Origin of the sequence: Streptomyces sp. NRRL F-525, from assembly GCF_000716605.1 — a bacterium.
Lineage (GTDB): Bacteria > Actinomycetota > Actinomycetes > Streptomycetales > Streptomycetaceae > Streptomyces.
On sequence record NZ_JNXE01000023.1, the window covers coordinates 1 to 56,396 of the forward strand.

Here is a 56,396-nt window from a genome sequence, read left to right on the forward strand (position 1 = left end):
GACGCCCGGGGTCAGCCGGACCCGCAGGATCGGCGAGACGCCCGGGGTCAGCCGGACCCGCAGGATCGGCAGGGGGCCCGGAACCGGCAGAACGCCCGGCCTCGGCGGGGAGGCGGGCGGCGTCAGGTACACGGGCGGCGGGCGGTGGTGTGGAGGGTGGCGGTACGGACGCCGGTGCCGCGGGCGTCGAGCGGCGCCTTGCGGACTCCGGGCGGTCTGCCGGTTCCGGGCGCGTTGCTGATGTTGCGGGTCTAGCTGATGCCGGGCGCGTTGCCGACCCTGCGGGTCTCGCTGACCCCGGGCGCCCTGCGGACCCTGCGGGTCTCGCTGGCGCCGCGCGGCCAGCCGAGCCGGTGCGTCCCGTGAACCCGGCATCCGCAGCGCACGCTGCCCCTGTACCTGTCGGCGCTCGCCTCCTCGCCGATGCCGGGCGGTCTGCCGGTTCCGGGCGCCCTGCCGATCCTGCGGGTCCGGCTGACCCCGGGCGTCTCGCCGATCCTGCGGGTCCGGCTGACCCCGGGCGTCTCGCCGATCCTGCGGGTCCGGCTGACCCCGGGCGTCTCGCCGATCCTGCGGGTCTTCCTGACCCCGGGCGTTTTGCCGATGCTGCTGGTCTTGCTGACTCCGCGTCCCTCGCCAATCCGGTGACCGCCGCGCAGCGTGCCTCCACCGTTCACCTCCTCGGCGTGGGTGTGGCCCTGCCCGGTCCGCTCGATCATGCTCACGGCGTCCTGCATCGGGTTACCGGGTTTCCTGAGTGGGACGGGTTTCCGTTGCGGGATGCGTTGGCTCGGCGGCTCGGGGTGTCTGTGGTGGTGGACAAGGACACGAACGCCGCCGCGCTCGGGCTGGCCGTCGGCGGGGAGGGCGGGGCCTTTGCCTATCTGCATCTCGGGACCGGGCTCGGTGCCGGGCTGGTGATCGGCGGGGGTGTGCACCGGGGGGCGCGGACCGGGGCCGGGGAGTTCGGGCATCAGGTGATCCAGCTGGACGGGCCGCCCTGCGACTGCGGGAACCGGGGCTGTATCGAGGCCCTGTGCCTGGCCGCCGTGGTGGGCGGTGATGTCGATGAGGCGGCGCGGGTGCTCGGTGCCGGTGCCGCGAATCTCGTGGGGCTGCTCGACATCGACCTCGTGCTGCTGGGCGGCCGTACCGTCGCCGCCGACCCGGAACCCTTCGTACGCGGAGTCGCCGCCGTCCTCGGCGAACGCGCCCGGCGCGAGGGAGCCCGCGAGGCCGCCGTACCCGTACGGGTCGCCCCCGGCGGGGCGCGGGGCGTCGCGGAGGGGGCGGCGCAGTTGCTGCTGGGGCCGCTGTTCGGACGGGCGGACGGGTAGGGGGGCGGGTGGTTGTCCGGGAAAGTGTGACGCTTTCGCCGGATCTGTAACACTTCCGCCGAACAGGGGTCCCGCCGCGCCCGTTCGAGGCATTCCCGGCCCCCGCCCGGCACGGCACCCCTGATCGGCGGCGCCCCTCCGGCACGCTCATGTGTTTATGCGACTTCCCCTGAGTCCGCGCACCCCACTGCGCACACCCCTGTCCCGGTTCCTGTCCCTCTGCCTCGCCGCAGCCGCACCCCTCCTCGTCACCGCCGCCCCACCGGCCCACGCAACGGCCGCCGCCCCCGCCTGCGCCGCCCCCGACGCCCGCGCCTTCCCCCTCACCACCCGCATCCACGACGGCCCCGACACCTACGCGGCCGGCGGCGGCTACGGCATCTGGTACCTCGACCTCACCAACACCACCGCCCGCCGCTGCACCGCGATCCACCCGGTCGTCGTCCTCGTCGACCAGCAACGCGCCCTGAAACCGTCCCAGCCCAAGCTCGAGTTCTACGACGGCACCCGCCCCCGCCCGCACCCCGTCCACTTCGAGAAGACCGACGAGGCCGAACTCGTCGGCGCCTTCGACGACGGCTTCCCGGGGTTCACCGTCGACCCCGGCAAGACCCTCACGGTGAAGGTGCGCCTCGCGCTCGCCCCGGACGCCGTCGCGAACGAGATCACCGCCGACGCGGCCGTCGTACAACGGCATGCCGACGACGGGGACTGGATCGGTCAGTCGAACGACTACCGCTTCGCCGTCGAGGCCGCCGACCCCGCCGACCTCGAAGCCGTCCCCAGCGGCTCGGCCACTTCCCCCGCCACCCCCGCTCCGTCCGCCGCGACCTCGCCCCCCGCCGAGGACCTCTCGTTCACCGACGAACTCGCCAGTACCGGAATCGGCCCCGCGCACCTCGTTCTCGCCGCCCTGTCCGTCCTCCTAGTCACCAGCGGCGCCCTGCTGCTGGCGCGGAGGCGCCGATAACGCGGGCCGCCACCTCTGCGACGATCTACGGGTGGACTACCCGAACGACCAGGCCCCCGGCGCCCCCGTCCGCTCCGGCATCCCGGAGCACGGCCGCATCCCCAAGTACTACGCGGTCAAGGCTCAAATCGCCGTGCTCGTCGACGAGTTGGGGGAGGGCGGCCTGATCCCGACCGAGCGCGACCTCTCCGAGCGGTACGAGGTCGCCCGCGAGACCGTGCGGCAGGCGCTGCGCGAACTCGTGCTGGAGGGCAGGCTGCGCCGGCAGGGTCGGGGCACGGTCGTCGCGGGTCCCAAGCTGGAGCAGCCGCTGTCCCTGGCCAGCTACACCGAGGGCGTACGGCGGCAGGGGCGCACCCCGGGCCGCAGCCTCGTCACCCTCGACCGCTTCCCCTGCACCGACGCCCTCGCCGCCGAGACCGGACTGACCCGCGGCGAACCCGTCTGGCACCTGGAGCGCGTCCTGCTCGCCGACGACGAACGGGTCGGCCTCGAAAGCACCTACGTCTCCGTCGCCCGAGTCCCGCACCTGGACACGGACTTCGAGCCCGACTCCTCGTTCTACGGCTACCTCAACGCCCGCGGCATCCACTTCGGCGACGCCGACGAACGCATCGAGACCGTGCTGGCCACCCCGCGCGAGGCCCTCCTCATCGGCACCCCGCCCGCCCTCCCGATGCTGCTGATCCACCGGGTGTCCAGGGACACGGAGGGCCGCCCGCTGGAACGGGTCCGGGGCCTGTACCGGGGCGACCGCTTCTCCTTCACCACCCACCACAGAGGCTGACCGACAGGGCTGCCGCAGTGCCCTCGATTATCACGGATAGATAACGGGTCTAGCCCAAACGTGATGGGTCGTTCACGCTTTCGTTGGGAGCCGGACCTTTCCGGTTCCCGGATCCCGAGGAGCGTGGCCGTCGTGAGAGTGACAGTCGTCGGAGGCGGCGTGGTGGGCACCATGCACGCCTGGCAAGCAGTGGAACGCGGCCATGAGGTCGTACAGATCGAGCGCGAGGCGGAGGCTCGCGGCGCGTCGTTGCGCAACTTCGGGCAGATCTGGGTGAGTGGCCGCGCGGGCGGCGAAGAGCTCGAAACCGCCCTGCGAGCACGGGAGTTGTGGGAGGAGATCGGGGCCCGCGTCCCGGCGCTCGGCTTCCGGGCCAACGGTTCGCTGACCCCCGTCCGGGGCGACCGCGAACTCGCCGTCGCGGAGGCCGCCGTAGCGCGGGAGGACTCCGCGGCGCGCGGCTACAAGCTCCTCACCCCGGCCGAGGCCCGCGCCGTGAATCCCGCCCTGCGCGGCGACTTCACCGCCGCCCTGTACTGCGAACGCGACGCGGCCGTCGAACCCCGTACCGCCCAACTCGCCCTGCGCGCCGAGCTGTCGAAGTCCCCGAACTACACCTTCCTGCCGGGCCGCGAGGTCCGCGAGGTGATCGGCGAGCACGCGGTGCGCGACGACCACGGGGACGTGCACGCCTCCGACGCGGTCGTGCTGTGCACCGGCGCCTGGCTCGGCGGCCTCGTCCGCGAACTCGCCGGGCCCGAACTCCCCGTCCGCCGCGTCCGGTTGCAGATGATGCAGACCGACCCGCTCGGCGAACCGCTCACCACGTCGATCGCCGACGCGGACAGCTTCCGCTACTACCCGGCCTACCGTGGCCAGGCCCTCGACCAACTCAACGCCGATCAACCGCAGTTGCCGACCCCGGCCGCCCACGCCATGCAACTCCTCATGGTCCAGCGCGCCGACGGCGGACTGACCATCGGCGACACCCACGAGTACGAGCACCCCTTCGCCTTCGACACCACCGAGGCGCCCTACGACCATCTCGCCGAGGTCGTCGAGTCGTTCCTCGGCCGCCCTCTCCCGAAGATCCGCCGCCGCTGGGCCGGCGTGTACGCGCAGTGCACCGACCCTGCCCGCGTCGTCCACCGCCAACAGGTGCGCGACGGCGTGTGGTTGGTGACCGGGCCGGGCGGGCGCGGCATGACCTGCTCCCCGGCGATCGCCGAGACCACCGCGAACGAACTGGACTGGTGACCCCCATGACCTCCCTCATGAACCCCACGACACCCGGCACGACACCCGACATCCGCCTCGTCGTCCTCGACATGGCCGGCACGACCGTCGCCGACGGCGGTCTAGTAGAGGAGGCGTTCACGGCGGCCGCCCGGCACATGGGCGAAGAACCCGCCGACATGCTCGACTACGTCCGCGCCACCATGGGCGAGTCCAAGATCTCCGTCTTCCGCCACCTGTTCGGCGAGGAGACCAAGGCCCAGGACGCCAACAAGGCCTTCGAAGCGGCGTACGCCGACCTCGTCGACGCCGGCCGGGTCGCCGCCCTGCCCGACGCCCGCGAGACCATCGAGACCCTCAAGTCCCAAGGCCGCACGGTCGTGTTGACCACCGGCTTCGCCCGCGCCACCCAGGACGCGATCCTGGCCGCCCTCGGCTGGCAGGACCTCGCCGACCTCACCCTGTGCCCCGCCGACGCCGGCGGCCGGGGACGCCCGTACCCGGACATGGTGCTGACCGCCTTCCTGCGTACGGCGGTTGCGGACGACGTACGGCAGATGGCGGTCGTCGGCGACACCTCGTACGACATGCTCAGCGGGGTCCGCGCGGGGGCGGGGCTGGTCGCCGGTGTGCTGACCGGCGCCCACGACGCGGACGCGCTGCGGGCGGCCGGGGCGGGCCAAGTCCTCGACGGCGTAGGACAGTTGCCCGGAGTCCTCGCATGACGAACGGCATCCGCTTCGACTCCGTCACCGTTGCCTACGACGGCACGGTCGTCCTCGACGCCCTCGACCTCATCGTCGAACCCGGCGAGGTCATGGCCCTGCTCGGGCCGTCCGGCTCCGGCAAGACCACGGCGCTGCGGGCGGTCGCGGGGTTCGTACGGCCGGTGTCGGGGCGGGTGTTCCTCGGCGGGCGTGACGTCACCGACCTGCCGCCGTACCGGCGGGGGGTCGGGATGGTCGTGCAGCAGTACGCGCTGTTCCCTCATCTGCGGGTCGAGGACAACGTGGCGTTCGGGCTCAGGGCGCAGAAGGTGCCGCGCGGGGAGATCCGTACCCGGGTCGCCGAGGCGCTGGAGATGGTCGGCATGGGGGAGTACGCGCGGCGCCATCCACGGGAGTTGTCCGGTGGGCAGCAGCAACGCGTGGCCATCGCACGGGCGTTGGCCATCCGGCCCGGGGTTCTCCTTCTCGACGAACCCCTCTCCGCGCTCGACGCGCAGCTGAGGTCCGGGATGCTCGCCGAACTCGCCCGGCTGCACCGGGAGTTGCCCGAGGTGTCGATCCTCTACGTCACGCATGACCAGGTCGAGGCGCTCACTCTGGCCGACCGGATCGCCGTCATGGACCGGGCTCGGCTTCAGGAGTGCGGGACGCCGCGCGAGCTGTACCGGGCGCCTAAGAGTGAGTTCACGGCGGGGTTCGTCGGGAGCGCGAATCTGTTGCCGGTGACTGTGGGGGAGCGGGGGGTGTTCTTCGGGGAGCAGCGGGTTGAGGTGCGGGGGGTTGTTTCCGGGGGTGAGGCGACCTTGTGTGTACGGCCGCATCTCGTTGGGCTGGGGGAGGGGCCCAATCAACTCGCCGGTGTCGTACGGGAGATCCAGTGGCGTGGGGCCACTCACCGGCTCTACGTCGATGTGGATGGGCGGCGGGTCATGGCTGACGTACCGGAGTTGAAGAAGCCGCCTGTGTATGGGGATGCGGTGACGTTGCATTTCGCGCCGGAGGATGCGGTGTTGCTGTGCGCTGGAGTTGGCGATGAGTGAGGTTGTTCGTTGGGCGCGGGCCGGTGGGGGCTGGGCGCGCAGTTCCCCGCGCCCCTGGGGGGTGGCCCTGCTGCCCGTTGCAATCCTCAGCCTTCTCTTTCTTTACCCACTCGCCCTCGTCGTTCGGCAGTCCTTTCAGCCGGCCACCGCCTACGCCGACGTCTTCTCATCCGAGTTGTTCCGTACCGCCCTCTGGACCACCGTCTGGATCGCTGTCGTATCGACCCTCGGATGCATGCTCCTCGGGTTCGTGCTGGCGTTGATCATCGCGTTCGTGCCCTTCCCCGGAGCCAAGACAGTCGCCCGCTTCATCGACGTCTACCTCTCCTTCCCCTCCTTCCTGATCACGCTCGCCCTGCTCTTCATCTACGGCACCACCGGCATCGTCGGTTCGTTCCAGTTCCTCGCGACGCCCTGGGGTGTGCTGCTCGCGGAGGTCACCTACTTCACGCCGTTCGTGATGCGGCCGCTGCTCGCCGCGTTCTCGCAGCTGGACACCGCGCAGTTGGAGGCGGCTTCGAGTCTCGGAGCCAAGGCGCCCCGCATCATCCGGCAGGTCATCCTGCCGGAGGCGCTCCCCGCGCTCGCCGCCGGCGGGAGCCTCGTGCTCGTCCTCTGTCTCAACGAGTTCGGGATCGTGCTGTTCACCGGCGCCAAAGGGGTCACGACCCTCCCCATGCTCGTCTACAGCAAGGCGATCCTGGAGTCGGACTACCCGGGCGCGTGTGTGGTCGCCGTCGTCAACGTCCTTATATCCGTGGGGCTCTACGGCCTCTACCGGGTGGTGAGCCGTCGTGTTGGTGCATAGCCGCAAGGCGAAGTGGGCTGTGTGGCTGGTCTTCGCCGTCCTCTTCCTGCCCCTCTTCGCGCTGCCCCTCCTCGTCGTCCTCGGGGCATCCTTCGCCACCAACTGGTCCGGGGTCCTGCCCTCCGGTTTCACCACCTCCCACTACTCCGCCGCGACCCGGGGTGAGGCCCTCCAGGCGCTCACCACCAGCCTGGTCACCGCCCTCACCGCGAGCCTGTTCGCGCTCGGCATCGGAACCTGGGCCGCGCTCGCCGCCGCCGGGCTCAAGAAGCGTCAACGCCGGGTGCTGGACGCCCTGTTCGTGCTGCCGGTGGCCGTGCCGTCCGTCGTGGTGGGCCTCGCGATCCTCGTCGCGTTCTCCAAGCCGCCGATGCTGCTCAACGGCACCCGGTGGATCGTGATCCTCGCCCACACCGTGCTCGTGACCGCCTTCGCCTACCAGTCCGTGTCCGCCGCGATCGTCCGCCTCGACCCGGCCTACGAACAGGCCGCCGCCTCTCTCGGCGCCCGGCCGCTGTACGTCCTGTGGCGGATCCGGCTGCCGTTGCTGCTGCCGTCGCTCACCGCCGCCGTAGGACTCTGTTTCGCCCTGTCCATGGGCGAGTTGAGCGCCACGATGATGCTCTATCCGCCCGACTGGACCACGCTTCCGGTCCTCATCTACTCGGCCACCGACCGCGGCGCCCTGTTCGCCGGGTCCGCGCTCGCCGTGGTCCTGATGACGGCGACCCTGCTCGTCCTGCTCGTCGTCTCCCGGGTTCGCAACCGGGCCTCGTACCGCTGATCCACCAGCACCTCAACTGACCTCACCACGCCAGGAGTTGGCCTCGCCATGCCCAGAAACGCACTCAAGATCGCCGTAGCCGTATCGCTCTGCGCCACCCCGCTCCTCACCGCCTGCGGCGGTACCTCCGCCGCCTCCGACGCCAAGGTCGTCACCGTCTACAGCGCCGACGGGCTCAAGGGCGAGAACGGCGACGGCTGGTACGACCAGGTCTTCAAGGACTTCGAGAAGCAGACCGGCATCGAGGTCAAGTACGTCGAGGGCGGCTCCGGCGAGATGGTGCAGCGTGCCGTCCGGGAGAAGAGCAACCCGCAGGCGGATGTCCTCGTGACCCTGCCGCCGTTCATCCAACAGGCCGACAGCAAGGGGCTGTTGCAGAAGTACACCCCGGCCGGTGCCGACCAGGTCAGCGGCGCCGACAAGGCCACTGACGGCACCTGGACCTCCGTCGTCAACAACTACTTCGGGTTCGTCTACAACAAGAAGCAGCTCGCCCAAGCGCCCACCACCTGGGACGAGTTGCTCGACGGCAAGTACAAGAACAAGCTCCAGTACTCCACGCCCGGAGTCGCCGGCGACGGAACCGCCGTACTGATCAAGGCGATTCACGACTTCGGCGGGAAGGACGCGGCCCTCGCCTATCTGAAGAAGCTGCAGTCCAACAACGTCGGCCCGTCCGCCTCGACCGGCAAGCTCGCGCCCAAGGTCGACAAGGGTGAACTCCTCGTCGCCAACGGCGATGTGCAGATGAACTACGCCCAGTCCAAGACCATGCCGAACCTCGGCATCTGGTTCCCGGCGAAGCAGGGCGGCAAGCCCACCACCTTCGCCCTCCCGTACGCGGCCGGTCTCGTCACCAAGGCCCCGCACAGCGCCAACGGCAGGAAGCTCCTCGACTACCTGCTCAGCCGCACCGCCCAGCAGCAGGTCAGCTCGGTCGGCGGCGGCTTCAGCGCCCGCCAGGACGTCAAGGCCACCGACGCCAACGCCACCGCCCTGACCAAGCTCATGACCGGCGTCGAGATCTTCCAGCCGGACTGGTCGGACATCGACAAGAACCTGACGTCGTACGTCGAGGACTGGCAGTCCGCGACCGGCAGTTGAGTCTCAGATCAGGTCGACCAGGTCCGCGATGGACTCCACGACCGTCGTGGGGCGGTAGGGGTAGCGCTCCACATCACCCCTGGTCGTCAGCCCGGTGAGGACGAGGAAGGTCTCCATCCCGGCCTCCAGTCCCGCGAGGACGTCCGTGTCCATGCGGTCGCCGATCATGGCGCTGGTCTCCGAGTGCGCGCCGATGGTGTTCAGCGCCGACCGCATCATCAGCGGGTTCGGCTTGCCGACAAAGTAGGGCTCCTTGCCGGTCGCCTTGGTGATCAGCGCGGCCACCGACCCGGTGGCCGGCAGGGCGCCCTCGGGCGAGGGGCCGGTGTTGTCGGGGTTGGTCGCGATGAACCGGGCCCCGTCGTTGATCAGCCGGATCGCCTTGGTCAGGGCCTCGAAGGAGTACGTCCGGGTCTCGCCCAGGATCACGAAGTCCGGGTCGGAGTCGGTCAGCACGTACCCCGCGTCGTGCAGCGCCGTCGTCAGCCCGGCCTCGCCGATGACGTAGGCGGTGCCGCCGGGGTGCTGGTTGTCCAGGAAGGCGGCGGTGGCCAGCGCCGAGGTCCAGATGTTCTCCACCGGGACGTCGAGACCGATCCGGCTCAGGCGGGCGTGCAGGTCACGCGCGGTGTAGATCGAGTTGTTGGTGAGGACCAGGAACGGGCGCCCCTTCTCCCGCAGCGTCTTGATGAACGCCTCCGCGCCGGGCACCGGGACGCCCTCGTGCATCAGCACCCCGTCCATGTCGGTGAGCCACGATTCGATGGGCTTGCGCTCTGTCATGGGTGGGCACTCCTGCGGTACGCGGGCATGTGAGGTGACCATGCTATGCACCTTCCGGCGCCGTCCCCCATATGGAGCAGCGGGGCGTGGCTGAGGATGCGGCCGTCCGCTGTGAGGAGGAGTCTCCAGATATCTGGAGGTTCACGATGGGTTCACTGAAAGTCACACTCTGTGCGGGTGCCGCGGTGGTCCTCACGGCGCTCACCCCGACGGCGTACGCGGCGGACGGAGGCGGTGTCACGGTGACCCCCGCCTCCCCGTCCCCCGGCGCCGACGTAGCGCTCAGGATCAGCGGCTGTGCCGGTACGACGGGCTCGGCGGCGTCCGCCGCGTTCGTCGCCGACGCCAAACTGGTCGGCGCGTCCGGCACCCTCGCAGGCGAGACCCGGGTCCGCACCTCGCTGGAACCGGGCAGCTACGACGTGAGGATCACCTGCGGGAGCGTGACGGTGAAGGGCGCGATCAAGGTCGTAGAACACGGGTCCCAGTCCCCGTCGGCACCCCCCTCCACCCCCGCCTCGCCGGTCGCCCCCGTCCACGCGGGCGGCGGCGGTGCGGCGGCGCACCTCGCGGCCGTGGACGCGCGGGCCGCCGGTCCCGGTACCGCGCACGCGGTGGTCGGTCTCCTGCTGGCCGGTGTCGCCGCGACGGCCGTGGCGCTGCGCAGCGCCCGCCGGGGCCGCAGGACGGGCTGACCGGCCATGTTCGATCACGACGGGCCCGCCGAGCACGAGCGTTCCTCCGGCACCGGGCGGCTGCTGACCGGGGTCGCCTGGGCCGTGCTGCTGCTCGGACTCTGGCTGTGGGGACAGGACCTGACCGACATCCGGCTGGGCATATCCGCGCCGACGACCGGTGACGTGGCGGCGGTCGGACGCCCCCCGGAGGCCGAACTCCCGCCCGCCGCCAAGCCGTTGGGCAACGCGCTGCCACAGCGCATCGACATCCCCCAACTCGCCGTCCAGGCACCGGTGGTGGCCCGCGGCCTCGACACCCAGGGCGCGATCGACCCACCGCCGTTCGACCAGGCGGCCGTGGTCGGCTGGTACGGGAGTGGAGTACGGCCCGGAGCCGTCGGAACGGCCCTGATGGTCGGGCACGTCGACACCGAGACCCGCCCCGCCGTCTTCTACAAGCTCAGCACCCTCCGCCCGGGCGGCACGATCCGCGTGATCCGCGACGACGGCAAGGTCGCCGAGTTCACCGTCGACGACGTCCGCGTCCTGACCCGCGCCCACTTCGACGCCCAACAGGCCTACGGCACCCGGCAGTCGGGCCGCGCCGAACTCCGCCTCATCACCTGCGGCGGCACCTTCGACCGCGTCGGCCGCAGCTACACGGCGAACGTCATCGTGTCCGCCTACCTCACCGGCACCGGACTCTGACAACCGGGCCCGGCCGACGACCTGCTCCCCCCTGAAGCCGCCGACCGGGCTGGTCCTCAACCGCACGCGCACGGGTTGCGGGAGTAACCCGGCGAACGGCGCGGGAGGTCTGGAAAACCAGTGGTGGAAGGTGTGTGTTCGGGCCAGGGGCCAGGGCCGTTGGGAATGACTCTAGAACGAATGGGCGTCCGGGCCTAGAGGGCAAATAACGCCATGTCTCACAGCAGTTGCGCACTGTCATATGCACTGGTCACAGTCGGTCCACAGGTCCCCCCTCGATCACCGCCCGCGCGACCCGGTCCAGCGGCATCCGGCGCCGCCGCGCATGCCCGCGCAGCGCGGTGAACGCCTCGTCGGTACCGACCTGCCAGCGCTCGGCGAGCATCCCCTTGGCCTGCTCGATCCGCACCCGGCTCGACAACGCCTCCTGCAACTGCCCCGCCAGGGAACGGGATTGAGCGTACGCGCGGTGGTTCTCCAGCCCCAGACCGACGGCATCGGCGAGCGCCTGCGCCACCACCAGCTCCGAACGCCAGCTGTCCGAGGCGCAGTTGGGCAGCGCCGTCGCGAACACGTTGAGCGCGCCGAACCGCGTGCCCCGCCGCCGCACCGGCACCGCGAAGGTCGCCACGACGCCGTACCGCAGGGCCCGCTCGGTGAACTCCGGCCAGCGGGCGGCCGCATGGGCCGCACCGATCGACACCGGCGGTACGGGCCGCCCGGACCCGTAACTCTCCAGACAGGGCCCGCCGTCGCGCTGAGCGGCAAGCAGTTCGAGCGCCATGTCCTCCCGACCACCGCACGTGCTCCCGCCCAACGCCACCGCCTCACCACCGTCGATCAGCACGATCCCGGCAGCCCGAGCGGACAGCAGCTCCACGCAGTGATCGGCCAGCCGACGCAGATAGTCCCCGGTGTCGAAGGTCTCCGTCAGGGTGTCGGCAGCCTCCACCAGCGCCGCGGCCAACCGGCCCTCCCGGGTCGTGTGGTGCATGACAGCCACCTTCTCCCTGCCCCGGAACCGAGCGCGCCGGGCAGACCCTAGGCCGCGCATCTACCCACAAGGGCGGAGGTGTAACAGCCCGCCGACAACACCCCGGGCGTTCTCGTGGGCGGCACGCCACGTATGTCACGATTGACCCTTGGATCGGTACAGCCAAGGGGGAGTTGGATGTACGGCAGCCAGGGGACCCCGGTCTCCTTCGGCACACGGACGTCGGCGCTGGTCCTGGGGGCGGCACTGCTGATGGCGGGGTGCTCCTCCTCCGGGGACGGAGACAAGAAACCCGACGTGAACGCGAAGATCACCCAACAGCCCGACGGATCCGACCCGATCTGGGTCAACCCGGACACCAACGCGGCCCGCCAGCTGGCCACTTACGTCGACGCGGGCAAGACGGCGGAAGCCGAGCAGATCAGGAAGATCGCCGAACAGCCGACCGGCGAGTGGATCGGCGCGGAGAACCCGAAGGCGGAGGCCCAGGGCTTCACCGAGGCCGCCGACCAGGCCGGCCGCACCGCCCTCCTGGTCCTCTACAACATCCCGCACCGCGACTGCGGCCAGTACTCCCAGGGCGGAGCGGGCGACGGCGACGCGTACCGGGCGTGGATCGACGCGGTGGCCCAGGGCATCGCGGACCGCAAAGCCACGCTGATCCTGGAACCGGACGCCGTCCTCCACCTGGTGGACGGCTGCACTCCCACCCAATTCCAGGCGGAGCGCTACGACTTGCTCGCCTACGCGATCACCAAGCTCAAGTCCCTGAAGAACACCAAGGTCTACCTGGACGCCGGAAACGCGGGCTGGGGCCACCCCGACGAGATCTACCAGCCCCTCGAACGAGCAGGCATCGCCAAGGCCGACGGCTTCGCGGTCAACGTCTCCAACTTCTACTCCACCCAGGACTCCATCGCCTACGGCAAACAACTCTCGGCAAAAACCGGCGACAAACACTTCGTCATCGACACCAGCCGCAACGGCAACGGCCCCTACACGTCCGGCAACACAGACGAGAACTGGTGCAACCCCCCAGGCAGGTCCCTGGGAGAAACCCCCACGACGAAGACCGCAGACCCGTTGGTGGACGCCTACCTGTGGATCAAACGCCCGGGTGAGTCGGACGGCGAGTGCAAGGGCGGCCCGAAGGCGGGCGATTGGTGGCCAAGTTACGCACTGAACCTGGCCAAGTCTTCCAACTAACGCAAGGCCGCACGCCCTGCTTTTAGGGGCGCGGGGCTGTATCGATTTGCGGCTCCGCCGCGTGGGCGCGACCAGCCCCCACGCCCCCGCACCCAAAACACAACCCCTAGGGCACCTTCACCCACACTGCCTTACTCGGCGTCCCCTGATCATCATCCACAAACAGCATGTACCACCCCGACTGCACCAAGTTCCGATCCTTAGGCACAGTCACCGTGACCTTGTCCCCAGCAGTCTTGAAGTCCAGGGCAATAGACCGCTGATCAACATCCGTCACATGCGTAGACGCACTGGGCCGAATCAACCGCACCTTCTTGATCGAAGAAGCATGCGCCGAGGTGAACGTCCCCGAAGCCCCCCGAGCAATAACCCCCGGCCCCCCAGAAAGATCCGGCCGAGAATCCCGGTAAAGATACGGCGGCGTATAGATCTCGATCCGCTGCTCAAAAACCCCCGGCTTCGTATCCGCCTTGTCCGCATACAACGGATTGGACCCGAAGAACATCACCCGCCCGTCCGGCAGCAGAATCGACCCGGAGTGATAGTCCCGCCCGACCAGCGGATCGGCGACCTCCTCGAACGTATTCGTATCCGGGTGATACAGCCGAGCCTGAAGGATGTCGGACTCACCACGCCCCCGATAATCCTCGGACCCACCCGAAACCAAAACGGTGTCATCAGGCAGGATCGAGGTCTGCGGATACCGGGTCCCCTTCTCCAACGAGGGCCCGTCCACGAACTTGGGATCGGCAGCCTTCAGATCGACGAGCCGGGTCTTGTTGGTGGACAACTTCGACTCCCCAACACCCCCACCCCCGATGACCATGTACTTCTCGTCCTGAGCCGGCGCCAACAACACAGTCGCCGAGGTCTCCAACATGTTCGGATCACTGAGCCCCGGCACCTTGGTGAACGCGTTGGTGTCGACGTCCCAAATCCCCGGATCCCGCCCCACGTTGTCCGGCCCGTACCCCGCATTGGATCCCGAGTAGAACAACTTCCCGTTCTCCATCAGGAACAGCGCAGGATACGTAGGAAACTGCCGCTTGGTCTTCGTGTACGTCCACTTCTTCGTCGCCGGATCAAAGACCTCGTTCTTCCCCGGCACCAACTGCCCGATGTCATCGAGCCCGGAGACACTGAGCACTTTCCCATCGCTCAAGGTCGTCAACGTCGGATACCATCGAGCCTCGTTCATCGGATCGACCTTGATGTACTTCTCGGCGACCGGATCGAACTCGTACGCGTTCTTGATCCCCTCGAAGTCCCGCTTGTCCAGCCCGAACTTGTTCCCGATGCCGTACGTGTTGCGCTCGTCGGCGCCGGTCAACCCCTGGATCCGGTAGTTGTCCTGGGCCCCGGTCTCGTACTTGGTGCCTTCCTTCGGTGCCTCGACGACGACCCGGGCGTAACCGGGGTTGTTCCGCAGGAACTTGCCGGTGTTCTTGTCGAACACCTTGGTCGCACGCGGAATCAGCGCCGAATCCGTGGACACGAACGACTTGCCGTTCGCCTTGCCCGTGAACCTCGTCCCCTGAGGCAGCGTCATCGGCTTGTCGGGATTCTCGTTGTAGAGAATCATGACGCCACCCGCCTTCTTGACGTCCCCCTTCAGCTTCTCGTACTTCTTGGTGCCGCCCGCGATGAGGATGTTCCCGTTGGCGAGTTGGGTGTGCCCCGTGCAGAACAGATCAGCGGGAGTCGGGACCTTCTTGATCGTCCCCTTCACCGGGTCCCATATCCGCGATTCGAACTTCTTCGCGTTGAAGTTGTCCTGGTTGTTCCCCGAGCCCGCGACGAGCAGCACCTTCCCGGTGTGCAGCAGCACCGCGTGAATGGTGTCCTGCCGGTACTCCTTGGGGAACTGGATGATGTCCCAATGCCCGTTGTCGGCCTTGTACTCGGGCTTGTTGATGACGTACTGGTGGTATCTCTCGGTCCCGAATCTGTACAGCCAGGGCCCGTTCATCCCGGCCAGGGCGAGTACGACCACCGTGCTGATCGCGAGTCGACGGGCACGGCGCCGGCCGGCTTCCTTCATTCCTTACGACCCCCCGCCCCACCGAGCGCGATCTGCATGGTCTGCTCTCCCGTGCCGCCGGAAGCCGCCCAACTGGGCTTCTGCTGAGGGGAATGCGGGGCCTGAGCGACCGGCGACGGCCGCGGCGCCGGAACGGCGTCCTGAACCACGTCCGGGAGGACAGCGGACGACCGCTTCCTCTCCTGCCGCACCATGTACCGCCAGGCGAGGATCGGCGACGCGGTGATCAGCAGCGCGAACGTCGCCCAGGTGATCATCGCCGGATGGGAGTGCCCGTTCTCGAACCCCGCGATCAGCGACCCGGCGAAGATCAGGATGAAGAACCAGTGCACCCGGAACGTCCCGAACAGCGTGTCGGGGCTGGCCGAGTCACCCTTCGGCGTGACCACGAACCTGCTCTTGCGGCGCAGCACGGCGTCCAGCAGCGAGCGCGCGTATATCGGCGCCGACAGCGCGGACATCACCATGCCCGCGACCCCGCCCGACCCCTCCGGCTCGTGCGGCGAGACGTTGTGCCGCCGGTTCCAGATGTAGAGCCCGATCTGCAGCGCGGACGCGTTGCCGTAGAGCATCAGCCACACCGTCGGGTCGATGTTCACGCCCGAGGCGCCCATCCCCAGGAACAGGGCGCAACTCAGCGCCGCCAGTATCCAGTTGAGGGCCGACATCGGGTAGAAGATGATCATCATCGTGTAGTTGAAGAACTTCCCCGGAGGCATCGAGAAGAAGCCCTTCCAGTACTGCTTGAGGATCGTCTCGTACGTCCCTCTGGACCACCGGAGTTGCTGCGTGAAGAAGTCCGTCCAGGCGCTGGGCCCCTCGCCGACCGCGAGCACGTCCGGCGTGTAGACCGACTTCCACTTCTTCCCGGTGACCGGGTTCTTCGCCCGGTGCATCTCAAAGCCGGTCGCCATGTCCTCGGTGATCGAGTCGTACAGGCCGCCGATCTGCCGAAGTGCCGTGATCCGTACGGCGTTTGACGTGCCGACGAACATCGGCGAGCCGTAGCGGTTGCCGGCCCGCTGGATCAGGGCGTGGAAGAGGAACTGCTGCGACTCGGCCGCCTTGGTGACCGGGCCCTCGTAATTGCCGTACACCTGGGGGCCGATGACGAAGCCGACGTCCGGGTCGCGGAAGAAACCCAGCATCCGCTCCAGGTAGTTGGGCAGCGGCACGTGGTCGGTGTCGACGGAGGCGAAGTAGTCGTACGCGTCGCCGTGCGCGTCGAGCCAGGCGTTGTAGTTGCCGTGCTTGGTCTTCGCCCGGTGCGCGCCCTTGGGGCGGTTCCACTTCTCGACTCCCTTGCGGGTGAAGTGGTGTACGCCGAGCCGCCCGCAGACGGCCTTGACCTCGGGGTCGTCGCCCTCGTCCAGCAGCCACACATGCAACAGCCCCCGGTGGCGCAGCCGTACGGCTGCCTCCAAGGTCTTGGTGACCATCTCCAGGGGCTCCTTGCCGGGCACGAAGGTCGTGATGAACGCGACTCTCGTGCCGGTCTCCGGCACCACCGGGACCGGGTCGCGGGCGACCAGCGTGGCGTGCGCGTTGGACAGCACGTTCATGCAGCGGAAGAACTCGATCAGGCCGATCGCGACCAGCATCACGATGTCCAGCGCGGGCAGGAAGTCGTAGGCGGGATAGTCGCGTTGGGTCCAGTGCTCGGGCTGCATCAGCCAGCCCAGCAGGATCAGGGAGAGCAGCGGCGCCGCGCCCAGCATGAGGGCGGCGCGCAGGCGGTGCGTCTCCTGCGACAGCAGCGACCGGTACTGGACCTTGTACGGCTTGCCCGGCTCGGGCTGCGTGAGGGGTCCCGCCAGGCGGCTGTAGTGCTCGTAGTCGTATCTCGGAAGTGTGCTCTTGATCCGCTGGAGACCGGCGGTCCGGTGTCCCGGGACTCTGAGCTCGGTGGTTTGTGTCTGTGACGGGTCGAGGTTGTGCCGGGCGCCCGTCGGCGTCGACGTCATGAGTCATCCCCCCACACGCGAGAACGCGCGTGTCTGTTTGTCTCGGCCGCCCGCCGGCGTCCCCCTCGACCCTCGACGGGCGTGTCAGTGGTGCCGCAGTCACCACACAGTCCGCTCACAGAGATGTGCGACCGCGACCGGCCGGTTGCGCGATGCCCCCTCCGACATCTGTTCCAGGGCGGGGCCCCTCCTCCCCGCGAAACCGCGCGACCGGTTCCGTACGTACCCCCTCAACTGCCGTGTACCGGCAGTATCTTCGAAACCAGGGTTCTACGGTGCTCAGCTTGATCGCAAGACACGAAACGCGGTGTTAACCGGTCATACGCGTTCATTGGGGCGCGTGTGGGGATCATGTGGAGCCGTTGTGGACAGTCTTGTGCGCACGTTGTCGAAGTGCTCTCTTATGGCGTTCTCGGCACGTTTCGCATCCCCGGACCGGACCGCGTCGAGGATCGCCCGGTGCTGGCGGCAGGTGACCCCGGGGTCCTGCGGGCCGGCCGCGAGATCGGTGTGGACGCGGTGGAAGGCGTCCCAGAACGCCTCCAGGACCTCGCTCAGCAGCGCGTTGTCCAGACCCCGGTAGAGCGTTGCGTGGAAGGCGCGGTCGGTGGCCGCGAGCCCGATCCCCTCGGCGGCCTCCCGCTCCATCTGCCGTACCAGAGCGTCGAGTTCGACGAGGTCCCGCTCGGGCAGCCGCCCCGCGAGCCGGGCGACGAGCCCCGACTCCACCGCCTCCCGCAGTTCGAGCAGCTGCAGCAGGCTGTCCTCGCCGCGGTAGTGCCCGACGACCGTGCGGAACGCGAGCCCCTCGACCATCGGCGCGAGCGACATCGGGCCGACGTACGTCCCGAAGCCGTGCCGGATCTCGACGATCCCCATCGCCTGCAGCGCCTTGAGCGCCTCGCGCACCGAGTTCCGGCTCGCACCGAGAAACACCATCAGCTCGGGCTCGGTCGGCAGCGGGGCCCCGGAGGACAGCCGACGGTCGAGGATGAGCTTCTTGATCCGCTCCTGCAGGTCACGGGCTGTCATGGCCAGAGGGTATCCGGCCAAACGGGGGGTGAGCTGTGTTCCGCCCGCACGGATGTTCCGTCCGCGCGGCTGCCTCCGCCCACGCGAAAGGCCCCCCGCCGCGCGCGGCGAAGCCGTGCAAAAACGACGATGGCGAGGCATGTTCGCGTTTTCTGCGAACGTGCCTCGCCATCGTCATCGTGCGCCGCCAGGGACTCGAACCCCGGACCCGCTGATTAAGAGTCAGCTGCTCTAACCAACTGAGCTAGCGGCGCGCGTGTTGACCTGCACAACTCTACCGGATGCCCGGGGGTGCTCCCGACCACCCCCGGACGGGTCCCGGTCGACCTCTGTACATCATTCGGACCGTCAACATGCGAGTCCGGAAGACAGTTGAGAAGCTGGCGGATGTGCACGAGCGCGGATATTTTCACCTGGAGTGTGAGGGGCGTCGCATGGAGACTCCGGTATTCGAGGAATTCGATCCCGCGAGCGATTGCGACTGCCCCGGATGTGCTGACCGGCGGCGCCGCCGGCCGCATTCCCCGACCGGCCGCACCGGCGGCCACCCCGCCGCCCAGCGGGCCCTCTTCGTGGCGGCCGCGGCGTCCGCGACCCTCGCCGCCGGGCATGCCGTACCGGCTGCGGCCGCTCCCCACGCTCCGGCCCGCCCCGGCGTTCCCGCAGGTGACACGGGTGACGAGCCCGCCACCCCGCAGGGGAGCAAGGCCCCGCTGCACGGCCCGAGCGGGAAACCGGCGAAGCCGGCCGGTGCGGTCAAGGCGCCCACGACCACCCGCGCGGAGATCATCAACCGGGCCAAGACCTGGATCGCGGCGCAGGTGCCGTACAGCATGAACGCGTACTGGTCCGACGGTTACCGGCAGGACTGCTCGGGGTTCGTCTCGATGGCCTGGGGGCTGCCGGGGAACGAATGGACCGGGAGTCTCGACCAGTACGGCGTGCGTATTGCCAAGGACGAACTGGAGCCCGGCGACATTCTCCTGTTCCACAATCTCGCGAACCCCGAGAAAGGCTCGCACGTCGTCATTTTCGGCGGCTGGACCGACTACACGCACACCTACTACATCGCCCTGGAGGAGACCCCCTCGCACGCCCGCCGCCAGTCCACGCCGTACGCGTACTGGAGCCACTCGGACAGCTATGTGCCCTACCGCTACAAGGGCGTGACGGGCGGCACGGAAGGCGTGACCCCCGTGGTTCCGGTGACCCCGGTGGACGCGGGCAAGGCGAACACGGCGTACCCGGGAGCGTCGGCTTTCGGCCCCGGAGCCGACAACCAGTACGTCACCCAGCTCGGCACGATGCTCGTCGCCCGGGGTGCGGGCTCGTACTACACCTCGGGTCCCGGCCCGCGCTGGTCGGACGCGGACCGGCGGGCCACCCAGGCGTTCCAGCTCGCCCAGGGCTGGACCGGCGCGGACGCGGACGGCCTGCCCGGCCCGCAGACCTGGCAACTGCTCGTCACCGGCAAGGGCAAGAACGTCGGCGGCACGGCGGCCGTGGGAGCGGCGGGCCCGCCGGCACCCTCTTCCCACGGCGTCCCCGGCTACCCGGGCAAGGCCGTTTTCCGCCTCGGCGCGAACAACAAGTACGTCACCGAGCTGGGAAAGCAGCTGGTCAAGAAGGGTTTCGGCAAGTACTACACGACGGGCCCGGGACCGCGCTGGGGCGAGCCGGACCGGCGCAACGTCGAGGCCTTCCAGCGCGCCCAGGGCTGGCGCGGCGGCGCGGCGGACGGCTACCCGGGCCCGGAGACCTGGCGCCGCCTCTTCTCGTAATCACGCACATCACCATCCGTTGTGACGCATCTGGCGCGGAGGCTGGAGGCACCTATGAGTACGACGACCACTTCACAGACGCCCGAGAACGAGGGGCCGCCCGAGGGACCGACCCGTCCCGCACGGCTCATCCAGAACGAGGCGACCACCGAGATCCCCGTCCACCTGCTGTTCCGCGACGACCCCGACCCGGTCTCGGTACCGCTCAAGTCGGCCGTCGTGGCGCGCCGCCAGGGCACCGGCGAACAGCCCCGCTTCCGCCGCCCGGTCCCGGCCAAGCCGCGCCCGGCACCGGAGGTCGACCCCGACCTGGTGGAACGCCCGGCCCGGGTGCTGCCCGGCTCGGCGGGCGTGCTCGCCGGTTCCTGCGGACTGGCCGGCTGCCTCGCCACCTCGTGGTGGGCGGGCGTCCTGCCCCCGCTCGCGACCGAGGCGCTACGACTGCCGTTCTACGCCGGTGCCGGACTCGGTCCCGCCCAGTGGGCGGCGTACGCCGGGGCCGGCGCGCTCGGGCTGTTCGGCTTCGGGGGGCTGGCCCGGGGCCGTACCGGACGGGCCTGGGTGCTCGGTCTGTTCGGGCGGTACCGGGGGACCGTCCGGCGCACCGGGCTGATGTGGGTCAACCCGTTGCTGCTGCGCCGCCGGGTCGACGTACGGCTGCGGCACTGGCGCAGTGAGCCGATGCCGGGGGCCGACGCGAACGGGGTCGCGCTGCGGGTCGTGACGCTGGTGGTGTGGCGGGTGCGGGACACCGCGCGGGCCACGCTCGGGGTCGAGGACCACGAGACGTATCTGCGCGAGTGCGTGGAGGCGGCGCTGGCCCGGGTACCGGTGGAACCGCCGGGCGGGGGCGCGAAGGGCGCCGCCGACCTGGCCGTCGACGCGCTGACCCGGCTGGTCGCGGCGGACTCGGCGCCGGTCGGCATCGAGGTGTTCTCGGTACGGCCGGTACGGGTGGAGTACGCCCCGGAGGTCGCCGCCGCGATGACCCGCCGCCGTATCGCCACGCTGGACGCGCAGCAGCGGGCGACGATGCTCACGTCGGTGGTCGACTCCGTGGAGGACACGGTGACGCGGCTGACCATGCGGGGCCTGGTGGAGCTGGACGACTACGAACGCCGGGCGCTGGTGAAGGACTTGACGGTCGCGTTCTGCTCGGGACGGGGAGAAGCCGCGCCGTGAGCGGTATGGACAGGGTCAAGTAAGGGCAATAATCTGGGACTTGGTCTAGACCTGCACGGCTCACGGAACTTCCCCACACGTTCTCCAGGAGCGGCAGCATGCGCAAAAAGACCAAGTGGTACGCGGGCGTGCTCGGGCTCACCACGGCCGGGGCCATCGTGCTCTCGTCCGGGGCCGCGAGCAGCCACGGCTACACCGACCTCCCCATCAGCAGGCAGAAGCTCTGTGCCAACGGCACGGTGACGAACTGCGGTGACATCCAGTACGAGCCGCAGAGCGTCGAGGGCCCCAAGGGCTTCCCGGCGGCCGGCCCCGCCGACGGCCAGATCTGCAACGGCGGAATCAGCCGCTTCGCCCAACTCAGCGCACCGAAGGCCCCGTCGGGCGCCGCCTGGCCGACGACGAAGGTGACGGGTGGTCAGTCGTACACGTTCCGCTGGCAGTTCACGGCGATCCACGCGACGACGGACTTCAAGTACTACGTCACCAAGGCGGGTTGGAACCAGAACCACAACCTGGCCCGCTCGGACCTCAACACCACCCCGTTCCTCACCGTCCCCTACAACGGCCAGCGCCCCTCGTCGTCCACCATCTCCCACACCGGCACGCTCCCGTCCGGCCTCTCCGGCCACCACGTGATCGTCGCGGTGTGGACGATCGCGGACACGACCAACGCGTTCTACTCCTGCTCGGACGTCACGTTCTGATGGTGAGATTCTGAGCATCGCTTGAGCCAATCCGGCATCCCCCGGGGGTAGGTTCCCTCCACCAAGCGGCATCTGACCTCGGGGGACACCATGGAAGCGCTGTTCTACGTCGCACCCATACTCATCATCGTGCTGGTGCTGTGCGGCGCGGTCGCCGTGATCCGCCGTTCGCGGCGCGTCAGCAGTGCCTGGAGCAGCGGGCTCACGGCCGAGGGCCGCTGTCTGCGGACGTACACGACGACCAGCGGCGGCGGGGACACCATGGTGTCGACGTCGCTGCACCACGTGTACGAGTTCACGACGCGCGAGGGCCGTGCGGTCAGGTTCGAGGAGCGGAACGGTCCGGGGACGACCCTGGAGGGCGACATCGTCACCGTGTACTACGCGGCGGACCACCCCGAGCAGGCCACGGCCCACGCCCCGGCCCGCGGGAAGCTGGCGGCGGGCGCGGGCTGCGCGCTGGTGTTCTTCGGCGTGATCGTCGCCTTCTGCGTCGTCTTCATCCTCGTGGCCCACAAGATGTTCGACTTCATGGGCTCGTAGTCTCCATATCTGACGGTACGTCAACTACCCTGCGCCTCCATGGAGTCCAGCAGGCGCACCGTCGCGGAACTCGTGCAGGCACGGTGGGGCGACCACCGCCCCGGGCTGTGGTGCGGGCAACAGGTCCTCACCCACCACGAGATGGCGTCCGGCGCGGCGGCCAGAGCGGCACTGCTGGCCGACCTGTTGCCGCGGGGCGCCGCACCCCATGTCGGCGTGCTGCTCGACAACACCCCTGAATATCCAATCTGGTTGAGCGCGGCGGCCCTCGCGGGCGCGGCCGTCGCCGGCATCAACCCCACCCGCCGAGGCCCCGAACTGGCCCGGGACATCCTGCACACCGAGTGCCGGGTCCTGGTCACCGAGCACGCCCACCTCCCGCTCCTCGCCGACCTCCAACTCCCGGGTGTGCGAGTCCTGGTGACGGACACTCAGGCCTACGACGATCTCCTCGCCCCCTACGCGGATGCGCACCCGTCCGCCTTCTCGCAAGCCACCCCCGACGACCGCATCCTGCTCTACTTCACCTCCGGTTCCACGGGCGCCCCGAAGGCCGCGATCTGCACGCAGGGCCGGTTGGCGGCAGCGGGACGCTCACTGGTCGACAGCTTCGGAGTCCTCCCGGACGACGTGCACTACATCTGCATGCCGATGTTCCACGGCAACGCGGTGATCGCCGACTGGGCACCGGCGTTGGCGGCCGGGGCGGGGGTGGCGCTGCGGCGGCGGTTCTCGGCGTCGGGGTTCCTGGAGGACGTACGGGCGTACGGGGCCACGTACTTCACGTATGTCGGCCGTGCCGTGCAGTACATCCTGGCCACCGGCGAACGCGCCGACGACCGGGACAACCCGCTGCGGATGGGCTTCGGCACGGAGGCGGGGGCGGTGGACGCGGCGGCGTTCGAGCGGCGGTTCGGGGTGCGGCTGGTGGAGGGGTACGGGTCCTCGGAGGGCGGGGCGGCGGTGCAGTGGTCGCCGGGGACACCGGCCGGGGCGGTCGGGCGGGCGGCGCCCAGGCTCGCCGTACTCGATCCGGAGACGCGGGCCGAGTGCCCGCCCGCGGCCTTCGACTCGGCCGGTCGGCTGCTCAACGGGGAAGAGGCGATAGGGGAGTTGGTGAACCGCGGCGCCAACCCCTTCGAGGGCTACTGGCGCAACCCCGAGGCGGACGCGGAGCGGCGCAGGTCGGGCTGGTACTGGACCGGCGACCTCTTCTACCGCGACCCCGACGGCTACCTCTACTTCGCCGGCCGCACCGACGACCGCCTCCGCGTCGACAGCGAGAACCTCGCCGCCGCGATGATCGAGAACATCCTCGCCCGTTACGAGGGCGCCGACGCCGTGGCGGTCTACGCGGTACCGGACCCGGTGACCGGCGACCAGGTCATGGCCACGATCGCCGGGACCTTCGACCCCCTCGACTTCGCGGAGTTCCTGCTGGCCCAGCCCGACCTGGGGACGAAGATGGCACCCCGGTTCGTGCGGGTGGTGGAGCGGATGCCGGTGACCGCGACGAACAAGATCCATCGGGCGGGGCTGCGGCGGGAGGGGGTCGTATGCGCCGATCCGGTGTGGTGGCGGCCGCCGGGGGAGGCGGCTTATCGGAGGCTGACACCGGAGGACGCCGAAGGGCCCCTCGTCGGAACGAGGGGCCCTTCATCTGCGCACGGCCAGGAACTTGAACCCCGGACCCGCGGGAGGGTCAGATGATGCGCTCGGGGCCGTCGAACTGGTCCACCGGGGCGACCGGGCAGGCGGCCATGGGGCCACCGAGGACGTTGCCGCCGACACCCTGGGCGTTCGGCACGGCGCAGCGCAGGTCGACGTTGACGAGCGGGGCGCCGTAGGTGTTGAGGATGCCGCTGGCGTCGCCGCCGATGGCGGTGTCGCCGTTACGGGTGGCGAAGTCGGAGGCGGTTCCCGAGCCACTGGCGGTCTCGCCGTAGGCGACCCGGGCAGCGTGGTTGGCCTCGGCCGCGTTGGTGGCGGTCGTGTTCTCCGCGGCGACACCGTTGTTGGTCGCCGAGGCGGCCCCGCCGGCCGCGATCGTCGCTACGGAGGCGAGGGCCGCACCGGCCAGCACCGTCTTGATCATCGAATTACTCCTGCGTTCTGGGGGTGAAGGGACACCGTGAGGCTGATGTGATCACGCAGCGACAAGAACGGAATGAATCTTCTTCGCAAGTCACTTAAAAGAACCCATTCAGGCCAAATAACGCCAAGAGCGGCCACTGAGGCGAAGGCGTCGTGGAGCTCGAGGCGTCGTTCCCATCGCACTGCCAGGCGTTTGAACTGGTGGAGCGGGGCGAGGTCTGCTCGACGACGTGGCGGAGTCTGCCCAGGCCGTTGATGTTCGCCGAGCCCCGAGTCGTATGCCTTGTCACCCAGGACGGACTCGGGTCGCCGGCCCGGACATCCGATCACCTGTGGGATGCCGTCGACCAGGTGCAGGGTCTGCGTGATGTCGTTGATGTCGGCCGCGGCCGTGATGACGTGGAGCGGGGTGCCCCTGCCGTCGCAGATCAGACGGCGCCAGCAGGTCCGACCGGAGCCGAACCCCAGCTCCAGGGGCAGGAGTTGTCAGGCGATGCCCTGGTGCAGGACGTACAGGATGCCCTGCATGCACAACCGGTCGCCCACCGGTCTCGGCCTCGGTGACCGCTCGGGCCAGGGTGGTAGCAAGGGTTCGATCAGAGCTCATAAGCCGTCGTCCACGATCCATGGTCTTGGAGCATCTGGCGGGGCGAAAATAGTGTCAGTTGTAGAGATCCCCGGTGGAAAAGACGGGGAGATTTCCTGACCCCATGACGTGGTAGCCGATTCCATTGTCATCAATGGTCGTTCTTTTGATCTCGCCGTCCGAAATCCAAGTTATGGTGATGGTGAAGAGAATATCTCGGTCTACGGGGTTCAGCCGTACTGAGAGTTGCTCAGGGTCGCCGGACGTCACCTTGTACGGGAATCCGACCCCGTCGGCTTTTCCGCTTACGATCTGAGGCTGGACAGAAGACGGCGTTGAAGGAGGGGTGGCGTCGAAGATGCGTTCCTCCATGCCCCCGCCGCATCCGGTTGCCTTGACTACAGATCCGTGGCTCGGGACTGCTTTGCTCGATGTGACATTCAAAGTCATGCCAGTGACGACGATTGCCTGGCTCGTCTTGGCCTGGAGTGTGATCGGGACCTCGACATACTCGGGTCCTGAGGTCAAGACAGGCACTCCTGTAGTTGCCTTTGACGGATCCCTTTTCAGCTCGGCCAGAGTGGATTCCAGGTAACGAGGCATACAGCCAACGGGCCCCTGCGAAGCGATCTTCAATCCTGGTGGGTCTGATATCTGATCGCCGATCCACCCCCATGTCGATGGAATGGCTAACCCGATCAAGATCAGAAGGGCTGGGAGCCCGATATTCTGCAACCACCACGGTTTATCGTTGGGCGAAGTGCTGGGCGTCGCCGTTGGGGCGACATCTGGTTCGCTGGAAGGCTCCGCCTCCGGCTGGTCGTTGCCGGAGGGACTCGCTGCGGAGGTATTCGATCCAGCAGACACCTCATGCTCCTAACCGCCCGCTCAGGGCACTTCAGACTCACTCGCGCCGGAGCAGCTTACGCATCGCGTCCTCTCTCGTCATATCGTCTTCAACGCATCCATCCCGACTGTCATCTGTCCGGTTTCAGTGCGAAGTTGACCATTTCTTCGTTCAACGGTGACCTCACGCTTGGTGGTTTGCCGTGTCCCGCGAAGGGGTGCAGGCGGGCGGGGTCCTGGAACGCCCGGCTGTCTGCGCGGGACGTGCATCCGCCGGCAGTGCGTGCTCCCTGAACAGGGGCAGGTCGTCGCGCAAGTCTCCCTGGTGAACGGGCAGTTCAACCGGAGAAGCACGTGATGGCCCTGTCCCGGTCTGAGCTGATGCGGCTGCCGGCCACGCGGGCCGGCGACCTGGAACTGAAGATCCCGAAGGTGCGGCGCGGGTCGTTCTTCCCCTCGCCGCTGGAATGCCGGCGACGGATCGCCCGGGCGTTGTCCGTCGTGGTGATGGAGGCATACACGCACGGGGTCTCGCCCCGCTCGGTCGACGACCTGACCGCGTTCAAGGGGCGGTCGCTGGACCACACCGTCTTCCCGTATGTCTTCCCGGACGCCACCTACTGCGAGGCCCGGGTCAACCACCGGATCGTGTCGCAGGCTGTGGTCATCGCCACCGGGATCTCCGCCGCCGGGCTCCGCGAGATCCCCGCAGTCGGCCCCGGAAACGACCAAAGGCACCCTCCCGAAAGGAAGGATGCCCAGGTCACACACAGTGCGCCGCCAGGGACTCGAACCCCGGACCCGCTGATTAAGAGTCAGCTGCTCTAACCAACTGAGCTAGCGGCGCGTGACTCACGCCTTCCGCTGGATCTGAGTCTCGCGGAGGGCGACGAGAAAAATACTACCTGGTCCGGAGGGGTGCTCTGAACCAGGTGCTAGATCGCGAGAGACAGCAGTACCGGGCCCGCCTCGCGGTTCAGCGTGTCCGCCGCCTGGCGCAGGCGGTGGGCGTGTTCGACCGGGAGGGAGAGGGCCAGGCAGCCGACCGAGGCGCCGGCGGTGATCGGGACGGCCGCGCAGACCGTGCCCACCGCGTACTCCTGGAGGTCGAGGTGGGGAACGGTCGGCGGCTGGGTCTCCAGGCGGGAGAGGAGGAGCCGGTCGCTGGTGATGGTGCGCGAGGTGAGGCGGGCCATCTTGTGCCGGGAGAGGTGGTCGCGCCGGCCGTTGTGGTCGAGCTGGCCCAGGAGGCTCTTGCCGAGCGCGGTCGCGTGCGCGGAGACGCGGAAGTCGACCCACTCGTTGACCGCCGGGGTGGTGGGCCCGGCCGCGTACTGGGTGATCGTGACCTCGCCGTCGACGTACCGGCTGACGTAGACCGCCGCGCCCAGGGAGTCGCGCAGCCGGTCCAGGGTCCGCTGGATCTGCTCGCGCACCGCCTGCTCCCGGCCGGCCGCCGAGCCGAGGCGGCTCAGGGACTCGCCGGTGATGTACGCGCCGTCGGTGAGCTGCTCGACGTAGCCCTCGCGGCGCAGGGTCCGCAGCAGTGTCGTCAGGCGCTCGGCGCCGAGGCCGGTGCGGCGGGCGAGTTCGGTGTCCGTGACGCCGGTGGAGTGCCCGGCGACTGTCTCCAGGATGCGGAGTGCGTCCTGTACCGAGTGGTAGGGAGCGGTCGGCTCGTGCATCAGCGCCACGGTGTTTCTCCCTGCGCTCGCTTTTTGGGCCGTGATACCGGACAGCGAATCCCCTCCACGATAGCTGTCAAACGGCCGATGTGGAGCGGCTGTTGGCGAGATTATGGCCCTCCTTACGGCCTCCGAACTGCGGCGCGAATCCTTTGGCATATGCCTTGGTCATGCCACGTGACCTGGACCTTGGGTGTTCGAATGCTCACGTGTCGTAATTGAATAAATGTCAAAGAATGGCGCCGAGGAATTCCCGGGTCCGCTCTTGTTCCGGATCGCCGAAGATCTGCTCCGGCGGACCCGATTCGATGACCCGGCCCGCGTCGAACATCAGGACTTGGTCTGAAATATCACGGGCGAAATTCATCTCGTGGGTCACACAGAGCATCGTGATGTCGGTGGTGCGGGCGATGTCCCGCAGGACGTCGAGGACGCCCGCGACCAGTTCCGGGTCGAGCGCGGAGGTCACCTCGTCCAGCAGCAGCACCTGCGGCCGCATCGCCAGCGCCCGCGCGATCGCGACGCGCTGCTGCTGGCCGCCGGAGAGCTGGGTCGGGCGGGCGCCGGCCTTGTCGGCGAGGCCGACCAGGTCGAGCAGCTCCAGGGCGCGCGCCTCCGCCTCCTCCTTGGGCAGGCCCAGGACGGTGACCGGCGCCTCGGTGACATTGCGCAGGACGGTCATGTTCGGGAACAGGTTGAACTGCTGGAACACCATCCCGATCTTCTTGCGGATCTCGCGGATCTGCTTCTCGGGCGCGGGGAAGAGCTGCTCCCCGTCGACGGTGATCGTGCCCTCGTCCGGCTTGGTCAGGGTCATCAGCAGCCGCAGGATCGTGGTCTTGCCGGACCCGGAGGGACCGATCAGGGTGACGTGCTTGCCGGACTCCACGGAGAAGTCGAGGTCGTCGAGCACGGTGTTGGACCCGAAGCGCTTGGTGACGTGGTCCAGGCGGATCAACTCGCTGCCGTCCACCGGGGGGTTGGCGTTGACGTCGGTTTCCTTCGTCAGGGGCGTGTCAGCGGACAAGGCGTCGCTCCAGGGCTCGGATCAGCAGGGAGGCGGGATAGGAGATGAGGACGAAGGCCACACCGATGACGGTGATGGGCTCGGTGAACTGGTAGTGCTCCTGGGAGAACAGCCGGGCCTGGCCCATCAGTTCGAGCACGGTGATCACCATCAGGATCGGGGTGTCCTTGAGCATCGCGATCACGTAGTTGCCCAGCGCCGGGATCACCCGGCGGATCGCCTGCGGCAGGATCACGGCCGTCCAGGTCCGGCGCACGGGGAGGTTCAGCGCGGTCGCCGCCTCCCACTGGCCGACGGGCACCGCCTCGATGCCCGCGCGGTAGACCTGCATCGTGTACGTCGAGTAGTGCAGCCCGATCGCGAAGACACCGGTGGTCAGCGCGGAGAACGTCAGGCCCCACTCGGGCAACACGTAGAACAGGAAGAACAGTTGGACCAGCAGCGGGGTGTCCCGGACGAACTCGGTGACGACCCCAACTGGCCAGCGCACCCAGCGAGTCGGGGCCCGCATCAGCAGCGCCCACACCAGTCCCAGCACGAAGGACATCAGCGACCCGAGGAGCAGGATCTGCAGGGTGACTTTCAGGCCGTCCCAGAAGTACGGCATGAAGTCGCTCACGGCGTTCCAGTCCCACTTCACGCGACCCCACCTCCGACACCCGCGGTCTGGACCCGCTGGGACTCGGTGCTCGCGGGCCCCTTGCCGATCCCGGCCTTGAGCTTCTTCTCCAGTCCGCGCATCAGCCGGGTGAGGGTGAAGGCGATCACGAAGTAGATCAGCAGGATGTACGTGTAGATCTCCGCGCTCTGCTGCAGCGCGAGCCGCACCAGGTTGGCGCTGAAGGTGAGATCGCCCATGCCCATGACGGACACCAGGGCGGTGCCCTTGAGGAGTTCGATCAGGAGGTTGCAGAAGGACGGGATCATCTCGGGTATCGCCTGCGGCAGCAGGATCAGCCGCATCCGCTGCCAGGGCGTGAAGCTCAGCGCGACCCCGCCCTCCTGCTGAGCCGGGTCGACCGCGTTCAGGGCGCCGCGCACGATCTCCGTGCCGTACGCGCCGTAGGTCAGGCCCAGCGCGAGCGTGCCCGCCCACAGGGGGACCAACTGCCAGCCGAAGGCGACCGGCAGGACGAAGAACACCCAGAAGATCATGACGAGGGCGGAGGTGCCGCGGAACACCTCGGTGTAGAAACCGGCGAGGAAGCGGACGATCCAGAGCCGGTGGGTGCGGGCGATGCCGACGACGAAGGCCACGACGGTCGCCAACAGCGCGCTGAGGACGAGGAGTTGGACGGTGGTCCAGACTCCCTTGAGGACGAGTTCCCAGAGGCCTGACGTCATCCGCCGCAGAGCTCCTTCGCAGTGAGGTCCGTCATCTCGGCCTTGGTGAACCCGAAGGGCCGCAGGATGCGGAACAGCTCCCCGCTCTTCTTGAGCTTGTGCAGCTCGACGTTGAAGGCGTCACGCAGCTTCGTCTCGGTCGGCCGGAACGCGAAGGCGCCCCCGTCGATGCGCGGTTTCCCGTCGACGAGCGGGGCGAACGGCGTGGTCGACTCGGCCTTGGCGGACTTCTTCACGACCGCGCGCGTGGTGAGCGCCGTACCGGCGAAGACGTCGACTCGCCCTGCTTCTACGGCGTTCAGCCCGGCGACCTGGTCCGGGACGATCAGGATGTCGCTCTGCTTGTACCCGGCGTCGACGGCGTGCTGGATCTGCGCGTACCCGGTGCCGGTGGCGAACTTCGCCTTCTTCGCGACGACGTCCTTGTAGTTGTCGAGCCCCTTGGGGTTGCCCTTGCGGACGACGAAGGCGTCCAGCACCTGGTAGTCCGGGTCGGCGAAGATGACCTGCGCGCAGCGCTCCGGGGTCACGTACATCCCGGCGGCCACGACGTCGAACTGCTGCGAGTTCAGGCCGGGTATGAGCGAGCCGAACTCGGTGGGCACGGGCTGCACCTTGTCGACGCCGAGCCGCTTGAAGATCGCCTCCGCCAACTTCGGTGCCTCACCGGTCAGTTGACCGTCCCTGTCGATGTAACCGAACGGGATCTCACCCGCGATGCCCAGCCGTACGACGCCCTGCGCCTTCAGCCGGTCGAGGAGATCACCGCCGCTCGTGGCCGACGCGGTGGCCACACGACTGCAGCCGGCCGCGCCCAGCGCACCGGCCGCCGCCACCCCGGCGAGCAGTGCCCGACGGGTGTGACCCGGCGTGTGACCGGATGTGTGTCTGTCGTTCCCAATTGGTGGAGCCATGGGCGCGCAGCTACCCGACCGCTCCCGGGTTATGCACCCTGGAAGACATGACGGATCACTTCATCGAGGTCTCACTCGCAAAGCGGAACGTCCACTGCCGGGCAAAACTGCTGGTGGAACGCGCGCCGCTGACCTGCGCGGCCATCTGGGACGCACTCCCGCTAACCGGCGACGTCTACCACGCCAAGTACGCCCGCAACGAGATCTACGCCCTTTTCCCGCCATTCGCAGAAACGGAACCCCCGCTGGAGAACCCCACAGTCACCCCCATACCGGGCGATCTCTGCTATTTCGCCTTCGCCGGCACGGAACTCGGCACGAAGGCCTACGGCTACGACCGCGAGGTCCGCGCCGGCACGACGGTCGTCGACCTGGCCCTGTTCTACGAACGCAACAACCTCCTCCTCAACGGAGACGTGGGCTGGGTCCCCGGCATCGTCTGGGGCCAGGTGGTCGAGGGCCTGGAGGAGATGGCGGAGGCCTGCAACGACCTGTGGCGGTCGGGGGCGGCGGGGGAGAGCCTCAGCTTCCGGCGGGCCTGACCCCGGAATCCCCGGCGCCGGACAGCGCGTGCGCCGCCCGCAGCACCAGATCGTCCCGGTGCCGCGCCCCCACGATCTGCAACCCGACCGGCAGCCCGTCGCCGTCGTTCCCCACCGGGACGGTGGCGGCGGGCTGTTGGGTGAGGTTGAAGGGGTACGTGAACGGGGTCCAGCCCGTCCAGCGGCGGTACCCGGAACCCTTCGGGACCTCAACTCCCGCCTCGAACGCGGTGATCGGGAGCGTCGGCGTCACGAGAAGGTCGTAGCGCTCGTGGAACAGGCCCATCCTGCGGCCGAGTTCCATGCGCGCGTCCACCGCCGCCAGATAGTCCAGCGCGGAGAAACCCGCTCCCGTCGCGCAGATCTCCCGCAGCCCCGGGTCGAGCAACTCCCTCTGACGCGGCGCGAGTTTCTGCGTCACCCGGGCCGCGCCGCTGAACCACAGGGTGTGGAAGGCGTCCACCGGGTCGCTGAAGTCGGGGTCGGTCTCCTCGACGTACGCGCCGAGCGCGGCCAGCCGCTCCACGCCCCGCCGTACCGCCGCCGCGACCGCCGGACGCACCGCGACCTGGCCGCCGAGGGACGGGGAGTACGCGATCCGCAGGCCCTGTATGCCCTCCGCGAGCGCCTCCGTGAAGGAGCCCGGCGCGCGGTCCAGGCCCGACCAGTCACGGGCGTCCGGTACGCCGATCACGTCCAGCAGCAGCGCAGCGTCCGCCGCGTCCCGGGTCATCGGGCCGACGTGCGACAGCGTGCCGAACGCGCTCGCCGGGTACAGCGGCACCCTGCCGTACGTCGGCTTCAGGCCGAAGATCCCGCAGAAGGACGCGGGGATACGGACACTGCCGCCGCCGTCCGTGCCGAGCGACAACGGGCCCGCGCCGAGGGCAACGGCCGCCGCGCTCCCGCCACTTGAACCCCCGGCCGTGCGCGAGGGGTCGTGCGGATTGCGGGTGACGCCGGACAACGGGGAATCCGTGACGCCCTTCCAACCGAACTCCGGGGTCGTCGTCTTGCCGATGAACACCGCGCCGTGCTCACGGAGTCGGGCCACCGAGGGCGCGTCCTCGTCCCAACTGCCCTGCTCGGCAATGGTCTTGGAGCCACGCAGGGTCGGCGCACCGCGCTGGAGCAGGATGTCTTTGACCGTGACCGGCACCCCGTCCAGGAGTCCGGCCGGTTCCCCGTGCTGCCAGCGCTCGGCCGACTCGGCGGCCCGTGCCAACGCGCCCTCCGCGTCGAGCCGTACGAACGCGTTCACGGCGGGCTGGATCTCCTCGGCCCGTTCGAGGGTGGCGCGGGTCGCGTCGACGGGACTGAACTCCCTTCTGCGGTAGCCGTCGAGGAGTTCCACGGCGGTCAGCTCGGTGAGTTCGGTCGTCATCCGGCCCTCCAGAGTGGGGAGTTCAGTGTCCCGGTACGTACCCACGCTTCTTGTCGACCACGTTCGGCAGCGGCTTTCCCGCCTCCCATCTCTCGTACGCCGCCACGAACTGCGTGCCGAGTTCGTCCCGCCAGCCGACCGTGTCGCCGCTCATGTGCGGGGAGATGATCAGCCCCGGGACCTGCCACAACGGGCTGTCGGGGGTGAGGGGTTCGGCCTCGAAGACGTCGAGGGCGGCGCCCGCGATCCAGTGCTTCGTCAGCGCCTCGGCGAGCGCGTTCTCCACGACGAGTTGACCCCGGCCCACGTTGATGAAGCGCGCCGAGGGCTGCATGCAGCCGAAGCGGCGGGCGTCGAACATGCCCCGGGTGTCGTCGGTGAGCGGGGCCGCCGAGATCACCCAGTCGGCGCGGGCCATCAGCCGGTCGAGTTCGCCGGGGCCGTGGATACCGGTGCGCGGGGTGCGGCCGACGAGCGCGGTCGTCACCCCAAGTGCCTTGAGCGTACGGACGATTGCCCGCCCGATGGGCCCGGAGCCGACCACGCACGCCCGCGTTCCGGCCACCCGCTGCGCCTCGCGGTGCCGCCAGGTCCGCTCCCGCTGGAGGTCCAGCGTGCGCGGCAGGTCCTTGGCCATCGCGAGGACGAGGGCGGCGACGTACTCGGCGATCGGCTGGTCGAAGACGCCCCGCGCGTTCGTCACCACCGTGTCGGAGTCGGCGAGTTCGGGGCACATCAGGTGGTCCACACCCGCGCTCGCGGTGTGCACCCAGCGCGGCCGGGGACCCTCACCCGGCCAGGCGGAGCGCACCGCGTGCGAGGCGAAGTCCCACACCAACAGGACGTCGGCGGACGGCAGTTGATCAGCGAGCGTCGACTCGTCGGCGTGCTCGACGCGCACCCGGCCGGTGAGCTTGCCGAGCCGGGGCAGCGGGTCGGCGTCCAGGACGAGAAGGGTGGGCAGGGCGGCGGGAGTTGCGGTCATGCGAAGCCGTTTCTCGCGGGAGGTACAGCGTGAAGCACGGCGGGAAGCACCGGGCCCGGCCGTCTGACATGCACGGATTGACCACGCTCGCACTCGAACCTACCTTCGTCAACACGGACGCCCGCACGGACCGTTGTCACCCCGTTTCTCTTGGTGAGGCCGGTGTAGCCATGCATGTTTCCTTCCTGGGCGGACCCCGCCCGCAGCGCGGTGTCGGTGTCGTCGCCCCCTTCGACTTCGCGCTGGACCGCGAGTTGTGGCGCTGGGTCCCCGACGACGTCTCGCTGCACCTCACGCGGACGCCGTTCGTGCCCGTCGAGGTGAGCCTCGACCTGGCGCGGCTCGTCAGCGAGCACGAGACACTCCACGACGCGGTCCGCACGCTGAACGCGGTCGCCCCCGAGGTCGTCGCGTACGCCTGCACCTCCGGGAGCTTCGTCGGCGGGGTCGCCGGGGAGCGCGCGATGTGCGAGGCGATGACCCGGGCCGGCGAGGTCCCGTCCCTGACCACCTCGGGCGCCCTCCTGGCCGCCCTCACCGAACTGGGCGCCCGCCGCATCGCCCTGGTCACCCCCTACACCGTGTCCGTCACCCAGTCCCTGGAGGAGTACCTCGCCGAAGCCGGCGTCGAGGTCACCGGCCGCGCCTTCATGGGCCTGACCCGGCACATCTGGAAGGTGCCGTACCGCGACGTCGTCGACATGGCCCGCCAGGCCGTCAGGGGCGAGGCCGACGCGCTCTTCATCAGCTGCACCAACCTCCCGACGTACGACGTGATCCCCCAGCTGGAGGCCGAACTGCGCATCCCGGTCGTATCGGCCAACCAGGTCACGATGTGGGCAGCCCTCCGCCGACTGGGTACGCGTGCCGTGGGCCCCTATCAGGCGCTGCTGGACGAGTCCGCCCGCCGCCAGGGGCCGGTACTGCCGGAAGAACACCAGGAAGGCTGGTCATGACCGCACTCGGATTCCTCTACCCGGGCCACTCCGCCGAGGACGACTACCCGCGCATGGAACAGCTCCTCGGCAGCGACGTCCGCCTCGACGTGGTCCACACGGACATCGGCGAGGACGCGCACCGCGTCGACGCGCTCCTGGAGATGGGCTCCCCCGAGCGCCTCACGGCGGGCGTCGAACAACTCCGCATGTCCGGCGCCGAGGCCGTCGTCTGGGCCTGCACCAGCGGCAGTTTCGTCTACGGCTGGGAGGGCGCCCAGGGCCAGGTCCGCGCCCTCGCCCGGTCGGCGGGTCTGCCCGCGTCGTCGACGTCCTTCGCCTTCGTGCACGCGGCGCAGGAACTGGGGGTGCGCCGGGTGGCCGTAGGAGCGACGTACCCGGAGGACGTGGCGGCCCTGTTCGCGGCCTTCCTGCGCGCAGGGGGAGTGGAACCGGTCGCGCTGCGCGCCTCCGGCATCATCACCGCGGCGGAGGTCGGCACCTGGGGCTACGACGAGGTGCTCGCCCTGGCCCGCGCGGTGGACGGCCCGGACGCCGAGGCGGTCCTCCTCCCGGATACTGCTCTCCACACGGCGGCCCACATCCCCGACCTGGAGAAGGAGCTGGGCAAGCCGGTCCTCACGGCCAACCAGGTCACGGTCTGGGAGGCGTTGCGGCTGGCGGACCGCAAGGTCAACGCGCCTGATCTGGGGGCGCTGTTCACGAAGGAACCGCTGGTGCAGGCGGGCTGAACAGGTCGGGCAGGGCCGGTCGCGGCGCCGGGGGGTGGGGGGGTTACCCAGGAAAGTGTGACAGTTTCGCCGGAAGTGTCACACTTTCCTGGGTACCCCCCGTGCCCCCCTCCGGGCGGTGTGCCTCCGGGAATAAAGCGGAGACAGCCTCCTGTTAGCCCCGGCAGGACACCGCACAGCTCACAACAGGAGGCACCCACCGTGGCGGCAGACGACGAGGTCCGGGGCGCGACCGACGAGATCCGGGGGACCGTGCGGGGCACCGCCCCCGTCCCCCTCTCCGTACTGGACCTGGTGACCGTGGGCGCCGGCCGCACCGCCACGGAGGCGCTGCGCACCAGCGTGAAGATCGCCAAGCTCGCCGAGTCGCGCGGCTTCCACCGCTACTGGGTCGCCGAGCACCACTCGATGCCCGGCGTCGCCTCCTCCTCGCCCGCCGTGATCCTGGCGAACCTCGCCGCCCACACGGAGCGCATCCGCCTCGGCTCGGGCGGCGTCATGCTCCCGAACCACGCGCCGCTCGTCATCGCGGAGCAGTTCGGCACTCTGGAGGCGCTCGCCCCGAACCGCGTCGACCTGGGCCTCGGCCGCGCCCCCGGAACCGACGGCGCCACCGCCGCAGCCCTGCGCCGCACCGACCGCCTGAACGAGGGCGCCGACGACTTCCCCGAGCAACTCGCCGAACTCACCCGCTTCTTGGACGACGACTTCCCCTCCGGCCACCCCTACGCCCGCATCCACGCGGTCCCCGGCCCGATCCAGTCGACCTCGCCCGGCGGCGTCCAGTCCCCGCACCGTCCGCCGGTCTGGCTGCTGGGCTCCTCCGGCTTCAGCGCCCGGCTCGCGGGCATGCTCGGGCTGCCGTTCGCCTTCGCCCACCACTTCTCCGCGCAGAACACGATCCCGGCTCTGGACCTCTACCGCGAGTCCTTCCGCCCGAGCGCGGTGCTCGACGCGCCGTACGCCCTGATCGGTGTCTCCGCCCTCGCCACCGACGACGAGAAGGAGGCCCGCCGCCAGGTGCTGGCCGCCGCCCTCAACATGGTCCGGCTGCGCACCGGCCGCCCCGGACTCGTGCCCACCCCCGAAGAGGCCGAGGCGTACGAATTCAGCCCCATGGAACGGGAGTTCATCACCTCCTGGAACGCCAACGTCATCCACGGCACCGCCGACGAGGTACGCGCCGGACTCGACGACCTCCAGAAGCGCACGGGCGCCGACGAGTTGATGCTCACGTCGCACGCCCACAACGGCGACCTGCGTCTGCGCTCGTACGAACTGATCGCCGACGCCTATGAGTTGACGGCCGATCAGGAAGCCTGATTGCAGGCCTTCGTCCCCAGCAGCTCGGAGATACGATCCGGCGCCACCGGGCGGGAGTACAGCCATCCCTGTCCGGTGTCGCAGCCGATACGGCGCAGCCGGGCGGCCTGTGCCGAGGTCTCCACGCACTCCGCGGTCACCGACAGGCCCAGCCGGTGGGCGAGTTGGATCATCGCCTCGACGATGACCTCGTCCGCCGGGTTCGGCGCGACGCCCTCGCCCTCGTACTGGAAGCCGCGGACGAACGAACCGTCCAACTTCAGGACGGAGACCGGGAGTCGGCTCAGGTACGCCAGGTTCGAGTAACCCGTGCCGAAGTCGTCGATGGCGATGTGCACACCCATGTCGCTCAGCGCCTGGAGCGTCTGCAGCGGCCGCCCCGCCGACCCCATCACCGCGGACTCGGTCAGCTCCAACTGCAGCAGCCGCGGGTCGAGTCCGGTCTCGGCCAGCGTCTCCGCGACGTCCGCGACCAGGTCCGAGTCCCACACCTGCCGTACGGCCACGTTGACGCTCACGAAGATCGGCGGCTCGTCCGGGTGGTCCAGCTGCCAGCGCCGGGCCTGGCGGCAGGCGGTGACCAGGACCCAGTGGCCGAGCTGCACGATCGAGCCGTCCTCCTCGGCCAGTCCGATGAACCGATTCGGCGTCAGCATGCCGAACTGCGGGTGGTTCCAGCGCACCAACGCCTCGACCCCCCGCAGCCGGCCGTTCTCCATGCCCACCAACGGCTGGTACTCCAGGGTGAATTCACCCCGCTCGATGGCGGGACGGAGCGTGGAGGCCAGCGCCTGGCGGGTCATGCGGTGCGCGTTGCGCTCCGGATCGAACAGTGTCCAGCGGGACTTGCCGTCCGCCTTCGCCCAGTACAGCGTGGTGTCGGCGGCCTGCATCAGCCCGGTGGCCGTCGTACCGGACGCGTGCCGCTCGACCACACCGATCGACGCCGACAGCGACAGCCGCTGCCCGGACAGGTCGAACGGCGCCTGCAGAGCCTTGAGCACCGACTCGGCGAGCTCGGCCAGTTGGTCGGTCCCGGTCGAGTCCTCGACGAGCAGCGCGAACTCGTCGCCGCCGAGCCGTGCCACCAGCGGCGAACTCGCCCGCGCGTAACCGGCTTCGTCCGCACACCGCGTCAACCGCTCCGCCACGGCGGCCAGCAGCCGGTCGCCGACGCGGTGCCCGAGGGTGTCGTTGACCGCCTTGAAGCCGTCCAGATCCAGGTAGCACAGGCCGATCCGCCCGGTGCCCCCTTGCTCGTACGACTCCGCCTCCAGCGCGGCCGAGAGCCGCTCGAAGAACAGGGTGCGGTTGGGCAGCCGGGTCACCGGGTCGTGCATCTCCAAGTGCCGTAGCCGCGCCTGGAGTTCACGGCGGGCGCTGATGTCGGTGAGGGACAGCAGCACACCGTGCTCCTCGGCGGGCAGCGGCGCCACGGTCACCTGCACCCACAGCACATGCCCGTCGGGGTGCTTGACCCGGCGGGTGCAGCTCAGCTTGGCCTGCCGGCCGCGCAGCACCTCGCGGTAGGCGTGCCAGGTGCGCGCGTCCGACTTCAGGTCCATCAGCTCGGCCGCGACCAGCCCGGTCAGCGCGGTGCCCGCCTTGCCGAGCAGCGCGCCGAACGAGTCGTTCGCGCTGACGACCAGACCGTCGCGGTCCACGACGGCCATCGCGAGCGGGGCCGCGGAGAAGGCGGACCCGAGACGGCCGCCTTCGAAGGACTCGAGGGACCCGGGGGACTGATGGGACTCGTGAGGATCCGGGAACCTGGTGGAATCGGGGACATCGGTACGAGGCGATGCCTCGCCCTTACTCTCTGTTACGGCTGGCCGGATGAGGTCTGCCGCGGGCGCCGGCCCTTCGGACGTTCCGCTCACCGCTCGCTCCCGCAGTGCACTCGATCTTCGGATGGGTCTCGTCGGGATGGCCGACCGGGTGGGGGGCCGCCGTGCCGTGTCCGTGCAGGAAAGTGTGCCGATCATAGAGGTTGGCCCCCGGCCCTTCCAGCCACTGTCCAGTGTCCCGGAACAACGGCCGGTTCCGGCAGATCGTTTCCGCCCGCACCTGGACGGGTTCTTCAAATGGCCGACCACATGTGACGTTCCGTGAGTGTTTCCGGATGTGGGCCCGGGCGTGTCCCGGCCGTCCCCGGCCGCCCCCTCACTCATCTGGTGCAGATAAACAGGGCGTACCCCAACAAACCATCACAGGCTGGGTGTCGGTGTCCCGTGAACCCGCTCCCGGAGGTCCAACGTGCCGTGTCAGCTCCCCCTCAAGGGGCTCTCCCGTACGGCGCTCAAGGGGCTCGCCCAGTGGCGCACCCGACCCGGACTGCGCGGCACCGCCGCCGTGTTCACCACGATGTCCGCGCTCGCCGCGACCTCGATCATGTCCAGCCAGTCGGTCGCCGAGCCGTTCTCGACCACCCCCTGTGCCCTCAAGCGCACCGACGCCCACCACTCCGAGGGCCTCGACACCTGGAACACGGCCTACCCGCGCCCCACCCGCGCGCTCGACGCGGTGATGATCTTCCTCTCCTTCCCCGACGCGACCCCGCGCACGACCCCCGCCGAGCTGGCCGCCGACCACTTCCCGGCCACCACCCGCTTCTACGAACGCGCCTCCTACGGCAGGTTCACGCTCCGCCCGCACCCGCTGCGGAACTGGATCCGCATGCCGCACGCGTCGACGTCGTACGCCATACAGCGCGACTGGAACCCGGTGAACCGCGCCGCGTACCTCCGCGACGCGCTCGCCGCCTCCGACCCGCGGGTCGACTTCTCGCGCTACGACATCGTGTACTTCGTCGCCGATCCGGACGCGCCCGGCGTGGACTCGGACGCGACGAAGGTCGTCAACCTGGACACCCCGCTGCGGGCCGACGGCACCGACGTACGACGGGTCGTCACGGTCTTCGAGAAGCATCCGCCGGACCGGCTCGTCCTCGCCCACGAGACGGGCCACGTCTTCGACCTCCCGGACCTCTACCACCGGCCGGTGGACGGCAAGGGCGACTGGGACACGTACGTCGGCGACTGGGACCTGATGGGCAGTCAATTCGGCCTGTCGCCCGACCTGTTCGCCTGGCACAAGTGGAAGCTGGGCTGGCTGGACCCGCGCCAGGTGGTGTGCGTACGGGGCACCGCGCCGAAGCGGCTGACCCTGGAACCCGTGGCCGCGGGACCCGGTACCGCCGCGGCCGGCGCCACCGCGGGGTCACCGGCGTTCGGCCTCGGTCCGGGCGCCAAGCTGGCGGTCGTGCGCACCGGGCCGGACAGCGCGCTGGCCTTCGAGGCGCGCGGCTCCGTCGGCAACGACAGCACGGCCTGCAAACAGGGCATCCTCGTGTACCGGGTACGCGACGGCGCGGCCTCCGGCAACGGCCCGATCCAGGTCGTCGACGCCCACCCCCGCACCGAGGCCTGCTGGGAGACCTCGGTCTACCCGCCGCTCGCCGACGCCCCGGTCTCCCTCGGCGAGAGCTTCACCGTGCCGGGCGACAACGTGAAAGTGGACGTGGAGGGGCGGACGGCTTCGGGCGCGTGGACGGTGACCATCACGCCGAGCGGGGCGGGGGACTGACCCCTGACACCGGACACGTCAAAGGGCCCCTCGCTCTCACGAGGGGCCCTTCACAGGTGCGCCGCCAGGGACTCGAACCCCGGACCCGCTGATTAAGAGTCAGCTGCTCTAACCAACTGAGCTAGCGGCGCCTGCTGACGTCGTAGACCTTAGCATCCTGATCCGGGGGAGGAAAAATCGATATCCGCACGGTCGCGCGGGCCGCCCGCACGGCCGCCCAGAGCAGGATCTCGGCCCCGGGAAGCCAGGGCCGACGGGTGTCCGGGGCGACCAGCCAGCGCGAGTCGAAGGGGGCCGCCGTAGCCCCGCCGACCAGGGCCGGGACGGTCACCGCGTCACCCCTGCCGTGACACAGCAACGGCGGGACGGACCCCGTGCGGCTGCGCTCCCCGGGGTGCGCGCCCCACTCCTCCCAGCCCAGCAGCGACGGCAACCGCTGAGCGGTACCGGGGCTGGCGAACAGCAGCATCCGTCCCCGGTACGTCGCCACGGGTCCGGAACCCGCCCCCTCCTCCCACAAGCGGTCGACCATACGGCGCCCGAAGACCACCGGGGCGCTCACCACGTCGAAGGCGGACCCGCAGGGCAGGACGACCGGGGCGTCCGGCCGCTCCCTCCAGAGGGCGAGGGTGCTGCGCGGATACGTTCCTGCCGAGGCGAGCCAGGCGGCACCGTCCGAGGTGACACCCGAGATGTCGAAACGATCGGCGAAGGGCTCATCCTGTGTACGGCTCATGTCCCCTAGGTCTACCGGGCGTGAGCACCCGCTCTCCGAGGGTTGCCAGAAATCGGGACAGGAGGGGGCGGGAGGGAGTATCTTGCCCGACCGGCATATGCCAGAAGTTCATTCTGGTGACGGGTGGGGCGGGTGGGGCGGGGTGGCAGTCGCGGGAGCGGTGGGACCCGGGCTACGAGCTCCCCCGAGGTCACACCGGGTCGGCACCCCCGCTGTCCCGGCCCTCCGTGCCGCGCAGCAGGTCGCGGCCGAACTCGACCATCTTCTTCGCGTAGTCCTCGGTCCACTCGGCGCGCTCGGCGATGTCCGCCGGGGTCAGCCGGTCGAAGCGGCGCGGGTCGGCCAGTTGGGCCGCCGCGATCGCCTGGAACTCCACCGCGCGGTCGGTCGCGGCGCGGAACGCGTGGGTCAGCTCCGTCGCGCGGGCCAGCAGCGCGCGGGGGTCGTCCATCGACTCCAGGTCGAAGAAGTGCTCCGGGTCCTCGGCCGCCTGTGCGGGCTCGAAGAGCAGGGGCGCGGGGCGTAGCCGCGATTCGTTGCGACGCGGCGTGTGCTCCGCCATGTCTTCTCCTCCTCGTACGTCACGGATGACCCGCCTCACGAACGGACCACCGTCCATTGTCCCCCGACCGCGCAAGGGGCCCCCGGCATACTCCCGAGGCACCGATCCCGCACCGCATGAGTGGCTGCCCAGCCGTCCGCCCCGGTATTCATCACCCCGCGGGTCGGACCGCGAGGAGCCGCAGGTCACGGTCTCCAGACCACCCGGTGTTCCGCGAGATGCGCCAGCACCGCGTGGTTCGCCTCCCAGCCGTCCGGGAACTTCACCGTCACCCCCAGTTGCACCGGCTCCGTCGACGGATGGTCGTCCAGCAACTCACTGACCCCCGCCCGGCAGACCACGATGCACGCGTGCCGGTGCCGGGAGGCGAGCACGCACAACCGACCCGTCTCCAGGTGGAAGGCCGTGGCGTCGGGGCGGCCGGAGAGGGGATGGAGGACCACCGTGACGTCGAACTCCCGCCCCTGGAGCCGGTTCGCCGTGTCCACCGTCACGTCCGTGACGCCCAACTCGCCCAGCGCCGCCCGGACCGCCGCCGCCTGGTCCCGGTGCGCGGTGCCCACCGCGATGCGGTCGGCGGTGAGGGGAGTGGGGTCCGGTGAGCGCTCCGACGTGGCCGCCCCGCCCCGGTCCAGCAGGCGTCGTACGACGGTCGCGACCGCCCGTACCGCCTCCGGGTCCGTACGAGGGGTGTGGCGGGCGGGGAGTTCCAGCAGGCCCCAACCCGACTCCGCCGCTTCGTCGATGACCCGGTCCGGGCCCGAACCGTCCGACGGGACACCGAAGTTGAGGCGCCGGTCGCCGTGGTCCGTGCCGCTGCGGAAACGGGTGTACGGGTAGAACGCGTCCGAGACCAGCGGGGCTGCCGACGCCGGGAGCCGCCACGACACCGGCAGGCGGTGCTGCGGGAGTTCGGGGTTGTGGGCCAGGAGTGTCGTCACCGCGGAGGCCGAGGGGTCGTAGGACAGGCCCGCCCACTGCTCCGCGCCCACGATCGCGAACGGGTCCAACTGCCCCGGGTCGCCCACGAACAGCGCCCGCTCGAACAGGCCGGCCACGGCCAGCAGCGAGTCCGAGCGCATCTGGTACGCCTCGTCGACGATCGCGTGCCCCCACGGCTCGTCGACCTTCACGTGCGCCCACTTGGCCGCCGTGGAGATGACGACCGGGAGGCCGGCGAGTTCCCCCGCCTTCGCCGACTTCCGTACGTTCGGCAGGTCGTCCAGCGCCTTGTCGTACGGGTCCGCGTCACTGCTGTGGAGGCGGCCGACCGGCAGCTCGCCGTTCTTCTCGGCGAGGCGTACGACGAGGTCGTCGACCTGGGCGTTGGTCTGCGCGACCACCATCAACGGGCGCCCGGCGTCGGCCAGTTCGAGTGCCGCACGGACGACGAGGGTGGACTTGCCGGCGCCCGGCGGGGAGTCGACGACGACACCGCGCGCCGTGCCGTGCAGCGTGTCGCGGAGGATCGCGTCGGTGGCGCGGCCGGCCTCGGCACCGGGGTCGAACACGGTCTCGGCGCTCACAGGACGTCCTCCTCGGTCACCGGGTCGGCAGGCTCCTGCACGGCGGTCTCCTCGCCCGGCGGGCCCCCGTGCGTCCACGGCGTCTCCTCCTGGTCGGGCAGTTTCGCGCCGCCCCGCTGCTCGTGCTCGAACAGCGTGAAGCAGATCCGGTCGCCCTTCTCCGGCAGCGAACCGGTCTCCGGCTCCTTGCCGCGCCCCATCTTGTCGACGACCCGGAGGACGACGAGGGCGCCCTCCTCCTCGTGGCCCACGAACTCCGCCGACTGCGGCTTCCCGGCCAGGGACCGGAACACCTTCACCCGCTCCCCGAGATGCGGCCGGTCGTCCGTGCGCACGGTCACCAGCGGGCGCGGGCGGGGGCTCTTGCCCTCGCTGTACGCCATGACGACATCGATGACCTCGCCCGCGAACGCCTCCCCGGCGAGCCGCCGCCCGGCCATCACCAGCGGGTCGTCCAAGGCCTCTTGAGCATCCAGCCGGGCCTGTTCACGCTCGCGCGTGGCGAGTTTGTTGGCCGCGGTGACCGCGTCGTCGCGGCGCGGCTGCGGGGGCTCACCGGCGACGATCCGGTCCCGGTGGCCGGTGAACGACCAGCGGTCCCGGGTCCACCGGTCGACGGCGTGCGCGCCCTCCGGCAGCGCCCGCAGCAGGTCGAGCCCGTGCCACACGGCGTCCCAGGTGGGGCGGGTGATGTCCTCGACGAGGGCCCTGATCTCCCGCTCGGCGGCGGTGAGTTCACCGAGCCGGTCGTCCGCCTCGAGGCCGTCCTCGGCGGCGGCGAGAGCGGTGCGGGCGCGGTCGTAGCGCTCGATGGCGGGGGCGAGCAGCTTGTTGTCGAACGCCGGGTCCGTGGCCGGGCCGGCCGGCGGGCACACCAACTGGCCCCGCGCGTCCCGCCGCAGCTCCGCGTCGAGCGCGGCCTCGGCGCCGGAGACACCGTCCGGCGGGTCGATCCACGCGAGCAGCGCGGCCAAGTGCTGGTCCTCCAGGCTGGATTGACCCGTGGCCCAGTGCCGCCCCAGCACTTCGGTGAGCGCGAGCAGCAGCGCCGAACCAGGAACCCGGGCCCGCTCCCCGAAGTGCGTCAGCCACCGCCCGAGCAACGGCACGCGCGGGGGCGCCGGGTGCGGGGTCTCCGGGTCCTGCTCGGCCGTACGCCGAAAGCGCATCGAACGCCCCAGCAGCCGCACCAACTCGATGCCCGCGCGGCTCGGCACGATCAACTGCGGCGCGTCCGCGCACAGTTCGACCTCGACCTTGACCCGCTTCCCGGTCTCCGGGTCGGTCTCGTTCCGCTCGGCGGCCTCGACGTCGTCCGCGAACGTGTCGATGTACGGCAGGACCACGTCCGCCAGCTCGGCGAGAAACGCGAACCTGAGGTCGCGGTCCCGCGGCTGCGGTACGACGAGCAGGCGCGGGGCGTCCCGGTCCGTACCGACGAGCGCGCCGAGCGGCGCGCCTGCCTCACCGGCGGTGGTCAGCGGCACGAGGACGAGGGGGCGCTCGGAGAGATGCCGGTGCAGGACGGTCGCGGAGGGCTGGGCACGGCCGGTACTGACGGCTTCGAGACGGGCGAGGGTGGTGATCAGTGACATGCGGCGCCCTCCGGGTCGGCGTCCAGGATTCCCTGTCGGCCTTGCGGCTCCTTCGGGTGGTGCGCCAGGGCCTCGGCCCGCAGCTCCGCCGCCCTGCGCAGTGCCGCCACCGCCGGGTCGTCCGGGTCGCCGGACTCTCCGTGGGCCGCTGACAGGACCTCGTCGACCGTGGTCAGGTCGCCGAGGTCGGCGCGGAGGGAGCGGCCGAGGGTGGTGACCGCACCGGACGCGCGGGAGTGGTCGCGGCAGTGGAAGGCCAGCTCGCAGGCGGCCAGGCACTCCGGGGCGTAGGCCGCCGGGACCGACTCGACCGCCGCGGTCAGCTCGGCGGCGGGGCGGTCGGGGGCGAAGCAGGTGCCCTCGGGGAGGGTGTCGGCGATGTCCTCGATACGGGTGAGGCGGGCCAACTGGCGGCCGGTGACCGCGCGTTGCTTGCGGACGTCGACGGCGGACGCGGTGGGCAGGTTAGAGAAGTCCTTCGGGCAGACCAGGAGGACGCGGTGGCGGACCCGGGGAGCGGGGTCCAGCTTGGCCGCGACCTCTTCCAGCGCCAGCACGTACACCGCCGACTGGCGGGCCGCCGCGCCGACCTTCGCCGGGTCCGCCGAACCGTCCAGCATCGGGAAGGACTTGATCTCCACGACCGTCCAACTGCCGTCCGGGTGCACGACCACCGCGTCCGGCTCCAGGAACGCGGGCGACCCCGCCACGTCGAGGGCGAGCATCGGGTGGTCGAGCAGGGTCCAGGCGGCGGCCTCGGACGCCTCGCGCAGCGCGAGCGCCGTACGGGCCGCCCGCCCCTCGGGGCCGATCGCGGTCAGCTCGGGCACCCGCGCGCGGGTCGGCGGTTCGGCGCCCGGGTCCAGCTTCTCGTGCACGAGCCGCAGCAGCTCCGCGCCGCCGTCCGCCTTGACCCGGGCCTCGAACGCGTTGCCCCGCATGAAGGCGAACTGGGACTGCCCGAAGGAGGAGGGTGCGCCGAGCGCGTCGGCCAGCACCGCCTTGTTCACCCCCGCGCCGTCCAGGATCGCCCGCCGCTTGCAGCCCGGGTTCGCGGCCAGCGCCGCGAGGGCGCGCGCGTCCAGCGCCTTGGCCGGGACGTCAGGGCCGCGCAGCTCAGCGAGCCGGTGCCGGAGCGCCGTCCCCCGCGTCCGTGGGGGAGGCACCCGGCTCGGCTCCGGTACCGAGCTGTGACTCGCGCTGCCGTGGAATTCGCTCACCCGCCGAAGTCTGGCATCCGCCACTGACAATTGAGGTTTCTGAGCCGCGAGAGGCGTCACGAGAGCCGTCACGGGAAGCAGCACGGGAGGTGCCGGCGGCCGTGTCACGCGACCGCGCCGCGACCAGCGAGCCGCGCCCCTCGAACCGCGTCCTGATCCGGTCCGCCGCCTTCATCACCTGCGGCGCCAGCAGGAACCCGAGGCCCATCACGACCACGCCCGCGACCGCGTCGAGGAGGTAGTGGTTCGCGGTGCCCATGACCACGATCGCCGTCAGCAGCGGGTAGGCGACCCCGACGATTTTGGTCAGCCGCGTCCCGCCGTAGCGCCAGAGCATCACACCGCACCACAGCGCCCAGCCGCAGTGCAGGCTCGGCATCGCCGCGTACTGGTTCGTCATGCCGCCGAGGCCGCGCGGCGCGCTCGCGTCGCCGCCCCACCAGCCGTACGAGCTGTACTTGGCCATCGTGTCCACGAAGCCGTAGTCCGGGGAGAGCAGCCGGGGCGGGCAGGTCGGGAGCAGGGTGAAGCCGATCAGGCCTATGAACGTGGACGTCATCAGCCAGGTGCGGGCCGCGCGGTAGACCTGGGAGCGCGACCTGAACAGCCAGATCAGGATCGCGGGCGTGATCAGGTAGTGCAGCGACGCGTACCAGAAGTCCGCCGGGATGCCGAGCCACGCCTCGCGCGTGAACAGGCGGTTGAGCGGGTGCTCGGCGTTGATGTGCAGGACCTTCTCGATCCGCAGGATCGCCAGACCGTGGTCCACGGCGCTCGCCGTGTCGCCCCGGGCCAGCAGCCGACCCGCCGAGTACGACGCGTACACCAGGAGGATCAGCGGCAGCTCGGTCCACCAGCGCAGCCGGCTTCGCCGGTCCGCCTCGATGCCTGGTGTCTCGGTCTGCGGCATCCGATCGCCCTCCCCCTTCTGTTCTGGTGCGCTGTCCCGTGGTGCGGCTTCCCGGTAGCCCGGTCGGGACACTTTACGGCGTATGTGAGCGCCCTGTTTCCGGCGCCCCCGGACCTCAAAGACGCAGAGATCGCCCCCCGGGTTGCCCTTCTCAAGGGTGCGCGATGATGGAACGACCCGCCTCTTGTTTCTCCCGGAAAGGTCGCTCATGGCACCGCGCATCCTGTTGGCCCGGCACGGACAGACGGAATGGTCGCTGTCCGGGAAGCACACCGGCAGGACCGACGTCCCCCTCCTCGAAGAGGGCCGACGCGGCGCCAAGGTCCTCGGCGAACGACTGCACCGGTCCCCCTTCGACGGCCTCCCCGGGGTGGAGGTCCGCACCAGCCCGCTGGCACGCGCGCGTGAGACCTGCGAACTGGCCGGCTTCGGCGACCGCGCGACCCCCTGGGACACCCTCATGGAGTGGCACTACGGCGCCTACGAGGGCCTGACCCCGGAGGAGATCCGTTCCGTACGCCCCGACTGGCTGATCTGGCGCGACGGCGTCCCCGAAGGGGAGACCCTCGCCGAGGTCACCGCCCGCGCTGACGAGGTCGTCACCTGGGCCCGCTCCGAGGACCGCGACGTCCTGGTCTTCGCCCACGGCCACATCCTGCGCTCGATCGGCGCGCGCTGGCTCGGCCTGCCGATCGACTTCGCGGCGCGGATACGGCTGAATCCGACGTCCTTGTCGGTCCTGGGCTGGGCGTACGGGGACCCGGCGATCGAGAGCTGGAACGACGTGGGGCATCTGGTGGCCTAGGCCTTAAGCCCCCTGTTTTTAGGGGCGCGGGGAACTGCGCGACCAGCCCCCACCGGCCCGCAGACGAATCACAACGCATCCTCCGTAGCAACTAAGCCGCAGTACGAGGCACCCCTGAGTGCCTTTCCAGAAACGTAGACACCCCCGAAGCCCGCCGGTGAGGCAACAGCACCCGCGCCGTCCCCGCCAGCATTGTCTGAATCCGCGACGACTGGACCAGGTCCAAAAGATCAAGCACCCGCATCCCGGCCGTCGCCGCCTCGTCCGGACGGCCTCCCCGCGCGAGATCGTCGGCCAACTCGGCCATGTACAGCGCGATGTTCCGAGTGAAATGCGGATCCTGAAGATGCGCCGCCCGCCGCGCGTGCCGCGCCGCCCGAGGCCAGTCGCCCAACGTCGACCAGCACTGCGCCTCGAGCCCCTCCAACTCGGCCTCTCCGTAGAAGCTCATCCACTCCGGGTCGGCATCCGAGTGCCCCCGCTCGAAGAGCGCCTGAGCCCGGGCCAGCGCCTGCTCGCACCCGGTGCGATCCGCGAGCCCCGCCCAGCCCCCCGCCTCGCGCAGCGCGAGCAGCGACATCAGGCGCGCGGAACCCAGCGGCCGTCCGACCCGCTGCGCGGCCTGCGCGGCGCGCACCGCCTCCCGGGGGCGACCGGCGTCCCGCGCGAGGAACGCCGTATTGCAGAAGGCGTGTGCCTCAAGGCCGGGGTCCCCGGTCATCCGGGCGGTGGCGAGCGCCTCCGCGTAGTGCGAGCGGGCGTCGTCGAAGCGGCCGGAGTCGTGGGCCAACCAGCCCACGGAGATGGCGAGTTCACCGGCGCCTGAGTGGAGTCTCTCGGCGACAGACTGCCGGGTGGTGCCCGCGTCGAGCAGGGCGTAGGCGGCGCGCAGCGGAGCCGCCGCGCGCCGGTAGAGGCCGTCGGCGCCGTGCCGGTCGTCGAGCAGCCGGATTCTGCGGACGGCCTCTTCCAGGGCGCCCGCCTCGCTCGTACCGGGGCGGCGGACGGAACGGTCCGCCGCCACGGCGTCGTAGGTGAGCCCGAGCGGGCCCAGCGTGCCGGCGGCCACCGTGACGGTGCCGCCCCTCATGAATGCGCGACGCAGCACGTCGCTCTCCTCGTGGTTCTCGTGGTTCTCGTGCGTGTCGTACGGGTCCTGGGTGTCATACGGCTCGTACACGTCCCCCGTCTCACCCGTTCCGGCAGCCTCATCCGTGATGAAGGCCGGGCTCGTGAGGTGTGCGGGGGGCGTGTCCTCGGCGTTGCGCGCCCCGCGTCCGCGTACGGACGAGCGGGGCGCGAAGCCGAGATCGGCGAGCGTGCGGCCGGGGAACATGTGCAGGAACACCCGTTCGTACGCGTAGTTGGGGCAACGGATCTCACCGGCCTCGACGCGGCCCACGTAGCGCGCGTCGCAGCTGACCCGCTCGCCGATCTCCCGCGCGGACCGGCGTACGGCCGCGGCGAACTCCGCCGGTGAGCGCTGTCCACGCAGCCGCCGGAAGGCGAGATTGGGTCTCGGTGGTCGGGGGAACGGGGACGGGGTCACCAGTGACGACGCCATGGCCGGGTCCTCTCATGCGAACCGTCGAACCATGCCGGATTCAGGGTGACTTGTTGAGTGACGCCCTGTTTCCAGCGGGCAAGAACGTACCTGCTGTGCATGACCCGCCACGCAGGGTTTGGCTACAAACCGGATATCTCATCCGCGATCTGCCATGAACTGCCATCCTTTGCGGCTGACTTGTGCCGTAGCCGTTGACGCTTCAACGCGTTGAACTCCATGGACCGGGAGCCACCCGACTCCCGTCCCGCTCGTCCAAGGAGGGGTTCCGTGGTGGAGACCGGGATGGAGACCAGGCAGAGCGTCGATCCTCGAATGCCGAGCGCGGAGTGCAGTGCGCCACCGTTCGCGGACTCGGCCTGCGACCTGGTGACGGTGCCGACGCGGCAGGGGCTGGAAGCGGTCGACATTCTGCGGCGCGGTGCGGGTGAGGGGGTCGGACCTGTCCTGCACGACGACGGTGACGACACCCTCGGCTTCCTGGTTCCGCCGGGGACGGCGGCGGCGTGGGATCTGCCGGGCAGCACGTGTACGGAGACGAATGGCCGGGGTCTGCGCATCGCCCCCGACCCGGAGCCGCCGGTCGAGGGCTCCGACTGGCTGCTGCCTCCCGGTGACGCGGACCTGGCCACCGACCCGGAGGTGCTGCGCGCGGCGCTGGGTGAGGCGGCGCGGCTGATCGAGGCGGCGGACGGCTGTCGGTGAGTTCCGTGGGGAGGGTCGTGGTCTATCTGCGGGCCGGTGGGGGCTGGTCGCGCAGTTCCCCGCGCCCCTAAGGGGCGCGGATGCCGCGCCGGACCACCCTCGCCCGCCGATAATGGGCCAATGGGAAAGTCCAGGAGTAGTACCCGGCGAGGCGGTGCCGGCGTCCCCGAAGCCGTCGTCGAAGCCGTTGACGGTGGGCTCGCCGAGCTCATACCCGATCGGGAACGCGCGCGTGCCTGGACCTTGCTGATCGACGGGGCGCCGCAGTCGTACGTCGATCTCGACGACCCGGCGTATCTGTCCTTCGAGTACCAGCGGCGGCTCGGGCACGTCATCGACCTCGTCGCGCCCGCCGGGAAGCCCATCAACGCCGTGCACCTCGGCGGCGGGGCCCTCACGCTCGCCCGGTACGTCGCCGCGACGCGCCCCCGATCCACCCAGCAGGTCGTCGAGTTCGACGCCGCGCTCGTCCAACTGGTCCGCCGGGAGCTGCCGTTGGACCCGAACGCGCGGATCCGGGTGCGGTCGGCCGACGCCCGCGCGGGGCTCGCGAAGGTGCCCGAGGGGTGGGCCGATCTCGTCGTGGCGGATGTGTTCAGCGGCGCCCGTACGCCCGCCCACCTCACCTCCACCGAGTTCCTCGACGAGGTGCGCCGCGCGCTCAAGCCCGGTGGGTGCTACGCCGCCAACCTCGCCGACGGGCCCCCGCTCGCGCATCTCCGGGGCCAAATCGCCACCGTGGCCGCCCGGTTCGCGGAACGCGCGCTGATCGCCGACCCGACCGTCCTGCGCGGCAAGCGGTTCGGCAACGCGGTGCTCGTCGCCTCCGACCACCCGCTGCCGCTCGCCGAGTTGACCCGCCGCGCCGCCTCCGACCCGCACCCGGGCCGACTCCAACACGGCCGCGAACTCACCGACTTCACCGGCGGAGCCGTACCCGTGACGGACGCCGCGGCGGTCGCCTCACCGGCACCGCCCCCGTCGGTGTTCCGGTAAGTAGCCACCCGGGTCTAGTAGTTACCGACATCCACCCGCGGCGCCCCGTCGTGCCACGTGCAGATCACCGACACCTTGTCCGTGCCCTTGGTGAACTCCACCCGGAGCCACGACTCCGTCTTCCACACCTGCATCGACCAGCCCGTACCCGGCGTCGCCGACACGAGCGCCACATAGGCCGGTGAGGTGTCGAGTTCGAGCACCACCCGCCCGCCGTCCGTGGCGTAGCTCTTGACCTGGCCGGTGGTGGAGGGAGAGGGGGACGTGCTCGTGGTCGCCGTCCTCGTGGGGCTCGGGCTGGGGCTGCGGGTCGGGGTCGGGGTGCTCGACGGGCTCGGTGACGACTCGGCGTGGACCGGTGCCGAGGACGGCGGTTGAGCCGCCTGCGCGCTCGCGCCGGCCGCCGTGATGGGCAGGGCGCGCGGCGGGTCGTAGGCCGTGCCGGTCATGACCGTGTGGACGCCCCACCAGGACAGCGTGACGGCCGCGCCGGTGGCCAGTGACCAGGCCAGCACGTGCACGAATCCGTTGACGAGTCCTCGGGGCATCGCCGCCATACTGCCTCACGCGCCCCACAGGTGTCCCGTCGATCTCCCACCGGTTGTCCACAGGCGGGGAGTTGTCCACAGGCCCGGATACGGGTCGCCCGCATGGCGTACGGTGCGGCGCATGGCAAGTGTGCTCGTGGTCGAGGACGACCAGTTCGTGCGCTCGGCCCTCATCCGGCATCTGACCGATGCCGCGCACACGGTGCGCAGTGTCGGGACGGCCCTTGAGGCCCTGCGCGAGGTCGCCCATTTCCGTTTCGACGTGGTCATCCTGGACCTCGGACTGCCCGACCTGGACGGGTCCGAGGCGCTGAAGATGCTGCGTGGGATCACGGACGTCCCCGTGATCATCGCCACCGCCCGGGACGACGAGAGCGAGATCGTCCGGCTGCTCAACGCGGGCGCGGACGACTACCTCACCAAGCCCTTCTCGGTCGACCATCTCTCCGCGCGCATGTCCGCCGTTCTACGGCGCTCCCGTGCCACCTCCGGCGAGGCGCCCCCGCCGACCGTCATCCGCGTCGGCGGCCTCACCGTCGACCCGCTGCGCCGCCAGGCCGAGCTGGACGGCGTCCGACTCGACCTCACCCGGCGCGAGTTCGACCTCCTCGCCTTCCTCGCCGGACGGCCCGGTGTGGTCGTCCCGCGCAAGGAACTCCTCGCCGAGGTGTGGCAGCAGTCGTACGGCGACGACCAGACCATCGACGTCCATCTGTCCTGGCTGCGAAGGAAGTTGGGGGAGACGGCGGCTCAGCCGCGCTATCTGCACACCCTGCGGGGTGTCGGCGTGAAGCTGGAGCCACCGGGAGCGGAGTCGCTGCGATGAGGTGGGCGCTGGTCAGGGTCTGTCTGGCGATCGCGGCGATGGTCGTCGTCGCCTTCGCGGTGCCGCTCGGCCTGGTCATCAAGGAGATGGCCCGCGACCGCGCCTTCTCGAACGCCGAGCGGGAGGCCGCCGCCGTCGCCCCCGCGCTGTCCATCACCACCGACCGGGACCAGCTGGAGAAGGTCGTCGCCTCCGCGGGCGCCGACTCCGGGATGGCCGTCCACATACCGGCGGGGGAGGGGAAGGCCGCCCTCGACATCGGGCTGCAGCGCGCCGCGGGCAAGGACATCGCGACCGTACGGAAGCTGGGCCGCGCCTCCACCACCGAGGTGCCCGGCGGCTCCGTCCTGCTCCAGCCGGTCGCGCTCAGCTCCGGCGAGATATCCGTCGTCGAGGTCTACGTCCCGGAGGCCGAGGTCAGCAACGGCGTCGGCACGGCCTGGGCGGTGCTCGCCGGCGTCGGCATCGCGCTGATCGTCGGGTCCGTCGCGGTCGCCGACCGGCTGGGCGTACGGATGGTGCAGCCCGCGCAGCGCCTCGTCGAGGGCGCGCACGAACTGGGGGAGGGGAAGCTGGGGGCACGGGTGCCCGAGGAAGGGCCGACCGAACTGCGGCTGGCGGCGGTGGCGTTCAACTCCATGGCCGACCAGGTCGTCCAACTGCTGGCGGCCGAGCGGGAGTTGGCGGCCGATCTGTCGCACCGGCTGCGGACGCCGCTCACCGTGCTGCGGCTCAACGCGGCCTCGCTCGGGGACGGGCCCGCCGCCGAGCAGACGCGGACCGCCGTCGCGCAGCTGGAGCGGGAGGTCGACACGATCATCCGGACCGCGCGCGAGGCCAAGCCGCAGACCGTGGCGGCCGGGCCCGGTGCCGGGTGCGACGCGGCCGAGGTGGTGCGCGAGCGGATGCGGTTCTGGTCCGCGCTCGCCGAGGACGAGGGGCGGAAAGTGCGGGTGGCCGGGGTGGAGCGGCCGGTGCGGATACCCGTGGCCCGCGCTGATCTCGTCGCCGCGCTGGATGCTCTCCTCGGCAACGTGTTCCGGCACACCCTCGAGGGCACGGCGTTCGCGGTCGACGTGCACAACAGCGAGGACGCGGTGATCGTGCTCGTCTCGGACGCGGGCTCGGGCATACGCGACCCCGAGGCGGCGATGGCCCGCGGGCGCGGCTCCGGCAGCGCCGGGTCGACCGGGCTCGGCCTGGACATCGTGCGCAGGCTCGCGGAGGCGACCGGCGGGGACGTCCGCATCGGCTCCTCGATGCTCGGCGGCACCGAGGTGCGGATCTGGATCCAGCTGGACGGGCGCGAGCCGGAGCGCAACGGCCATCGAGGAGCCGTACGACGGCGTCGGCGCGGGAAATTGGTCTCTACCTTTAACCGTTCCCGATCCCTCCCTTAAGCGCACCCTAAGATCGCCAACCCCCGCCCGGATCAGGGTATTTGCCCGGTTCCGGATCGCTAGCGTGCTGCCGCACCCCACCCCCGTACGGCGAAAGCAGGCACGCGATGAGCACGCACCGGCGCAGGATCAGCAAGAGGAACAAGGTGATCGGCGGAGCGGTCGCCGCCGCGGTCGTCGGTGGCGGCGCGATCATGCTGACCGGCATCGCCCAGGCGGCGAGCGTCGGCGCGGCCTACACGAGAACCAGCGAGTGGTCGACGGGGTACACCGCGCAGTACGTCGTCACCAACACGACCGGGGCCACGAAGAAGGACTGGACGCTGGAGTTCGACCTGCCGTCGGGCTCGAAGCTCAGCTCGCTGTGGAACGCCGAGTCGAGCGTGAGCGGGCAGCGCGTCACCGTGAAGCCGCCGAAGTGGGACACGGACGGTCTCGCGGCCGGTGAGTCGGTCACCGTCGGCTTCGTGGTCAACGGCACCGGCCAGCCGACCAGTTGTCTCATCGACAACGCCCAGTGCTCGGCGGACGGCACCGCGACCCCCGAGCCGACCGGCCGCCCGACGACCTCGTCGCCGACGCCCACGCCGACCGCCACCCCGACCGCCACGCCCACGGCCACCTCCAAGCCCACGGCCACGCCCACCGCTTCACCGACCACGACCACCGGCACCGGCACAGCGGCCGGCGCGGGCTTCGCCCCGTACGTCGACACCTCCCTCTACCCCGCCTTCGACCTCCTCGCCAACGTCACCGCGACCGGCGTGAAGAACTACAACCTCGCCTTCATCACCGACGGCGGCGGCTGCACCCCGAAGTGGGGCGGGGTCTCGGACCTCGGCAGCGACGGCGTGGCCTCGCAGATCGGCGCGCTGCGCGCCAAGGGCGGTGACGTGCGGGTGTCCTTCGGCGGCGCGTCCGGCTCCGAGCTGGCGACGACGTGCGGTTCGGCGAGCGCGCTGGCGACGGCGTACGGCAAGGTCGTGGACGCGTACAACCTCACCAAGGTCGACTTCGACGTCGAGGGCGGCGCGCTGCCCAACACGGCGGCGAACACGATCCGCGCCCAGGCGATAGCCAAGCTCCAGCAGCAGCACCCGAACCTCGACGTCTCCTACACGCTCCCCGTGATGCCCGAGGGGCTGACCCAGGACGGGGTGAACCTGTTGTCCAATGCCAAGTCCAACGGCGTCAAGATCAACACGGTCAACATCATGGCGATGGATTACGGACCGGCGTACTCCGGAAATATGGGAACGTACTCACAGCAAGCGGCTACTGCCACACAAGCGCAAGTCAAGAGCGTTCTCGGGCTCTCGGAAGCCGCCGCATGGAAAGCGGTTGCAGTGACGCCCATGATCGGTGTCAACGACGTGTCATCGGAGGTTTTCACGGTCGAGGACGCGAACGGGTTGGCGGCGTTCGCGAAGGCGAAGGGTCTGGGCGGTCTCTCGATGTGGTCCGCGACCCGTGACAAGCAGTGCCCCGGCGGCGCCAAGCCCAGCGCGGACGCGACCTGCAGCTCGGTCGTCCAGGCCCCGTCCGCCTTCATGAAGGCCTTCTCCGCCTTCCAGTAGGTGCCCCATGGGCCTCACAGGCCCCACGCGCACCCCGTGAGCTCATCCCCCTCGGAGCGGACGTGTGGCCACTCGGCCGCACGTTCGCTCCTTTTGCTCGTGAGTGTCGATTACGTTTCGACAAATGAAGGCGGCGGGTGTTGACGCATGACCAGACATAGGACTGTTATTACGCCACCGTGTTTGGTCGCGTTGGTTTCTGGTCGGTTACGACGACCTGGGGCGTGGCGCATTCCGGCCGAACCCTGTCCGTCAGGAGCCGTTCATGCCCGACTTCTCCCTCCCCGCCGCCAGTCGCCGCTCCGTCCTGCGCGGCATAGGCGGCGCTGCCGTGCTCGGCGCCGGGATACCCCTGCTGAGCGCGTGCGGCAGCAGCGGTAGCTCGTCCGACCCGAAGACCGTCACCGTCGGCTCCAACGCGTCCGACGCGGTGCCGAAGAAGGCGTTCGCGAGCGTCTACGCGGACTTCAAGAAGACGTCCGGCATCACCGTCAAGGTCAACACGAAGGACCACAACACCTTCCAGGAGCAGATCAACTCCTACCTCCAGGGCACGCCGGACGACGTGTTCAACTGGTTCGCCGGGTACCGCATGCAGTTCTTCGCGGCCAAGAAGCTCGCCACGTCCATCGACGACGTCTGGGCGAAGATCGGGGACAACTTCCCCGACGCGATGAAGCAGCTCAGCAAGGGTGAGGACGGCAAGTACTACTTCGTGCCGATGACCACGTACCCGTGGGCGATCTTCTACCGCAAGAGCCTCTTCACGGCGAAGGGCTACACCGTCCCCACCACCTGGGACGAACTGGTCGCGCTCTGCAAGAAGATGAAGAGCGACGGCCTGGTCCCGATCGCCTTCGGCGACAAGGACGCCTGGCCGGCGATGGGCACCTTCGACCAGATCAACTTCCGCCTGAACGGCTATGACTTCCACAAGTCCCTGATGGCGGGCAAGGAGGCGTGGACCGACCCGAAGGTCAAGGCGGTCTTCGACCACTGGGCCGAGCTCCTC

52 protein-coding genes, 3 tRNA genes and 2 pseudogenes (1 of these 57 running past the window's edge) are annotated in these 56,396 nt (G+C 70.0%); 30 read left to right on the forward strand and 27 right to left on the reverse strand.

Annotated features, from left to right (window positions below; translation table 11 throughout):
- Positions 1-149 precede the first annotated feature (149 nt).
- The 9 genes from OO69_RS53935 (at position 150) to OO69_RS29025 (ending at position 8,794) form a co-directional block, all read left to right on the forward strand.
- Positions 150-1,337, forward strand: coding sequence for an ROK family protein (locus tag OO69_RS53935; RefSeq protein ID WP_420707915.1), 1,188 nt, complete (start codon positions 150-152; stop codon positions 1,335-1,337).
- A 157-nt stretch (positions 1,338-1,494) separates the two neighbouring features.
- On the forward strand, positions 1,495-2,307 hold the full coding sequence (locus tag OO69_RS28990) for an LPXTG cell wall anchor domain-containing protein (protein ID WP_033283775.1): 813 nt from the start codon (positions 1,495-1,497) through the stop codon (positions 2,305-2,307).
- Between the two features lie 31 nt (positions 2,308-2,338).
- Positions 2,339-3,094 carry a GntR family transcriptional regulator gene (locus OO69_RS28995; protein WP_033283776.1) on the forward strand — a complete coding sequence of 252 codons (756 nt, stop codon included), beginning with the start codon at positions 2,339-2,341 and terminating at the stop codon, positions 3,092-3,094.
- Positions 3,095-3,226: 132 nt separating this feature from the next.
- Entirely contained in the window at positions 3,227-4,351 is a 1,125-nt protein-coding gene (locus OO69_RS29000) for a TIGR03364 family FAD-dependent oxidoreductase (protein ID WP_033283894.1), read from the forward strand.
- A 5-nt stretch (positions 4,352-4,356) separates the two neighbouring features.
- On the forward strand, positions 4,357-5,055 hold the full coding sequence (locus OO69_RS29005) for a phosphonatase-like hydrolase (protein WP_033283895.1): 699 nt from the start codon (positions 4,357-4,359) through the stop codon (positions 5,053-5,055).
- A complete protein-coding gene (locus OO69_RS29010) occupies positions 5,052-6,098 on the forward strand; it encodes an ABC transporter ATP-binding protein (RefSeq protein ID WP_033283777.1) in 1,047 nt (348 codons plus the stop codon). Before OO69_RS29005 ends, OO69_RS29010 begins: the two co-directional genes overlap by 4 nt.
- Positions 6,091-6,906 (forward strand): 2-aminoethylphosphonate ABC transporter permease subunit, encoded by an 816-nt coding sequence (locus OO69_RS29015; RefSeq protein WP_199811050.1) that lies wholly within the window; start codon positions 6,091-6,093, stop codon positions 6,904-6,906. The genes OO69_RS29010 and OO69_RS29015 overlap by 8 nt, the downstream gene beginning before the upstream one ends.
- A complete protein-coding gene (locus tag OO69_RS29020) occupies positions 6,893-7,690 on the forward strand; it encodes an ABC transporter permease (RefSeq protein ID WP_078652609.1) in 798 nt (265 codons plus the stop codon). The genes OO69_RS29015 and OO69_RS29020 overlap by 14 nt, the downstream gene beginning before the upstream one ends.
- A 48-nt stretch (positions 7,691-7,738) precedes the next feature.
- Positions 7,739-8,794: a 2-aminoethylphosphonate ABC transporter substrate-binding protein gene (locus OO69_RS29025; protein ID WP_033283779.1), complete on the forward strand. Its 1,056-nt coding sequence runs from the start codon at positions 7,739-7,741 to the stop codon at positions 8,792-8,794.
- A gap of 3 nt (positions 8,795-8,797) precedes the next feature.
- On the opposite strand, the gene OO69_RS29030 is transcribed toward OO69_RS29025, so the two are convergent.
- A complete protein-coding gene (locus OO69_RS29030; protein WP_033283780.1) occupies positions 8,798-9,577 on the reverse strand; it encodes an HAD-IIA family hydrolase in 780 nt (259 codons plus the stop codon).
- A 146-nt stretch (positions 9,578-9,723) separates the two neighbouring features.
- Here OO69_RS29030 and OO69_RS29035 point away from each other — a divergent pair, with 146 nt between their 5' ends.
- Together OO69_RS29035 and OO69_RS29040 are read left to right on the forward strand one after the other, a co-directional pair.
- A complete protein-coding gene (locus OO69_RS29035) occupies positions 9,724-10,272 on the forward strand; it encodes a hypothetical protein (RefSeq protein WP_033283781.1) in 549 nt (182 codons plus the stop codon).
- 6 nt (positions 10,273-10,278) lie between these two features.
- Positions 10,279-10,962: a class F sortase gene (locus tag OO69_RS29040; RefSeq protein WP_033283782.1), complete on the forward strand. Its 684-nt coding sequence runs from the start codon at positions 10,279-10,281 to the stop codon at positions 10,960-10,962.
- A 250-nt stretch (positions 10,963-11,212) separates the two neighbouring features.
- Here the strand turns inward: OO69_RS29040 and OO69_RS29045 are convergent, their stop codons facing one another.
- The gene (locus OO69_RS29045) at positions 11,213-11,956 is read right to left on the reverse strand and encodes a GAF and ANTAR domain-containing protein (RefSeq protein ID WP_033283783.1); all 744 of its coding nucleotides are present in this window, start codon (positions 11,954-11,956) and stop codon (positions 11,213-11,215) included.
- A gap of 177 nt (positions 11,957-12,133) precedes the next feature.
- On the opposite strand from OO69_RS29045, the gene OO69_RS29050 reads away from it, so the two are divergent.
- A complete protein-coding gene (locus OO69_RS29050) occupies positions 12,134-13,162 on the forward strand; it encodes a glycoside hydrolase family 6 protein (RefSeq protein ID WP_033283784.1) in 1,029 nt (342 codons plus the stop codon).
- Positions 13,163-13,268: 106 nt separating this feature from the next.
- Here the strand turns inward: OO69_RS29050 and OO69_RS29055 are convergent, their stop codons facing one another.
- The 4 genes from OO69_RS29055 to OO69_RS29070 all read right to left on the reverse strand — a co-directional run bounded on the left by OO69_RS29055 (position 13,269) and on the right by OO69_RS29070 (position 18,453).
- Positions 13,269-15,203, reverse strand: a complete 1,935-nt coding sequence (locus OO69_RS29055; protein WP_033283785.1) for a kelch motif-containing protein — start codon at positions 15,201-15,203, stop codon at positions 13,269-13,271.
- Positions 15,200-17,167: a glycosyltransferase family 2 protein gene (locus OO69_RS29060; protein ID WP_033283786.1), complete on the reverse strand. Its 1,968-nt coding sequence runs from the start codon at positions 17,165-17,167 to the stop codon at positions 15,200-15,202. Before OO69_RS29060 ends, OO69_RS29055 begins: the two co-directional genes overlap by 4 nt.
- A gap of 318 nt (positions 17,168-17,485) precedes the next feature.
- Positions 17,486-18,199 (reverse strand): FadR/GntR family transcriptional regulator, encoded by a 714-nt coding sequence (locus tag OO69_RS29065; protein ID WP_033283787.1) that lies wholly within the window; start codon positions 18,197-18,199, stop codon positions 17,486-17,488.
- Positions 18,200-18,379: 180 nt separating this feature from the next.
- Positions 18,380-18,453, reverse strand: a tRNA-Lys gene (locus OO69_RS29070).
- 180 nt (positions 18,454-18,633) lie between these two features.
- On the opposite strand from OO69_RS29070, the gene OO69_RS29075 reads away from it, so the two are divergent.
- The 5 genes from OO69_RS29075 (at position 18,634) to OO69_RS29095 (ending at position 24,122) form a co-directional block, all read left to right on the forward strand.
- A complete protein-coding gene (locus OO69_RS29075) occupies positions 18,634-19,980 on the forward strand; it encodes a peptidoglycan-binding protein (RefSeq protein WP_033283788.1) in 1,347 nt (448 codons plus the stop codon).
- Between the two features lie 54 nt (positions 19,981-20,034).
- Entirely contained in the window at positions 20,035-21,162 is a 1,128-nt protein-coding gene (locus tag OO69_RS29080; protein WP_033283789.1) for an SPFH domain-containing protein, read from the forward strand.
- A 98-nt stretch (positions 21,163-21,260) separates the two neighbouring features.
- A complete protein-coding gene (locus OO69_RS29085) occupies positions 21,261-21,869 on the forward strand; it encodes a lytic polysaccharide monooxygenase auxiliary activity family 9 protein (protein ID WP_033283790.1) in 609 nt (202 codons plus the stop codon).
- 90 nt (positions 21,870-21,959) lie between these two features.
- A complete protein-coding gene (locus OO69_RS29090; protein WP_033283791.1) occupies positions 21,960-22,412 on the forward strand; it encodes a DUF3592 domain-containing protein in 453 nt (150 codons plus the stop codon).
- 39 nt (positions 22,413-22,451) lie between these two features.
- Entirely contained in the window at positions 22,452-24,122 is a 1,671-nt protein-coding gene (locus OO69_RS29095; RefSeq protein ID WP_033283792.1) for a long-chain-fatty-acid--CoA ligase, read from the forward strand.
- Here the strand turns inward: OO69_RS29095 and OO69_RS29100 are convergent.
- The 3 genes and pseudogenes from OO69_RS29100 to OO69_RS52045 all read right to left on the reverse strand — a co-directional run bounded on the left by OO69_RS29100 (position 24,115) and on the right by OO69_RS52045 (position 25,620).
- Complete coding sequence (locus tag OO69_RS29100) at positions 24,115-24,507, reverse strand: hypothetical protein (RefSeq protein ID WP_033283793.1); 393 nt, start codon at positions 24,505-24,507, stop codon at positions 24,115-24,117. The genes OO69_RS29095 and OO69_RS29100 overlap by 8 nt on opposite strands.
- A gap of 113 nt (positions 24,508-24,620) precedes the next feature.
- Positions 24,621-25,106: pseudogene (locus OO69_RS51455) on the reverse strand (transposase); the annotation flags it as partial.
- A 61-nt stretch (positions 25,107-25,167) separates the two neighbouring features.
- Positions 25,168-25,620 carry a hypothetical protein gene (locus tag OO69_RS52045; protein WP_158713435.1) on the reverse strand — a complete coding sequence of 151 codons (453 nt, stop codon included), beginning with the start codon at positions 25,618-25,620 and terminating at the stop codon, positions 25,168-25,170.
- Between the two features lie 711 nt (positions 25,621-26,331).
- On the opposite strand from OO69_RS52045, the pseudogene OO69_RS50470 reads away from it, so the two are divergent.
- Positions 26,332-26,670: pseudogene (locus OO69_RS50470) on the forward strand (transposase); the annotation flags it as partial.
- A 41-nt stretch (positions 26,671-26,711) separates the two neighbouring features.
- Here OO69_RS50470 and OO69_RS29115 read toward each other — a convergent pair.
- From OO69_RS29115 to ehuB, 6 genes are all read right to left on the reverse strand, one after another.
- A tRNA-Lys gene (locus tag OO69_RS29115) sits at positions 26,712-26,785 on the reverse strand.
- Between the two features lie 88 nt (positions 26,786-26,873).
- Positions 26,874-27,632 (reverse strand): IclR family transcriptional regulator, encoded by a 759-nt coding sequence (locus OO69_RS29120; protein ID WP_033283796.1) that lies wholly within the window; start codon positions 27,630-27,632, stop codon positions 26,874-26,876.
- Between the two features lie 220 nt (positions 27,633-27,852).
- Positions 27,853-28,650 (reverse strand): ectoine/hydroxyectoine ABC transporter ATP-binding protein EhuA, encoded by a 798-nt coding sequence (ehuA, locus tag OO69_RS29125; protein ID WP_033283797.1) that lies wholly within the window; start codon positions 28,648-28,650, stop codon positions 27,853-27,855.
- Positions 28,640-29,290 (reverse strand): ectoine/hydroxyectoine ABC transporter permease subunit EhuD, encoded by a 651-nt coding sequence (ehuD, locus tag OO69_RS29130; protein ID WP_033283798.1) that lies wholly within the window; start codon positions 29,288-29,290, stop codon positions 28,640-28,642. Before ehuD ends, ehuA begins: the two co-directional genes overlap by 11 nt.
- Positions 29,287-29,994, reverse strand: a complete 708-nt coding sequence (ehuC, locus tag OO69_RS29135; protein WP_033283799.1) for an ectoine/hydroxyectoine ABC transporter permease subunit EhuC — start codon at positions 29,992-29,994, stop codon at positions 29,287-29,289. The genes ehuD and ehuC overlap by 4 nt, the downstream gene beginning before the upstream one ends.
- The gene (gene ehuB / locus OO69_RS29140; RefSeq protein WP_078652610.1) at positions 29,991-30,908 is read right to left on the reverse strand and encodes an ectoine/hydroxyectoine ABC transporter substrate-binding protein EhuB; all 918 of its coding nucleotides are present in this window, start codon (positions 30,906-30,908) and stop codon (positions 29,991-29,993) included. Before ehuB ends, ehuC begins: the two co-directional genes overlap by 4 nt.
- A 47-nt stretch (positions 30,909-30,955) precedes the next feature.
- Between ehuB and OO69_RS29145 the strand changes: the two genes are divergently transcribed.
- Positions 30,956-31,450, forward strand: a complete 495-nt coding sequence (locus tag OO69_RS29145; protein ID WP_033283801.1) for a DUF3830 family protein — start codon at positions 30,956-30,958, stop codon at positions 31,448-31,450.
- On the opposite strand, the gene OO69_RS29150 is transcribed toward OO69_RS29145, so the two are convergent.
- A complete protein-coding gene (locus tag OO69_RS29150; protein ID WP_033283802.1) occupies positions 31,431-32,834 on the reverse strand; it encodes an amidase in 1,404 nt (467 codons plus the stop codon). The two genes, OO69_RS29145 and OO69_RS29150, sit on opposite strands and share 20 nt — an antisense overlap.
- A gap of 22 nt (positions 32,835-32,856) precedes the next feature.
- A complete protein-coding gene (locus tag OO69_RS29155; protein ID WP_033283803.1) occupies positions 32,857-33,819 on the reverse strand; it encodes a D-2-hydroxyacid dehydrogenase in 963 nt (320 codons plus the stop codon).
- Positions 33,820-33,989: 170 nt separating this feature from the next.
- On the opposite strand from OO69_RS29155, the gene OO69_RS29160 reads away from it, so the two are divergent.
- The 3 genes from OO69_RS29160 (at position 33,990) to OO69_RS29170 (ending at position 36,829) form a co-directional block, all read left to right on the forward strand.
- Entirely contained in the window at positions 33,990-34,775 is a 786-nt protein-coding gene (locus tag OO69_RS29160; protein WP_033283804.1) for an aspartate/glutamate racemase family protein, read from the forward strand.
- A complete protein-coding gene (locus OO69_RS29165; RefSeq protein WP_033283805.1) occupies positions 34,772-35,506 on the forward strand; it encodes an aspartate/glutamate racemase family protein in 735 nt (244 codons plus the stop codon). The genes OO69_RS29160 and OO69_RS29165 overlap by 4 nt, the downstream gene beginning before the upstream one ends.
- Before the next feature lie 201 nt (positions 35,507-35,707).
- Positions 35,708-36,829, forward strand: coding sequence for an LLM class flavin-dependent oxidoreductase (locus OO69_RS29170; RefSeq protein ID WP_033283806.1), 1,122 nt, complete (start codon positions 35,708-35,710; stop codon positions 36,827-36,829).
- Here OO69_RS29170 and OO69_RS29175 read toward each other — a convergent pair.
- The gene (locus OO69_RS29175; RefSeq protein WP_033283807.1) at positions 36,817-38,709 is read right to left on the reverse strand and encodes a putative bifunctional diguanylate cyclase/phosphodiesterase; all 1,893 of its coding nucleotides are present in this window, start codon (positions 38,707-38,709) and stop codon (positions 36,817-36,819) included. The genes OO69_RS29170 and OO69_RS29175 overlap by 13 nt on opposite strands.
- 376 nt (positions 38,710-39,085) lie before the next feature.
- Here OO69_RS29175 and OO69_RS29180 point away from each other — a divergent pair, with 376 nt between their 5' ends.
- Positions 39,086-40,414 carry a M6 family metalloprotease domain-containing protein gene (locus OO69_RS29180; protein ID WP_078652611.1) on the forward strand — a complete coding sequence of 443 codons (1,329 nt, stop codon included), beginning with the start codon at positions 39,086-39,088 and terminating at the stop codon, positions 40,412-40,414.
- Between the two features lie 57 nt (positions 40,415-40,471).
- Here the strand turns inward: OO69_RS29180 and OO69_RS29185 are convergent.
- From OO69_RS29185 to OO69_RS29210, 7 genes are all read right to left on the reverse strand, one after another.
- Positions 40,472-40,545, reverse strand: a tRNA-Lys gene (locus OO69_RS29185).
- Positions 40,536-41,150: a bifunctional DNA primase/polymerase gene (locus tag OO69_RS49825; protein ID WP_063744471.1), complete on the reverse strand. Its 615-nt coding sequence runs from the start codon at positions 41,148-41,150 to the stop codon at positions 40,536-40,538. The genes OO69_RS29185 and OO69_RS49825 overlap by 10 nt, the downstream gene beginning before the upstream one ends.
- 190 nt (positions 41,151-41,340) lie before the next feature.
- Positions 41,341-41,712 (reverse strand): hypothetical protein, encoded by a 372-nt coding sequence (locus OO69_RS29190; protein WP_033283808.1) that lies wholly within the window; start codon positions 41,710-41,712, stop codon positions 41,341-41,343.
- A 185-nt stretch (positions 41,713-41,897) separates the two neighbouring features.
- Entirely contained in the window at positions 41,898-43,238 is a 1,341-nt protein-coding gene (locus tag OO69_RS29195; protein WP_033283809.1) for an AAA domain-containing protein, read from the reverse strand.
- The gene (locus OO69_RS29200) at positions 43,235-44,833 is read right to left on the reverse strand and encodes a hypothetical protein (protein ID WP_033283810.1); all 1,599 of its coding nucleotides are present in this window, start codon (positions 44,831-44,833) and stop codon (positions 43,235-43,237) included. Before OO69_RS29200 ends, OO69_RS29195 begins: the two co-directional genes overlap by 4 nt.
- A complete protein-coding gene (locus OO69_RS29205) occupies positions 44,824-45,999 on the reverse strand; it encodes a hypothetical protein (RefSeq protein WP_033283811.1) in 1,176 nt (391 codons plus the stop codon). The genes OO69_RS29200 and OO69_RS29205 overlap by 10 nt, the downstream gene beginning before the upstream one ends.
- The gene (locus OO69_RS29210; protein WP_033283812.1) at positions 45,950-46,963 is read right to left on the reverse strand and encodes a phosphatase PAP2 family protein; all 1,014 of its coding nucleotides are present in this window, start codon (positions 46,961-46,963) and stop codon (positions 45,950-45,952) included. Before OO69_RS29210 ends, OO69_RS29205 begins: the two co-directional genes overlap by 50 nt.
- 208 nt (positions 46,964-47,171) lie before the next feature.
- Here OO69_RS29210 and OO69_RS29215 point away from each other — a divergent pair, with 208 nt between their 5' ends.
- Positions 47,172-47,768 (forward strand): histidine phosphatase family protein, encoded by a 597-nt coding sequence (locus OO69_RS29215; protein ID WP_033283813.1) that lies wholly within the window; start codon positions 47,172-47,174, stop codon positions 47,766-47,768.
- Between the two features lie 91 nt (positions 47,769-47,859).
- On the opposite strand, the gene OO69_RS29220 is transcribed toward OO69_RS29215, so the two are convergent.
- A complete protein-coding gene (locus tag OO69_RS29220; protein WP_033283814.1) occupies positions 47,860-49,332 on the reverse strand; it encodes a hypothetical protein in 1,473 nt (490 codons plus the stop codon).
- A gap of 270 nt (positions 49,333-49,602) precedes the next feature.
- On the opposite strand from OO69_RS29220, the gene OO69_RS29225 reads away from it, so the two are divergent.
- Both OO69_RS29225 and OO69_RS29230 read left to right on the forward strand, forming a co-directional pair.
- Complete coding sequence (locus tag OO69_RS29225; protein WP_078652612.1) at positions 49,603-50,037, forward strand: hypothetical protein; 435 nt, start codon at positions 49,603-49,605, stop codon at positions 50,035-50,037.
- A 120-nt stretch (positions 50,038-50,157) separates the two neighbouring features.
- On the forward strand, positions 50,158-51,033 hold the full coding sequence (locus tag OO69_RS29230; RefSeq protein WP_033283815.1) for a spermidine synthase: 876 nt from the start codon (positions 50,158-50,160) through the stop codon (positions 51,031-51,033).
- A 14-nt stretch (positions 51,034-51,047) separates the two neighbouring features.
- Here the strand turns inward: OO69_RS29230 and OO69_RS29235 are convergent, their stop codons facing one another.
- Positions 51,048-51,590, reverse strand: coding sequence for a hypothetical protein (locus OO69_RS29235; protein ID WP_033283816.1), 543 nt, complete (start codon positions 51,588-51,590; stop codon positions 51,048-51,050).
- A gap of 112 nt (positions 51,591-51,702) precedes the next feature.
- Here OO69_RS29235 and OO69_RS29240 point away from each other — a divergent pair, with 112 nt between their 5' ends.
- The 4 genes from OO69_RS29240 to OO69_RS29255 all read left to right on the forward strand — a co-directional run.
- Positions 51,703-52,407: a response regulator transcription factor gene (locus OO69_RS29240; RefSeq protein ID WP_033283817.1), complete on the forward strand. Its 705-nt coding sequence runs from the start codon at positions 51,703-51,705 to the stop codon at positions 52,405-52,407.
- On the forward strand, positions 52,404-53,807 hold the full coding sequence (locus OO69_RS29245; RefSeq protein ID WP_033283818.1) for a HAMP domain-containing sensor histidine kinase: 1,404 nt from the start codon (positions 52,404-52,406) through the stop codon (positions 53,805-53,807). Before OO69_RS29240 ends, OO69_RS29245 begins: the two co-directional genes overlap by 4 nt.
- A 107-nt stretch (positions 53,808-53,914) precedes the next feature.
- Positions 53,915-55,384 (forward strand): cellulose binding domain-containing protein, encoded by a 1,470-nt coding sequence (locus tag OO69_RS29250; protein WP_033283819.1) that lies wholly within the window; start codon positions 53,915-53,917, stop codon positions 55,382-55,384.
- A 265-nt stretch (positions 55,385-55,649) separates the two neighbouring features.
- Positions 55,650-56,396 carry the 5' portion of an ABC transporter substrate-binding protein gene (locus OO69_RS29255; protein ID WP_033283820.1) on the forward strand. The gene runs 552 nt beyond the window's last position, so 747 of the gene's 1,299 nt are visible here — the first part of the coding sequence; it begins with the start codon at positions 55,650-55,652; the stop codon falls past the right edge of the window.

What these genes read in the sequence shown, in the direction of transcription:
- OO69_RS29095 (WP_033283792.1), top strand. Translation starts at nt 22,452, where the DNA reads ATGGAGTCCAGCAGGCGCACCGTCGCGGAACTCGTGCAGGCACGGTGG.
- OO69_RS29210 (WP_033283812.1), bottom strand. Translation starts at nt 46,963, where the DNA reads ATGCCGCAGACCGAGACACCAGGCATCGAGGCGGACCGGCGAAGCCGG.
- OO69_RS29215 (WP_033283813.1), top strand. Translation starts at nt 47,172, where the DNA reads ATGGCACCGCGCATCCTGTTGGCCCGGCACGGACAGACGGAATGGTCG.
- OO69_RS29010 (WP_033283777.1), top strand. Translation starts at nt 5,052, where the DNA reads ATGACGAACGGCATCCGCTTCGACTCCGTCACCGTTGCCTACGACGGC.
- OO69_RS29025 (WP_033283779.1), top strand. Translation starts at nt 7,739, where the DNA reads ATGCCCAGAAACGCACTCAAGATCGCCGTAGCCGTATCGCTCTGCGCC.
- OO69_RS29220 (WP_033283814.1), bottom strand. Translation starts at nt 49,332, where the DNA reads ATGGCGTCGTCACTGGTGACCCCGTCCCCGTTCCCCCGACCACCGAGA.
- OO69_RS29060 (WP_033283786.1), bottom strand. Translation starts at nt 17,167, where the DNA reads ATGACGTCGACGCCGACGGGCGCCCGGCACAACCTCGACCCGTCACAG.
- OO69_RS29040 (WP_033283782.1), top strand. Translation starts at nt 10,279, where the DNA reads ATGTTCGATCACGACGGGCCCGCCGAGCACGAGCGTTCCTCCGGCACC.
- OO69_RS29015 (WP_199811050.1), top strand. Translation starts at nt 6,091, where the DNA reads ATGAGTGAGGTTGTTCGTTGGGCGCGGGCCGGTGGGGGCTGGGCGCGC.
- OO69_RS29230 (WP_033283815.1), top strand. Translation starts at nt 50,158, where the DNA reads ATGGGAAAGTCCAGGAGTAGTACCCGGCGAGGCGGTGCCGGCGTCCCC.
- OO69_RS29145 (WP_033283801.1), top strand. Translation starts at nt 30,956, where the DNA reads ATGACGGATCACTTCATCGAGGTCTCACTCGCAAAGCGGAACGTCCAC.
- OO69_RS29155 (WP_033283803.1), bottom strand. Translation starts at nt 33,819, where the DNA reads ATGACCGCAACTCCCGCCGCCCTGCCCACCCTTCTCGTCCTGGACGCC.
- OO69_RS29085 (WP_033283790.1), top strand. Translation starts at nt 21,261, where the DNA reads ATGCGCAAAAAGACCAAGTGGTACGCGGGCGTGCTCGGGCTCACCACG.
- OO69_RS29235 (WP_033283816.1), bottom strand. Translation starts at nt 51,590, where the DNA reads ATGGCGGCGATGCCCCGAGGACTCGTCAACGGATTCGTGCACGTGCTG.
- ehuC (WP_033283799.1), bottom strand. Translation starts at nt 29,994, where the DNA reads ATGACGTCAGGCCTCTGGGAACTCGTCCTCAAGGGAGTCTGGACCACC.
- ehuB (WP_078652610.1), bottom strand. Translation starts at nt 30,908, where the DNA reads ATGGCTCCACCAATTGGGAACGACAGACACACATCCGGTCACACGCCG.
- OO69_RS29150 (WP_033283802.1), bottom strand. Translation starts at nt 32,834, where the DNA reads ATGACGACCGAACTCACCGAGCTGACCGCCGTGGAACTCCTCGACGGC.
- OO69_RS29165 (WP_033283805.1), top strand. Translation starts at nt 34,772, where the DNA reads ATGACCGCACTCGGATTCCTCTACCCGGGCCACTCCGCCGAGGACGAC.
- OO69_RS29200 (WP_033283810.1), bottom strand. Translation starts at nt 44,833, where the DNA reads ATGTCACTGATCACCACCCTCGCCCGTCTCGAAGCCGTCAGTACCGGC.
- OO69_RS29030 (WP_033283780.1), bottom strand. Translation starts at nt 9,577, where the DNA reads ATGACAGAGCGCAAGCCCATCGAATCGTGGCTCACCGACATGGACGGG.
- OO69_RS29240 (WP_033283817.1), top strand. Translation starts at nt 51,703, where the DNA reads ATGGCAAGTGTGCTCGTGGTCGAGGACGACCAGTTCGTGCGCTCGGCC.
- OO69_RS49825 (WP_063744471.1), bottom strand. Translation starts at nt 41,150, where the DNA reads ATGAGCCGTACACAGGATGAGCCCTTCGCCGATCGTTTCGACATCTCG.
- OO69_RS29160 (WP_033283804.1), top strand. Translation starts at nt 33,990, where the DNA reads ATGCATGTTTCCTTCCTGGGCGGACCCCGCCCGCAGCGCGGTGTCGGT.
- OO69_RS29055 (WP_033283785.1), bottom strand. Translation starts at nt 15,203, where the DNA reads ATGAAGGAAGCCGGCCGGCGCCGTGCCCGTCGACTCGCGATCAGCACG.
- OO69_RS29245 (WP_033283818.1), top strand. Translation starts at nt 52,404, where the DNA reads ATGAGGTGGGCGCTGGTCAGGGTCTGTCTGGCGATCGCGGCGATGGTC.
- OO69_RS29050 (WP_033283784.1), top strand. Translation starts at nt 12,134, where the DNA reads ATGTACGGCAGCCAGGGGACCCCGGTCTCCTTCGGCACACGGACGTCG.
- OO69_RS29005 (WP_033283895.1), top strand. Translation starts at nt 4,357, where the DNA reads ATGACCTCCCTCATGAACCCCACGACACCCGGCACGACACCCGACATC.
- OO69_RS29090 (WP_033283791.1), top strand. Translation starts at nt 21,960, where the DNA reads ATGGAAGCGCTGTTCTACGTCGCACCCATACTCATCATCGTGCTGGTG.
- OO69_RS29045 (WP_033283783.1), bottom strand. Translation starts at nt 11,956, where the DNA reads ATGCACCACACGACCCGGGAGGGCCGGTTGGCCGCGGCGCTGGTGGAG.
- OO69_RS29190 (WP_033283808.1), bottom strand. Translation starts at nt 41,712, where the DNA reads ATGGCGGAGCACACGCCGCGTCGCAACGAATCGCGGCTACGCCCCGCG.
- OO69_RS29035 (WP_033283781.1), top strand. Translation starts at nt 9,724, where the DNA reads ATGGGTTCACTGAAAGTCACACTCTGTGCGGGTGCCGCGGTGGTCCTC.
- OO69_RS29080 (WP_033283789.1), top strand. Translation starts at nt 20,035, where the DNA reads ATGAGTACGACGACCACTTCACAGACGCCCGAGAACGAGGGGCCGCCC.
- OO69_RS29250 (WP_033283819.1), top strand. Translation starts at nt 53,915, where the DNA reads ATGAGCACGCACCGGCGCAGGATCAGCAAGAGGAACAAGGTGATCGGC.
- OO69_RS29100 (WP_033283793.1), bottom strand. Translation starts at nt 24,507, where the DNA reads ATGATCAAGACGGTGCTGGCCGGTGCGGCCCTCGCCTCCGTAGCGACG.
- OO69_RS28990 (WP_033283775.1), top strand. Translation starts at nt 1,495, where the DNA reads ATGCGACTTCCCCTGAGTCCGCGCACCCCACTGCGCACACCCCTGTCC.
- OO69_RS29075 (WP_033283788.1), top strand. Translation starts at nt 18,634, where the DNA reads ATGGAGACTCCGGTATTCGAGGAATTCGATCCCGCGAGCGATTGCGAC.
- OO69_RS29065 (WP_033283787.1), bottom strand. Translation starts at nt 18,199, where the DNA reads ATGACAGCCCGTGACCTGCAGGAGCGGATCAAGAAGCTCATCCTCGAC.